Annotated in this window: 36 protein-coding genes and 1 rRNA gene (1 of these 37 only partly in view); 23 read left to right on the top strand and 14 right to left on the bottom strand. The window is 72.1% G+C overall.

The window, feature by feature from the left end; genetic code table 11:
* From rrf to RWH44_RS14710, 11 genes are all read left to right on the top strand, one after another.
* Window positions 1-77, top strand: a 5S ribosomal RNA gene (rrf, locus tag RWH44_RS14760); the annotation flags it as partial.
* A 76-nt stretch (window positions 78-153) separates the two neighbouring features.
* Window positions 154-1935: a primosomal protein gene (locus tag RWH44_RS14755; protein ID WP_316005164.1), complete on the top strand. Its 1782-nt coding sequence runs from the start codon at window positions 154-156 to the stop codon at window positions 1933-1935.
* Complete coding sequence (locus tag RWH44_RS14750) at window positions 1932-2969, top strand: HAD-IIA family hydrolase (RefSeq protein WP_316005163.1); 1038 nt, start codon at window positions 1932-1934, stop codon at window positions 2967-2969. Before RWH44_RS14755 ends, RWH44_RS14750 begins: the two co-directional genes overlap by 4 nt.
* A gap of 19 nt (window positions 2970-2988) precedes the next feature.
* A complete protein-coding gene (locus RWH44_RS14745) occupies window positions 2989-3159 on the top strand; it encodes a hypothetical protein (protein WP_298874204.1) in 171 nt (56 codons plus the stop codon).
* On the top strand, window positions 3156-3956 hold the full coding sequence (locus RWH44_RS14740; protein WP_316005162.1) for a TlyA family RNA methyltransferase: 801 nt from the start codon (window positions 3156-3158) through the stop codon (window positions 3954-3956). Before RWH44_RS14745 ends, RWH44_RS14740 begins: the two co-directional genes overlap by 4 nt.
* The gene (locus RWH44_RS14735) at window positions 3953-4873 is read left to right on the top strand and encodes an NAD kinase (protein ID WP_298874200.1); all 921 of its coding nucleotides are present in this window, start codon (window positions 3953-3955) and stop codon (window positions 4871-4873) included. The genes RWH44_RS14740 and RWH44_RS14735 overlap by 4 nt, the downstream gene beginning before the upstream one ends.
* Window positions 4870-6564, top strand: coding sequence for a DNA repair protein RecN (gene recN, locus RWH44_RS14730; RefSeq protein ID WP_316005161.1), 1695 nt, complete (start codon window positions 4870-4872; stop codon window positions 6562-6564). The genes RWH44_RS14735 and recN overlap by 4 nt, the downstream gene beginning before the upstream one ends.
* Window positions 6565-6673: 109 nt before the next feature.
* Window positions 6674-8371, top strand: a complete 1698-nt coding sequence (pyrG, locus tag RWH44_RS14725; RefSeq protein WP_298874268.1) for a CTP synthase — start codon at window positions 6674-6676, stop codon at window positions 8369-8371.
* A gap of 1 nt (window position 8372) precedes the next feature.
* A complete protein-coding gene (locus RWH44_RS14720; RefSeq protein WP_316005160.1) occupies window positions 8373-8951 on the top strand; it encodes an NUDIX domain-containing protein in 579 nt (192 codons plus the stop codon).
* A 1-nt stretch (window position 8952) separates the two neighbouring features.
* The gene (xerD, locus tag RWH44_RS14715; RefSeq protein WP_316005159.1) at window positions 8953-9882 is read left to right on the top strand and encodes a site-specific tyrosine recombinase XerD; all 930 of its coding nucleotides are present in this window, start codon (window positions 8953-8955) and stop codon (window positions 9880-9882) included.
* 56 nt (window positions 9883-9938) lie between these two features.
* Window positions 9939-11579 (top strand): ABC-F family ATP-binding cassette domain-containing protein, encoded by a 1641-nt coding sequence (locus RWH44_RS14710; protein ID WP_316005158.1) that lies wholly within the window; start codon window positions 9939-9941, stop codon window positions 11577-11579.
* Between the two features lie 152 nt (window positions 11580-11731).
* On the opposite strand, the gene RWH44_RS14705 is transcribed toward RWH44_RS14710, so the two are convergent.
* The 11 genes from RWH44_RS14705 to RWH44_RS14655 form a co-directional block, all read right to left on the bottom strand.
* Entirely contained in the window at window positions 11732-12076 is a 345-nt protein-coding gene (locus tag RWH44_RS14705; protein ID WP_316005157.1) for a LysR family transcriptional regulator, read from the bottom strand.
* 150 nt (window positions 12077-12226) lie between these two features.
* On the bottom strand, window positions 12227-13780 hold the full coding sequence (locus RWH44_RS14700) for a GMC family oxidoreductase (protein ID WP_316005156.1): 1554 nt from the start codon (window positions 13778-13780) through the stop codon (window positions 12227-12229).
* Window positions 13777-15171: an alpha/beta hydrolase gene (locus RWH44_RS14695; RefSeq protein ID WP_316005155.1), complete on the bottom strand. Its 1395-nt coding sequence runs from the start codon at window positions 15169-15171 to the stop codon at window positions 13777-13779. The genes RWH44_RS14700 and RWH44_RS14695 overlap by 4 nt, the downstream gene beginning before the upstream one ends.
* 152 nt (window positions 15172-15323) lie before the next feature.
* Entirely contained in the window at window positions 15324-16226 is a 903-nt protein-coding gene (locus RWH44_RS14690) for an SDR family oxidoreductase (protein WP_298874183.1), read from the bottom strand.
* 58 nt (window positions 16227-16284) lie between these two features.
* Entirely contained in the window at window positions 16285-17334 is a 1050-nt protein-coding gene (locus tag RWH44_RS14685; RefSeq protein WP_316005154.1) for a glycosyltransferase family 4 protein, read from the bottom strand.
* Complete coding sequence (locus tag RWH44_RS14680) at window positions 17331-18434, bottom strand: glycosyltransferase (protein ID WP_316005153.1); 1104 nt, start codon at window positions 18432-18434, stop codon at window positions 17331-17333. The genes RWH44_RS14685 and RWH44_RS14680 overlap by 4 nt, the downstream gene beginning before the upstream one ends.
* A complete protein-coding gene (locus RWH44_RS14675) occupies window positions 18431-19354 on the bottom strand; it encodes an NAD-dependent epimerase/dehydratase family protein (RefSeq protein ID WP_316005152.1) in 924 nt (307 codons plus the stop codon). Before RWH44_RS14675 ends, RWH44_RS14680 begins: the two co-directional genes overlap by 4 nt.
* 357 nt (window positions 19355-19711) lie before the next feature.
* Window positions 19712-20866, bottom strand: coding sequence for a nucleotidyltransferase family protein (locus RWH44_RS14670; RefSeq protein ID WP_316005151.1), 1155 nt, complete (start codon window positions 20864-20866; stop codon window positions 19712-19714).
* A gap of 155 nt (window positions 20867-21021) precedes the next feature.
* Entirely contained in the window at window positions 21022-22017 is a 996-nt protein-coding gene (locus tag RWH44_RS14665; RefSeq protein WP_316005150.1) for a LacI family DNA-binding transcriptional regulator, read from the bottom strand.
* A 202-nt stretch (window positions 22018-22219) separates the two neighbouring features.
* A complete protein-coding gene (locus RWH44_RS14660) occupies window positions 22220-23374 on the bottom strand; it encodes a Gfo/Idh/MocA family protein (RefSeq protein WP_298874174.1) in 1155 nt (384 codons plus the stop codon).
* 82 nt (window positions 23375-23456) lie between these two features.
* Complete coding sequence (locus tag RWH44_RS14655) at window positions 23457-24296, bottom strand: class I fructose-bisphosphate aldolase (protein WP_316005149.1); 840 nt, start codon at window positions 24294-24296, stop codon at window positions 23457-23459.
* A gap of 128 nt (window positions 24297-24424) precedes the next feature.
* Between RWH44_RS14655 and RWH44_RS14650 the strand changes: the two genes are divergently transcribed.
* From RWH44_RS14650 to RWH44_RS14605, 10 genes are all read left to right on the top strand, one after another.
* Window positions 24425-25423 carry a DUF4432 family protein gene (locus RWH44_RS14650; protein WP_316005148.1) on the top strand — a complete coding sequence of 333 codons (999 nt, stop codon included), beginning with the start codon at window positions 24425-24427 and terminating at the stop codon, window positions 25421-25423.
* Window positions 25424-25508: 85 nt separating this feature from the next.
* A complete protein-coding gene (locus RWH44_RS14645; protein WP_316005147.1) occupies window positions 25509-26939 on the top strand; it encodes a LacI family DNA-binding transcriptional regulator in 1431 nt (476 codons plus the stop codon).
* Window positions 26939-27976 carry a hypothetical protein gene (locus RWH44_RS14640; RefSeq protein WP_316005146.1) on the top strand — a complete coding sequence of 346 codons (1038 nt, stop codon included), beginning with the start codon at window positions 26939-26941 and terminating at the stop codon, window positions 27974-27976. Before RWH44_RS14645 ends, RWH44_RS14640 begins: the two co-directional genes overlap by 1 nt.
* On the top strand, window positions 27973-29364 hold the full coding sequence (locus tag RWH44_RS14635) for an FGGY-family carbohydrate kinase (RefSeq protein WP_316005145.1): 1392 nt from the start codon (window positions 27973-27975) through the stop codon (window positions 29362-29364). The genes RWH44_RS14640 and RWH44_RS14635 overlap by 4 nt, the downstream gene beginning before the upstream one ends.
* A gap of 2 nt (window positions 29365-29366) precedes the next feature.
* The gene (locus tag RWH44_RS14630) at window positions 29367-30146 is read left to right on the top strand and encodes an ATP-binding cassette domain-containing protein (protein WP_316005144.1); all 780 of its coding nucleotides are present in this window, start codon (window positions 29367-29369) and stop codon (window positions 30144-30146) included.
* Window positions 30143-31225 (top strand): ABC transporter permease, encoded by a 1083-nt coding sequence (locus RWH44_RS14625; protein ID WP_316005143.1) that lies wholly within the window; start codon window positions 30143-30145, stop codon window positions 31223-31225. The genes RWH44_RS14630 and RWH44_RS14625 overlap by 4 nt, the downstream gene beginning before the upstream one ends.
* 42 nt (window positions 31226-31267) lie before the next feature.
* The gene (locus tag RWH44_RS14620; protein WP_316005142.1) at window positions 31268-32257 is read left to right on the top strand and encodes an ABC transporter substrate-binding protein; all 990 of its coding nucleotides are present in this window, start codon (window positions 31268-31270) and stop codon (window positions 32255-32257) included.
* Window positions 32258-32450: 193 nt separating this feature from the next.
* Window positions 32451-33299 carry a class II fructose-bisphosphate aldolase gene (locus RWH44_RS14615; protein WP_316005141.1) on the top strand — a complete coding sequence of 283 codons (849 nt, stop codon included), beginning with the start codon at window positions 32451-32453 and terminating at the stop codon, window positions 33297-33299.
* Complete coding sequence (locus tag RWH44_RS14610; protein ID WP_316005140.1) at window positions 33296-34285, top strand: 1-phosphofructokinase family hexose kinase; 990 nt, start codon at window positions 33296-33298, stop codon at window positions 34283-34285. The genes RWH44_RS14615 and RWH44_RS14610 overlap by 4 nt, the downstream gene beginning before the upstream one ends.
* 31 nt (window positions 34286-34316) lie before the next feature.
* Window positions 34317-37136 (top strand): FAD-binding and (Fe-S)-binding domain-containing protein, encoded by a 2820-nt coding sequence (locus RWH44_RS14605; RefSeq protein ID WP_316005139.1) that lies wholly within the window; start codon window positions 34317-34319, stop codon window positions 37134-37136.
* A gap of 60 nt (window positions 37137-37196) precedes the next feature.
* Here RWH44_RS14605 and RWH44_RS14600 read toward each other — a convergent pair whose 3' ends face one another.
* Window positions 37197-38000 (bottom strand): carbon-nitrogen hydrolase family protein, encoded by an 804-nt coding sequence (locus tag RWH44_RS14600; protein WP_316005138.1) that lies wholly within the window; start codon window positions 37998-38000, stop codon window positions 37197-37199.
* A 45-nt stretch (window positions 38001-38045) separates the two neighbouring features.
* Here RWH44_RS14600 and RWH44_RS14595 point away from each other — a divergent pair, with 45 nt between their 5' ends.
* Complete coding sequence (locus tag RWH44_RS14595; RefSeq protein WP_316005137.1) at window positions 38046-38705, top strand: GntR family transcriptional regulator; 660 nt, start codon at window positions 38046-38048, stop codon at window positions 38703-38705.
* A 63-nt stretch (window positions 38706-38768) separates the two neighbouring features.
* Here RWH44_RS14595 and RWH44_RS14590 read toward each other — a convergent pair whose 3' ends face one another.
* Entirely contained in the window at window positions 38769-40115 is a 1347-nt protein-coding gene (locus RWH44_RS14590) for an MFS transporter (RefSeq protein WP_316005136.1), read from the bottom strand.
* Window positions 40116-40244: 129 nt separating this feature from the next.
* Between RWH44_RS14590 and RWH44_RS14585 the strand changes: the two genes are divergently transcribed.
* Window positions 40245-40934, top strand: coding sequence for a DUF2848 domain-containing protein (locus RWH44_RS14585; RefSeq protein WP_316005135.1), 690 nt, complete (start codon window positions 40245-40247; stop codon window positions 40932-40934).
* Between the two features lie 89 nt (window positions 40935-41023).
* Here the strand turns inward: RWH44_RS14585 and RWH44_RS14580 are convergent, their stop codons facing one another.
* A protein-coding gene (locus tag RWH44_RS14580; protein WP_316005134.1) for an HAD-IA family hydrolase crosses the window boundary here: on the bottom strand, window positions 41024-41054 show its end. It continues 1235 nt past the right edge of the window; the window shows 31 of its 1266 coding nt (coding positions 1236-1266); its start codon lies off the right edge, out of view — the gene reads right to left on this strand; the stop codon is at window positions 41024-41026.

The raw sequence follows: 41054 nt of genomic DNA, 5'->3' as shown, positions 1-41054 counted from the left end.
CGAACCCGGAAGCTAAGCCTCTCAGCGCCGATGGTACTGCAGGGGGGACCCTGTGGGAGAGTAGGACACCGCCGGACTTCCTTTAACGAAATGGCCACCCAACGCTGGGTGGCCATTTCGCATTTATGGGCAGTTTTTCCGGGGAGGACGATCATGTCGACGGACGATTCCAACGAGCGCAGGAGCAACGAGGGGCGTTCGGGCGACCGTGCGTTCGACCGTGGCCGGCCGTCGCGTGGTGATGGTTCTTCGTCGCGCGCAGATCGGCCTGCCCGCCGCGACGGCGAAAACGCCGGACGTCCTCGGCGCGATGGTGATCGTCCGGTTCGTCGCGATGGGGATCGCCCGGTTCGTCGGGACGGGGACCGTCCCGTTCGTCGGGATAGGGAGTCGCGTCCCTTCCCTCAGGATGGTGATCGTCCGTTCCGCCGCGATGGAGATCGCCCTGTCCGTCGCGATGGGGACCGTCCCGTTCGTCGGGATGGGGAGTCGCGTCCCTTCCGTCAGGACGGCGATCGTCCGTTCCGCCGCGACGGTGACCGCCCGGTTCGTCGGGACGGGGATCGTCCCGTGCGTCGGGATGGGGAGTCGCGTCCCTTCCGTCAGGATGGCGATCGCCCGTTCCGCCGCGACGGTGACCGCCCGGTTCGTCGCGATGGCGATCGCCCGTTCCGTCGGGACGGGGACCGCCCCGTACGTCGGGACGGGGAGTCGCGTCCGTACCGTCAGGACGGTGACCGTCCGGCGCGTCGTGATGGTGAGCGTCCCGTGCGTGGGGACGGGGAATCGCGTCCTTACCGTCAGGACGGGGACCGCCCGTTCCGTCGCGATGGTGACCGTCCGTCGTACCGGGGTGGCGATGGTCGGCCGGCGCGTCGCGACGGCGCAGAACGAGGTTTCACCGGCGGGGATCGGCGCCCCTCGCGGGACAGCCGTCCCGGCGCCGGCGCTCCGCGCCGCTTCGACCGGGACGACGCGCGTGCGACGCGTCCGCCGCAGGATCGGCGCGAGCGGGGACCGGAGTTGCCCGAAGACGTCACCGCCTTCGACCTGCCCGGCGCGGCACGTAACGAGCTCAAGACCCTGAGCAAGGACAACGCGGACAACGTCGCCCGGCACCTGGCCATGGCGGCTCGCGTGATCGATGAGGACCCCGCCCTCGCCCACCAGCACGCTCTGGCCGCCTCGCGCAGCGCTGGCCGCGTCGGCGTCGTGCGCGAGACCGTCGCGATCACCGCCTATGCGGTCGGTGATTTCGCGCTCGCGCTGCGCGAGCTGCGCACGCATCGCCGCATCACGGGATCCGACGAGCAGCTGCCGTTGATCGTCGACAGCGAGCGCGGGGTCGGTCGCCCCGACCGCGCCCTCGAGGAAGGCCGTGCGGTCGACCGCTCGACCCTGTCGGTGCCCGTGCGCGTCCAGCTCGCCATCGCCATGTCGGGCGCGCGTCTCGACCTCGGTCAGACCGACCGTGCCCTGCAGGAGCTGGAGATCCCCGAGGCGGATCCCGACCGTGCGTTCGAGTGGAGCCCGGCGCTCTTCTCGGCGCGCGCGGCTGTGCTGGAGGAGCTGGGACGCGACGCGGAGGCCGCCGAATGGCAGCGCCGCGCGGATATCGCCGCGGAGGCGCTCGACGCTGCCGCAGGTGTCGCCGACCGGGAGGTGATCGTCGTCGAGGAGATCGACCTGATCGACGACGAGGGCGGGGTGGATGTGGCATCCGGTGTCATTCCCGTCGACGACGTCGACGAGGACGACGTCGCGGACGAATCCGACGAACCGGTCGACGACGCGGGCGATGGGGATGTCGATCCGGCGGAGCCGGACGCGGGCGCGGATCTCTCGGACGAAGAGGCCTCCGTCTCGGACGAGGACGCGGCTGACCCGGACGCACGTGAGACGGCGTCGGACGACGAAGTCGAGGGGTCGCGATGATCTTCCGTCGGACGGCGGCGCAGCCGACGCCGCTGGACGGGGTGGACGTCGTGCTCTCCGACCTCGACGGGGTGGTCTACGCGGGTCCGGGGGCGCTTCCGCACGCGGTCGACAGCCTCAACCGGGCGCAGTCCGAGGGCCGGCGCCTCGGGTACATCACCAACAACGCCTCTCGCACCGACGCATCGGTGGCCGAACACCTGAGCTCGCTCGGACTGACGGTGGCGGCGGACGACGTGACCACGAGTCCGCAAGCCGCGATGCGGTTGATGAAGGATCTCGTCCCGGCGGGCTCCACGCTCCTCGTGATCGGTGGCGAGGGCCTCGTCGTCGAGGTCGAGAAGGCCGGCTTCGTCGTCACCCGCAGTGCCGACGACTCCCCGGCCGCGGTCGTGCAGGGTTTCGCACCGGACGTGGGTTGGAAGCATCTCGCTGAGGCCGCCTACGCCCTGGCGACCCCGATCGAGGAGGGTGGCATCCCCTGGGTCGCCACGAACACCGACTGGACCATTCCCCAGGCGCGGGGCATCGCCCCGGGCAACGGCACGCTCGTCTCGGCCGTCCACACGGCGGTGGGGCGCCTCGCGACCATCGCCGGGAAGCCGGAGCGGCCCATCTTCGACGAGGCTGTGACTCGCACGGGTGCGAGCTCGCCGTTGTTCATCGGCGATCGGCTCGACACCGACATCCAGGGTGCGCGCACCGCCGAGATGCCGTCGGTGCTCGTGCTCACCGGCATCGACCGGCCGAAGCAGGTGCTCGCGGCGCCGCCGTCGCAGCGTCCCGACTACATCGTCGAGGATCTGCGTCAGCTGTTCGAGCCGTACCCCGCGACCGTCGTCAAGGGCGACCGCACGCGGGTCGGCGACGCGATCGTCGAGATCGACGGTGTCGACCTGCGCATCGTGGCCGCCGGCGACCGGCAGATCGACCTCCTGCGTGCCGGCGCCGCCGCGATCTGGAACTCGGGCCGCGCCATCTTCGGCTTCCGCGTGCCGGAGCGTCTGTACGCGGACCCGTTCCGAGTGCGCTGACGTCGGTAGCATGGCATCCATGTCGGACAGTGCCGCCCCGGATGCCCCGACCGATCTGATCGATCGGCTGCGCCTCATCGAGGAGCAGCCCCTCGACGCGCGCGCGGACGCCTACGCCGCCGTGCACGAAGAACTGGCGCAGCGCCTCGCGTCGGCCCCGACCGATCCGTCGCCGACCTCGCGCCCGTGACGACCCGCCTCGATGCCGAGCTCGCCGCCCGCGGACTCGCCCGCTCCCGCTCGCACGCCTCGCAGCTGATCGCCTCGGGCGTCGTGAGCGTCGACGGCCGGCCGGTGGTCAAACCGTCGACGCCGGTCGCAGCGGAGAGCGAGATCTCGGTGGCCGGCGCCGACCACTACGTCAGCCGGGCGGCGCACAAGCTGATCGCGGGCCTCGACGCCTTCCCGATCGGGGTGGAGGGGCGCACCGCCCTCGACCTCGGGGCGTCGACGGGAGGATTCACGCAGGTGCTGCGCGAACGCGGCGCCCGACCCGTCATGGCGGTCGACGTGGGGCACGGGCAGTTGTCCACCGTCGTGGCGACCGACCCCGGCGTGGTGTCGGTCGAGGGGTATAACGTGCGGTTCATGACCGCCGACTCCCTCGCCGCCGCGACGGGTGTCGACGAGCGCCCGCGCGTGGTGACCGGTGATCTGTCGTTCATCTCGCTGCACCATGTGATCCCGGCTATCGCCGAGACCGCGGCAGCCGACGCCGACGTCGTTCTGCTGATCAAACCGCAGTTCGAGGTGGGTCGTACCGCGGTGAAGGGTGGTCTGGTGACCGATCCCGCGCTGCGCTCGGACGCGGTCCACGGCGTCCTCTGGGCGGCGTGGGACGCGGGGCTGCGCACGGCCGGACTCATCGCCTCGCCCCTCGTCGGAACGCACGGCAACCAGGAGTATGTCGCGTGGTTCTCGGCCGTCCGGGGCGGTGACCCCTCAGAATGGGAGAGCACCGTGACCGAACTGACCGGAAGCCGATGACCCCCAGCGATCGCCGAATCCTCCTCGTCGTGCACGCACGCCGTGACGACACCGTCCACGCCGCCGAACGCATCCTCACCGCGGTCCGCGCGGCGGGAGCGACGCCCGTGGTGTCGGCCGAGGATCGTCCGGAGCTCGCCGAGCGGCTGTCGCTCGAGGGTGTCGGGACCTTGGGCGTCGACGTCGACGTCGCCGACGTCGAGCTCGCGATCGTCCTCGGTGGCGACGGGACGATCTTGCGCGCGGCCGAGACCGTGCGCGGGGGGACGGCGCCGATCCTCGGCATCAACATGGGCCACGTCGGCTTCCTCGCGGAGATCGAACGCGACGACATGGACGACGCGGTGCGCCGCGTGATCGCCCGTGACTACACCGTCGAGGAGCGTCTCGCCCTCGCCGTACGGGTCTTGGACGCCGATGACAGCGTCATCTTCGAGACCTGGGCCCTGAACGAGGCGACCGTCGAGAAGGCCAGTCGCGAGCGCATGCTCGAGGTGGTCATGGAGGTCGACGGACGCCCGCTGTCGTCGTTCGGATGCGACGGCGTCGTCGTCGCCTCGCCCACCGGCTCGACGGCGTACAACTTCTCGGCCGGCGGGCCGGTGATCTGGCCCACCGTCGAGGCGATCGCGGTGGTGCCGCTGTCGGCGCACGCCCTCTTCGCGCGCCCCCTCGTGGTGAGCCCCGACGCCACGGTCGCCGTCGAGGTGCTCGAGCGCACGAGCGGGAGCGGCATCCTGTGGTGCGACGGTCGCCGTTCGCACGAGCTGCCGCCCGGAGCGAGGGTCGTGGTGCGCCGTTCGTCGCGGCCGGTGCGCCTCGCCCGCCTGCACCCGGCGGCGTTCACGGATCGGCTGGTGCGCAAGTTCCGCCTCCCCGTGACCGGATGGCGCGGGGCGACGGGAGGTGCCGTGTGATCGAGGAGATGCGGCTCAAGGACCTCGGCGTGATCGCCGACGCGACCCTGCCCATCGGGCGGGGATTCACCGCGATCACCGGCGAGACCGGCGCCGGCAAGACGATGGTCGTGACCGGTCTCGGACTGCTCCTCGGGCAGCGGGCGGACTCGGGCGCCGTGCGCTCGGGAGCCGCGCAGGCGGCGGTCGAAGGCGTGTGGCTCGTGCCGGAGGACGGACCCGTCGCCGCGCGCGTGCGCGAGGCGGGCGGCGACGTCGAGCCCGTCGGCGAGGGGGCGGCGGAGTTGTACCTCGCTCGCACCGTGTCGAGCGAGGGACGCGGTCGCGCCACGGTGGGCGGCCGCACCGCTCCCGCGGGAGTCCTCGCCGATCTCGCCGACGATCTCGTGGTCGTTCACGGGCAGTCCGACCAGTTGCGTCTGCGTTCGGCGTCGGCGCAGCGCGATGCGCTCGACCGCTTCGGCGGCGAGGCGGTGTCCACGGCCCGGACGACGTATCGCGCCGCGTGGGACGCCTGGCGCGCCCTCGACGGCGAGCTGTCGACACTCACCGGTGACCGCGACGAACGGGCCCGCGAAGCCGAGCAGCTGCGCGCAGCGATCGCCGAGATCGAGGCGGCCGCACCCCTCGCCGGCGAGGAGGACGAGCTTGCGCGGCGCGCGGAGCGTCTGGCGAACGCCGAGGAACTGCGCGTGGCCGCGGTGACCGCGCACGCGGCCCTGTCGGACGAGGACGGGGGCCCCGATGTCGTTTCACTCCTGGCCGAGGCCCGGCGCGCCCTGGAACGCATCTCGGGCAGCGACGCCGCCCTCGCCGCCATCGGCGAGCAGGTCGCCGACCTGGGCTATCGCGCGACCGACGTCTCTGTCGCGCTCTCGGGCTACCTGGCCGACCTCGACGAGTCCGGCCCCCACGAGCTAGCCGCCGTCGACGAGCGTCGGGGCGTCCTCGCCGCCCTGGCCCGCACGCACGGCTCGGTGGACGCCGCCCTCGACCTTCTGGCGACCGGATCGGCGCGCCTCGTCGAGCTGGACGACGACGACGATCGCGTCGAACGCCTCACCGCTCAACGCGACGACGCGGCGCGCGCGCTCGACGCGGCCGCCGACGCCCTGACCGCGGCCCGTCGCGATGCGGCGGAGCGGCTCGGAGCCGCGGTCACCGAGGAGCTGCACGCCCTCGCCCTCCCCGACGCGCGCCTGACGGTCGACGTGGCCCCCGCCCCTGCCGCCGCGCACGGGCGCGACGACGTGTCGATCCTGCTCGCCCCCCACCCCGGGGCCGACCCGCGGCCGGTCTCGCGCGGTGCGTCGGGCGGAGAGCTCAGCCGCGTGATGCTCGCCATCGAGGTGGTCATCGCCGGCGTCGACCCGGTGCCGACGTTCGTCTTCGACGAGGTGGATGCCGGGATCGGCGGCGCCGCGGCCATCGAGGTCGGCCGACGCCTGGCACGCCTCGCCGAGTCGTCGCAGGTGATCGCGGTCACGCACCTCGCGCAGGTCGCCGCTTTCGCGGGGAACCACCTCACGGTCGTCAAGGGCAACGACGGCTCGGTCACGGCATCCAGCGTCCGCCGGCTCGACGGAGCGGAGCGCGAGGCGGAGATGGCGCGGCTGCTGTCGGGGCTGAGCGACTCGGATGCCGCTCTCACGCACGCGCGAGAGCTGCTCGAGACCGGCCGGGCGCGCTGACGCGACCGCTCGGACCCTGTTCGACACGCGGGCGTGACGTGGATGTCGGACGGGGCTGTCAGACTCTGAGGCGAACCCCCACACCCGACTGATAGGATCGAAGCCCGTGATGCAGACTTCGGACGCGGGACATTCAGACAGCACGACCTTCACGACGAAGCACATCTTCGTGACCGGAGGAGTCGTCTCCTCCCTGGGCAAAGGCCTGACGGCGGCAAGCCTCGGCAACCTCCTCACGGCCCGCGGACTCCGCGTGGTCATGCAGAAGCTCGATCCCTACCTCAACGTGGATCCGGGCACCATGAACCCGTTCCAGCACGGCGAGGTCTTCGTGACCGACGACGGCGCCGAGACCGACCTCGACATCGGTCACTACGAGCGCTTCCTCGACATCGAGCTCAGCCAGGCCGCCAACGTCACCACGGGCCAGATCTACTCGCAGGTCATCGCGCGCGAGCGCCGCGGCGAGTACCTCGGCGACACCGTGCAGGTCATCCCGCACATCACCGACGAGATCAAGCGCCGCATGCGCCTGCAGGCGAGCGAGAGCCCGCAGCCCGACGTCATCATCACCGAGATCGGCGGAACGGTCGGCGACATCGAGTCGCAGCCCTTCATCGAGTCGGCGCGTCAGATCCGTCACGAACTCGGACGCAAGAACGTCTTCTTCGTTCACGTGTCGCTCGTGCCCTTCATGGGCGCCTCGGGCGAGCAGAAGACCAAGCCCACGCAGCACTCCGTCGCGACGCTGCGCTCCATCGGCATTCAGCCCGACGCCCTCGTGCTGCGCAGCGACCGGCCCGTCACCGAGTCGAACAAGCGCAAGATCGCGCTCATGTGCGACGTCGACGAGGACGCGGTCGTCAACGCCATCGACGTGCCGAGCATCTACGACATCCCCTCGATGATGCACGACCAGGGTCTCGACGCCTACATCGTCGACGCGCTCGAGATCAGCAAGGCCGCCGACGTCGACTGGACGCGCTGGAACCGGGTGCTGCAGGCGGTGCACAACCCCAAGCACGAGGTCACGATCGGACTCGTCGGCAAGTACATCGACCTCCCCGACGCCTACCTGTCGGTCACCGAGGCCATCAAGGCCGGTGGCTTCGGTCAGGAGACGCACGTCACGATCACCTGGATCCCCTCCGACCTGTGCGAGACGCCCGAGGGGGCGGCCAAGGCCCTTGGAGCGGTCGACGGCATCATCGTGCCCGGCGGGTTCGGCATCCGCGGTATCGAGGGCAAGCTCGGCGCGCTGCGCTTCGCCCGCGAGCAGGGTATCCCCACCCTCGGCATCTGCCTCGGCCTGCAGTGCATGGTCATCGAGTACGCGCGCACCGTCGCCGGGCTCGAGGGCGCGTCGTCGAGCGAGTTCGACCCCGACACGGCGCACCCGGTCGTGGCGACGATGGCCGAGCAGGTCGACATCCTCGAAAGCGGCGACCTGGGCGGAACGATGCGTCTGGGGCTGTACCCGGCCGCACTCGCGGAGGGCTCTCTCGCGGCGGAGGTGTACGGCGCGAACAGCATCTCGGAGCGTCACCGTCACCGCTACGAGGTCAACAACGCCTACCGCCAGCAGCTCAGCGATGCAGGGCTCGTGTTCTCGGGGCTGAACCCCGACCTCGACCTGGTCGAGTTCGTCGAACTGCCGCGCGACGTGCACCCGTACTACATCGCCACGCAGGCGCACCCCGAGCTGCGCTCGCGTCCGACCGAGCCGCACCCCCTGTTCCGCGGGCTCGTCGGCGCGGCCCTCGAGCGGCACCGTTCGAGCGAGCTGTTCGACGTCGAGGAGGACTGAGGTGGAGCAGCTGCGCGACGAGCCGGTCGACCTCGAGGTCGTCTCCACCGAGGTGGTCTACGAGGGCGCCGTCTGGGACGTCCGCAGCGACACCGTCCGCTACGGCGACGGTGAGATGACGCGCCAGTACGTCGAGCACCCGGGGGCGGCGGCCGTCGTGGCGATCGACGACGACGAGCGGGTGGTGCTCATCCAGCAGTACCGCCACCCCATCAAGGAGCGCGACTGGGAGATCCCGGCGGGGCTGCTCGACGTCGCGGGCGAGCCACCGCTGGAGACCGCGAAGCGCGAGCTGACCGAGGAGGTCGACCTCGAAGCCGACCGCTGGCAGCATCTCCTGTCGATGCGCACCACGCCCGGGGGCAACGACGAGATCGTGCACCTCTTCCTCGCACGCGGTCTGCGCACGGTCGAGACCGACTACGAGCGCGAGCACGAGGAGTCCGACATGCGGGTGGAGCGCGTTGCGCTCGCCGAGGTGATCGACGGGGTCATCGCCGGGCGCCTGCGCAACGGCATCCTGGCAGCGGGAGCGCTCGCCGCCGCCGAGGTGCTGCGCCGCGAGGCCGCGTCGGCCTGACGTGGAGCTCGAGCGCGCCGTCGGGACGTATCTGCGCCACGTCGCGCTCGAGCGGGGCCTCTCGGAGCACACCGTCGCCGCGTACCGCCGCGATCTCGACGTGTACGTCGAGTGGCTGCGCGCGCGGGGGATCGTGGATGCCGAGGCGGTGACGCCCGAACTCGTCGCCGACTTCGGGGCGGAGCGCGCCTCGGCCGAGCCTCCTCCCGCGGCGTCGTCCCTGGCGCGGATGCAGTCGTCCGTGCGGGGGCTCCACCGCTTCCTCGTGCGTGAAGGGCGGGCCGAGACCGACCCGAGCGGGCGCCTGCGTCCGCCGAAGACGCCCCGCCGCCTGCCGAAGGCACTGACGATCGCTCAGGTCGACGACCTCCTCGACGCCGCGGGGCCGGCGCCGGGGTCCGAAGACGCGTCGGCGGCGCAACCGGCATCCGTTCGCGATCGGGCGCTGCTCGAGCTGCTCTACGCCACGGGGGCACGCGTATCGGAGATCGTGCAGCTCGACGTCGACGACGTCGCGCAGGGCGATCTGCTGCGGGTCCGCGGCAAGGGCGATAAGGAACGCGTCGTGCCCGTCGGCTCGTACGCCCGAGCCGCCCTCGATGCGTACCTGACGCGCGTGCGCCCGGCCCTCGCGGCGAAGGGACGCGCCACGCCGCGGCTCTTCCTCGGCGTGCGCGGTGCCCCGCTGTCGCGGCAGAGCACCTGGCTCATCATCCAGGCCGCGGCCGAGGGTGCGGGGCTCACCGCCCACGTCTCGCCGCACACCCTGCGGCACTCGTTCGCGACGCATCTGCTGCAGGGCGGTGCCGACGTGCGCGTCGTGCAGGAACTCCTGGGCCACGCCTCGGTCGCGACGACCCAGATCTACACGCACGTCTCGGTCGACGCCCTGCGCGACGTGTACGCGACCTCCCATCCGCGCGCGCGGTGAGGCGCGGAGCGACAGAACGGACGATCGTCCGGCGATCGGCCTGAGAAACTAGGGGGATGACCGCCACCCTCGTCGCTCAGAACCTCGCCGGGGGCTACGGCCACCGCACGCTCTTCGAGGGCGTCGACCTCACGGTCGCGCCGGGCGACGTCGTCGGGCTCGTCGGCGCCAACGGCGCCGGGAAGTCGACCTTGCTGCGACTGCTCGCCGGGGCCGACGAGCCCCTGTCCGGGACCGTCAACCTGGCGCCCGCGGACGCGTTCGTGGGGTGGCTGCCGCAGGAGCACGAGCGCGTGGCGGGTGAGACCGTCGCGCAGTACATCGCGCGACGGACGGGGTGCGCCGAGGCGACCCGCGAGATGGATGCCACGGCCGCGGCCCTCGGCGACCCCACGGCCGTGGGCGCCGACGACGCCTACGCCACGGCCCTGGAACGGTGGCTCGCGAGCGGCGCAGCCGACCTCGACGAGCGGATGCCGCAGGTGCTGGCCGACCTCGGGCTCGAGGTGGGACCGGATGCCGAGATGACCGGACTCTCGGGGGGCCAGGCGGCCCGCGTGGGGCTCGCGGCGCTGCTGCTGTCGCGGTTCGACATCGCCCTGCTGGACGAGCCGACGAACGACCTGGATCTGGACGGCCTCGAGCGGCTCGAGACCTTCGTGCGGGGTCTCCGAGGCGGGGTGGTGCTGGTCAGCCACGACCGCGAGTTCCTCGCGCGCGCGGTGACCCGGGTGCTCGAGCTCGACCTGGCGCAGAACACGCATCGCGTCTACGGCGGCGGGTACGACGCCTATCTCGAGGAGCGCGCGACGCTGCGGCGTCAGGCACGGGAGAAGTACGAGGAGTACGCGGACACCAAGGCCGATCTCGTGTCGCGCGCGCGGACCCAGCGCGAGTGGTCGAGCCAGGGCGTGCGCAACGCGATGAAGAAGTCACCCGACAACGACAAGATCCGCCGCAAGGCCGCGACCGAGTCGAGCGAGAAGCAGGCGCAGAAGGTCCGGCAGATGGAGAGCCGCATCGCGCGCCTCGAGGAGGTGGAGGAGCCCCGCAAGGAGTGGCAGCTCGAATTCACGATCGGCTCGGCGCCGCGGTCGAGCTCCGTCGTCTCGACGCTGTCCGGCGCCGTGTTCCGGCAGGGCGGTTTCACGCTGGGTCCGGTCTCGCTGCAGGTCAATGCGGGCGAGCGCATCGGCATCACGGGTCCGAACGGTGCCGGGAAGTCGACGCTGCTGCGCGGCATCCTGGGCCGTCAGGCGCCGGACGAGGGCACCGCCTCGCTCGGGACGTGCGTCGCGATCGGCGAGATCGATCAGGCTCGGTCGCTCCTGGTGGGTGAGCGCCCGCTGGCCGAGACGTTCGAGGGCTTCGTGCCGGAGATGAACGCGGGCGAGGTGCGCACGCTGCTGGCCAAGTTCGGTCTCAAGGCCGACCACGTCACGCGCGCGGTGGACGCGCTGTCGCCGGGGGAGCGGACGCGCGCGGGGCTCGCATTGCTGCAGGCGCGCGGGGTCAACGTGCTCGTGCTCGACGAGCCGACGAACCACCTCGATCTCCCCGCGATCGAGCAGCTCGAGCAGGCGCTGGGCTCGTACACCGGGACGCTGCTGCTGGTCACCCACGACCGGCGCATGCTCGCGGCCGTGGAGACCGACCGGCGCTGGCAGGTCAAGGCCGGGGTCGTGACCGAGCTGTAGCCGCAGCGCTGTAGCCGCAGCGCTCGAGGGCGCGCCGCGCGGACGCGCTCAGGTGCGAGAAACGCTGATCCTGCCGAGACTCGCTCCGGTGCAGCGAGTTTCGGCACGATGAGCGTTTATCGCGGGGCAGGGAGACCGCATCGGGGTACGGGTCAGCGCCCCTGGCGCTTCTTGTAGGGCTTCGGCTCGCCCTTCACGATCGGGGCGCGCCCTTTGCCCTTGTTGGCCTTCGCCTTGCCGCCGCCGGGGGCCTTCTGCCGGGGTGCGGGCGGGGGCGCGTCCGCGATGCGGTGGTGCGCCTCTTCGAGCAGCAGGCGACCTGCCGGGGTGAGGTGCGTCGGCGGGGTCCGCGAGATCAGCGACTGCCCCACCTCCTCCTCGAGCTTGTCGACGGTGGTGTACAACGACGCGAGGGCGATGCGCAGCTTCTCGGCCGAGCGCGGGAAATGCAGCTCCTCGGCGAGGACGGCGAACCGGCGGAGATGCTCGAGCTTCATGGCATCCATTCTCCCGTGTCGAGCGGCATACGGTTGAGTGTCCACGACACGCCGCGCGGGCGGCCGGACGAACGGCGTGTCGTGGACACTCGGCGGAGCGCGGACGACGTCGCGCTCGGCCGGGCGGGGGAGCCCGGCCGAGCGGCGCGGTCAGGCGGCGGCGGAGGCCAGGAAGCGGTCGGCGGTGCGCAGCGAGAGCGCCATGATCGTCAGCGCCGGGTTCGCGGCGATCGCCGAGGGGAAGACGGAGTTGTCGCAGATCCACAGGTTGGGGATCTCGTGGGAGCGGCCGTCGGCATCCACCACGCCGTCCGCGGGGTCGGTCGACATGCGGCAGGTTCCGATCGTGTGGGCCGTGCGGGCCAAGACGATCGTCTCCCGCGCGCCGGCCGCCTCCATCACCCGCAGCATGAACGCCGTCGCGTGCTTGTCGATCGCCTTCTCGTTCTCACCGGCGGTGAAGGTGACGCGCGCCCGGGGGATGCCGAACTCGTCGGTCTCGTCGCTCAGCACGAGCCGGTTGTCGTCGGAGGGGAGGCAGTCGGCGTTGATGCCGATTCCCGCCATGAACCGCGCCTGATCGAGGCGCTGCATGAGCTCGGAGCCCCAGAGGCCTCCGCCGCGCACGAGCGTCGTCGAGTAGGTGAGGGGCATGACGCCGAGGCTCTGCAGGAGGTATCCGCCGGCGAAGTCCGCGTCGGCGGGGCGCATCATGTCTTCGGAGATCAGCGACGAGGGGTAGCCGCGGTGCCCGCGCACCGGCTCGTCGAAGCGACCCCACACCTGCGTCGCCCCGTGAGCGAGGAAGTTGCGGCCCACCTGGCCGCTGTCGTTCGCCAGACCCGTGTGCAGGAGCAGGCGGGGCGTCTCGACGCCCCCGCCGGCGAGCACGAGAGCGCGGCAACGCTGTCGGCGGTCCACGCCGTCCTTGCGGTAGACGACGGCGGCGACGTGGCCGCGATCGTCGAGCTCGATGCCGTGCACCATCGACTCGCTGCGGATCTCGGCGCCGGCCGCGACCGCCGCCGGCAGATAGGTGTTGGCGGTGGAGGCCTTGGCATCCACTCGGCACCCCTGGTGGCACTCGCCGCAGTTGACGCACGCGCCGCGCTCGCCGTGGTGATCCTGCAGGCGGGCACGCGTGAGCACCGCGGCCGGGGCGTCGGCCCAGCGCACGCCGAGGGCGTCGCAGCCCTTGGCCACGAGGTTCGCCGGAGCGTTGCGCTTCGCCGGGGCGTAGGCGTAGGTGCGGGTGGGGTCCCACGGGTAGGGGGTCGGGCCCGAGACGCCGATGTCGCCCTCGACGCGCTCGACGTACGACAGCAGTTCGTCGGGATCGACCGGCCAGTCGCGGCCCACGCCCGACTCCGTGCGGATAGCGAGGTCGCGGCGATCGGGGCGAGGCGTGAAGGCGCCCCAGTGCAGCATCGAACCGCCGACGCCGCGTCCGCTGTTGTTCGGCCCGAACGCCGTGGGGTCGTCGCCGCCGCTCAGGCGCTCCGACATCCAGTTGATCTCGACCGCCTCGGTCTCGTCGGGGGTCAGGTCGTCGAGGGCGAAGTGGCGCCCGGCCTCGAGGGCGACGACGCTGAGACCCTTGCGGGCGAGTTCGGCCGTCAGCGGCGCCCCTCCGGCTCCGGTTCCGACGACGACGACGTCGACCGTCTCGTCGTCGGTGAAGGTGCGCATGGCTTCGAGGTTCATGCGGCGTCTCCCGTCGCGATCGTGCCGCCGACTCCGGACGGCTCCCAGTCTTCTCGGCGCCCCAGCCGCAGTTCCACGTAGCCCCGCATGGGCGATCCGCCGGTGGCGAACCCGTCGTAGCCGACGCGCGCCATGCTCGCGGGGTGCGCGAGCCACTGGCGAACGAGGTCGTTGCGCACGTCTTCCAGCCAGGCCTTCATCCGCTCGGCGTCGAACGCCCCCTCGGCGGTGCTCTCGCCCTCGATCGCCGCGCGGAGGATGCGGTCGCGATCGGCGGGATCGGTCGCCCAGACGCCGGCGAGGGTGTCGAGCCCGGCGCGATAGGCCTCGGGATCGGGCGGAAGATCGGCGTTGCGCCATCCGTCGCCCTCGCCGCGGGCCAACTGCGCGTCGACGCGGGCGGCGATGTCGATCGCGCGTCCCTCCTGCGGAACCACCAGGTCCGCGATCTCGCGCAGCAGGGTCAGCTGGGCCAGGTCGAGCGCCGCGGGCGCATAGCCGCGGTCGTCGGGCAGCGCACGACGGGCCAGGATGCCGCGCACCCGGTCGTCGACGCGATCGCCCGCGATGAGGCGCGCCCACTCGTCGGGGACGACGGGTCCCACCCGCACCTCCTCGTCGACGAAGCGGGCGATCGCCTCCGCGGCCTCCGCGTCGCGCTCGAGCGGAATGAGGTGCCCCGTGTCGGGCAGGGCGACGAAGCGGGCGCGCGGGTACACCGCGGCCAGCAGGCCCGGCTGAGCCGCCGCGCCGAGGTCGGCATCGTCTTCGCCGGCCAGCACGAGCGCGGGCAGATCGAGCAGGCCCACCTCGGCCGTGGCGTCGACCGTGCTGCCCGTCTCGAGCCAGGCGCGCCAGGCCGCGGGCGACGTGCGGCGCAGGCCGTCGAGCGCCACCGCATGCGCCTCGGCGTCGAGCGGCTCCGCCACGTTCTGGGCGACGAAGGTCTCGGCATCCTCGTCGGAGAGCGGACCGTCGGCCACCCACGACAGCATGCGCTCGCGGCGCTCTTCGTCCATGGGCTCGGGCCGCGGCGGCGAGGGCGCCATGAGCACGACCCCTGCCAATCCGAACAGGGCCGCCTCGCCGCGCAGCACACGGGATGCCACGAGCGCGGTGACCTTGCCGCCCATGCTGTGACCGCCGAGCAGCCACGGTCCGCCGTCGTGCGCGGCGAGGACGCGCTCGACATGCGCGACGGTGCGGGTCAGGTCGGTCGCGGTGGCGTCGGCCTCGGACCCGAACCCGGGGAGGTCGATGCCCACGACACGGACGTGTCCGGCCAGCCGATCCGCCAGGCGGTCGAACGACCGGGCGCTCGCGCCGAGCGCGTGCAGCAGGTACAGGGTGAGGGGCGCCTCGTCGGGAACGGAGGCGGTGTCTTCGGACATGTCCTCACCGTTTCGCACCGCGCGCTCGAGAGAGGGTCGGTTGCGGATCGGGGAGATTTACGCAAGCGAGCAGGGCGCGCGGTGATGACGACGCAGGGGGCGTGCACGACGAACGCCCCGACCCGAGGGGCGGGGCGTTCGAGGAGCAGGGGTCAGGGGGTGACCATGCCGCCGTTGACGTTGAGCGTCTCGCCCGAGACGTAGCTGGATTCGGCGGAGGCCAGGAAGACGAACGCCGGCGCGATCTCGGCGGGCTGCCCCGCGCGCTGATAGGTGCTCTCGTCGTCGAAGTGCTCCATCTGGTCGTCGGAGACCCCCTGGCTCACCTGCAGAGCCGACCAGGTGGGTCCGGGCGCCACGACGTTGACGCGGATGCCACGGGAGGCGAGCTGCTGGGCGAGGCCCTTCGACAGGTTGTTGATCGCCGCCTTCGTCGCGGCGTAATCGAGGCGGTCGGGCGCCGGCACGTAGGCCTCGAGGGAGGCGGTGTTGATGATGGTGCCGCCCTCCGGGAGGTGGGCCAGCGCGGCTTTGGTGATCCAGAACGGCGCGAAGACGTTGGTGCGGAACGTCTGCTCGAACTGCTCGTCGGACAGGTCGTCGACCTTTTCGACCATCACCTGCTTCCCGGCGTTGTTCACGACGATGTCCAGGCCGCCGAGGGCCTCGGCCGCGTGGGCGACGAGGTCGCGGCACGCGCCCGGGTCGGTGATGTCGGTCGCGATCGAGACGCCGGTGCGGCCGGCATCCCGGATCTGGTCGAGGATGTGGTCGGCGTCGCGCTGCTCGTCGGGGAGGTGCACGATCGCGACATCGGCGCCCTCGCGCGCGAAGGCGATCGCGACGGCCCCGCCGATCCCCGAGTCGCCGCCGGTGATGAGGGCCTTGCGGCCCGTGAGGCGTCCGAGACCGCGGTACGTCTTCTCGCCGAGGTCGGGCACGGGGGTCATGTCGGCCTGCACGCCCGGCTCGGGCTGGTGCTGGAGGGGCGGTTCGACGCGGGCGTAGCGCGTGACCGGGTTGTCGAAGGTGAACTGGTCGCGATCGTGGCTCATGCAGCGACGGTAGACACGACGGACGACGGGCGCGGGGGCCTTGACGTCCGGACGGCCGTCACCGTTCGGCGAGCACCTCGTCGATCACCTGGGAGACCCGCTCGGCCGATCGGCGCCACGAGAACCGGGCCGCGTTGGCGTGGCCCGCCTCGATGAGCCGCGCGCGCAGCGGTTCGTCGTCGACCAGACGCGACATCGCGGCAGCGAGATCGTCGGTGTCGTACGGGTCGACGAACAGTGCCGACTCGCCCAGCACCTCGGGCAGCGAGGCGGCGCGGGCGGCGATGACCGGGCATCCGCACTGCTGCGCCTCGATCGGGGGGATGCCGAAACCCTCGTACAGCGAGGGGAAGACGAAGGCGAGGGCCCCGCGGTACAGGGCGGCGAGTTCGGCGTCGTCCACGCGGCCCAGGAAACGCACGCGATCGTGCGCGTCGTCGTATCGCTGTCGCGCGAAGCTGTTGGTCTGCGTGCCGACCACACGGAGCTCGACATCGGGATGGGCGGGCGAGAACGCGGCGAAGGCCGACATCATCCGCGCGAAGTTCTTGTGGGCGTTCGGGGAGGACACGGCCAGCAGGTACGGTCGTCCGCGCTCGGTCGGAGCCGGGCGGAACCGGTCGTCGACGCCGTTGTGGATCACGGTGAAGCGCTCGGGCGCCACGCCGAAGTGCCCCGCGATCTCGTCGCGCGAGAACGCGCTGACGGTGAGCAGGCGAGCGCTGTGCGCGATGAGACGGGGAACCACGAGGGCGTAAAGGGTGCGGAATCGGAGTCCGAAGCTCTCGGGATGCCGCACGTAGGTGATGTCGTGGTGGGTGGAGATCTGCGGTCGGTACCAGACCGGGCCCGTGCTCGTGAGGTTGACGACCGGGTGGCGCCCCCGACGGGCGAAGAGGGGCAGGTCGATCTGCTCCCACCCGTGGCCGCGGAGGCGTCCGACCTCGACGATGCGGCCGCGGTCGAGCCCGGCGTCGTCGAACGGACCGTGCGGGACGGCGAGCACGAGGTCGTCGCGCAGGGCCATCAACTCGCGCGTGATCTCGGTGGCGAAACGTTGGATGCCGGTGGTGCGCTGCGTCAGGAAGCGCGCATTGACGACGATCACGAGAGCCGCGTGGCGGCGAGGTCGCTCGCGCCCCGGTAGATCGCCAGCGAATCCACGCCGATGCGGTCGTCGGTCAGGCTGCGTCGAGCCCAGTCGAGGGCGGCGGCCGACATGCGCTCGCGCAGGGGCGGGTCTGCCAGCAGGCGTGCGGTGGCGGCGATCAGCTCGGCGGTGGTGCGACCGACGTAGCCCGAGACGCCGTCGAGGACGCTGTCGCGATTGCCCACCACGTCGGACACTACGGCGGGGATGCCCTGCGCCTGCGCCTGGATGAGCGAGAGCGACATGCCCTCCCAGAGGGAGGGGAACAGCAGGACGTCGATCTCGTCGATGAGCGTGACCAGTTCGTCGGCGGACACCCATCCCGTCACGCGGACCGGGGCGTCGCCGAGCCATCGCGCCTCGTCGGCGGGCGAGCCGGCGCCGATCCACACGAAGTCGGCGCCGCCCTGCAGCGCGCGCGCGGTGGCCGCGAAACGCCAGGGCGCCTTCTGATGCGTGACGCGCCCGATCATCCCGACCACCGGGCGGCGGTTGGCATCGGCGCGCCGCGGCGAGACGGCGATGGTGTCGGCCGCGACGCCCGTCTGCAGCAGACGGGCGCGAGGCGGCGCGAGCTGGGCCTGGGCGGTGGCGAACTCCGAGGGCGAGGTGAGCACGAGGGTGCTGCGTCGAGCGAGGATGCTCTCGATCACCCGGATGCCGAGCCGTGCCGCGCGGGGGAGGTCGAGGCGAAGGAAGGCGAAGCCGTGCGGGGAGTAGAACATCCGCTCGGGCGACGACCGGGTCCACAGTGCGGCCCGACCGACCGCCCCCGCGATGCTGGAGTGGGCGTGGACGACGTCGACGTCGCGGGCCGCCCGACGCACCGCTCGGAACAGGGCCAGGAGGTCTGCGCGGCGTCGACCGGTCGAGACCCGCTCCAGACGCACGCCGGGGTGGAACCGAGTTCGCAGGGCGTCGTCGGTGGGAGTCTCGGGGCGCGGGACGAAGAGCACGGTCGTCTCTGCGCCCGCCTCCGCCTGCCGCCGCGAGATGCTGTCGACCAGGCTCAGGACCCCGCTGCCCATCGCCTCGGTCACGTGCAGGACGCGCGTCATGCCGTCATCCCCATCTGCGCCCACGTGCGTGCGACGCCCTCGGTGAGTGAAAGGTCGTGGTCGTCGCCGAACTCGTCGACGAACCGACCGACGTCGAGCACCACGTGGTCGACGAAGGTCGCGGGTTTGGGGACGACGTGCACGGGGAAGTCGCGCCCCACCACGTGTCGAACGGCCGCGAGGACCTCGCGCACCGAGTGCCCGCGCCCGCTGCCGAGGTTGTAGGCGCGTTCGCGCGGCTCGGTCTCGACCATGCGCAGGATGCGACGGACGAGGTCGTCGACATGGATGTAGTCGCGCACCATCGAGCCGTCGCCGACCTGCACCACCGGCTCGCCGCGTTGGATGCGATTGAGCGTGATCGGGATGATGCCCTGTCGCTTGGACGGGTTGGCATTCGCCCCGTAGGGGTTGGAGATGCGCAGGGAGACGGATGCCAGTCCCTCGGTCGCGGCGTAGTAGTCGAGGTAGCGCTCGACGACGAGCTTGCCGATGCCGTACGGCGAGAGGGGGGCGAGAGGGGCGGTCTCGGAGAAGACCGGCAGGGTCTGCGGGCCGTAGATCGCCCCGCCGCTGGAGGCGTAGAAGACCCGCCCGACACCGGCGCGGGCGCACAGCGCGAGGAGCTCGACGCTCTGGCTCACGTTGGTGCGGAGGTCGAGGGTCGGGTCACCGTCGGCGGTCGCGGGCGTCGTCGTGGAGAGGAAATGGAAGACGACGTCGTGGCCGTCGACCGCGGCGGCCAGATCGGACGTGCTCAGGAAGTCGCCGGCGACGATCGTGACCGACGACGAGGCGAACGAGCGGGTCCCGCGGCTGAAACGGTCGAATCCCGTGACCTCGTGCCCCGCCTCCACCAGCGCGTCCGTGAGGCGGGAGCCGAGGAAGCCGTTCGCGCCGATGACCAGGCAGCGCGCCATCAGTGCGCGTCGCGGGCGGCGGTCGTGGACATGGAGGCCCTCTCGTTGGGGGAGGCGGAGGCCGATGCCCGTCGATGGCATCGGGACGCACCGGACGGGGTCGGAGAGCGCGACGGGCGGGCGGTTGCTCGACGCGGTCACGACTCTCGCCCGTCCACGGGGCTGCCCCGAGCCGCCGCGCGACCGCGGTGCGGGGGTGAGTCCTGTGGACGGGCGGCCGCCGGAACCGCCGTGGAGAGGGAGGAGCACCCGTACCACCGGGCGGCTCCGCGGCGTCCGGCGGGGGCCTCGAAGCGGGGGAGGGAGGGGCGGATCTCGCCGGCTTCACCAGCCGGATCGTTCGACGGTCCCTCCGGATCACCCCGTGGAGGACCGCCGGAGCCACTCCCGCGCGCCTCGTCGGATCCGGCGCAGTCGAGCCCGGGTCGCGCACGCCGACGGCTCGCCCGCCCGTCGGGCGGACGCCAGCGCCACCTCGTCGGGGGGCCAGATCAGCCGCAGCAGCAGACGGAACCGCACGGCGAGGGGCTCGGTGCGCAGGGCGTGCCAGTACGCGTGCGCGCGGTCGGGCTGAGCCCGCCAGGCCCAGTCGCGGGGCACGCCCCCGTCGGTCAGATCGTCGTCGGGCAGGAGGGTGCGCAACTCCTCCCTCAGGACGGGGACCGCCCCCAGTTCCCGCGCGCGGGCGCCGGCGCCGGGCGCGCGGGTCAGAACCGCCCGCGCCGCGTCGGACGCCTGGGGCGTCCGGGCCCCGCCGCCGATCTCGGGGCGCACCAGGGTCACCGCCGCGAGCACCGCGTGGACGGCGACGGCGGGGACGGGCACCGGGACCCCGGCGTAGAGCATCTGGTCGGCGTCGCGCGCAACGATCGCGAAGGCCTCGTCGTCGGGCAGCGTGAGGCCGGGGATGCGCCGATGGACGTCGATCTCGCACCCCCACCCGCCGGGCGCGAGGGTGATCGAGTGATGGACGGACGTGCCCCACCAGGGGTCGGGCTCGCGCGTCCAGCCGTACTGCTCCAGCGCCGTCGCGAGCTCGTCGCATCGCGACGGCTCGCACCAGACATCGACGTCTCCGGAGTGCTCGCGGTCGCGGAGTCCCTGGCGGTGCAGGGCCGGCCCCTTCACGAAGACGCAGGGGATGCCGCGGTCGGCGGCGATGCGGGCGACGAGGGCGTAGACGAGCTCGTGCATCGGCGACGAGAGCGCCGGCGGTCGCAGATCGGCGACGCCGGCGGGGTGCGTCGCGGCGAGGACGGCGAGACCGGCCGCGCGGAATTCGTGCAGGAGGGCCGCTGCGTCGGGGTCGACCGCCGAGGGGACGACCGGCGTGCCCTCGACCAGTCGCCGCCAGAGTGAGGCGCCGGCGCCGACGAGGCAGAGGGGGGCATCCGCACCGACCGGGACCACGAGGATCTCGGCCTCGGGGAGGAAGAACGAGGAACCCCGGACGTCGATCGCGCCGAGAGCCACGGGGATCCAGCGCACGCCCGGGTCAGCGGCAGACGACATGGACGACCTCATGAGACGGGGATGGCCCCCCAGTCTCGCGGCGCGATGCGGAGTCGCCCCGCGGGCGGCGGCGGGATCGGCCGCCGATCCCGTGTCGTTGCGCCACCCTTTCATCCGCGACGGGCTTCGGACTCACCCGAAGGCGCGGGGAGACCTCAGCGCACGCCGCCGCGGTCGACCAGGTGTGTCGGCACGAGATGAGTGTGCGAGCCGGTCGCCGGGGCGTTCCGGCGCGCGAGCAAGGTCTCGGCGGCGAGGCGGCCGAGGCCGGCGATGTCGTAGTCGACGATACGGATGCGCCGCGGAAGCAGATGGGACAGCTCGAAGTCGTCGAACCCCGCGAGGGCGATGTCGGCGCCACGCGGGAGGATGGCCTCGAGAACGCCGATTGTGACGCGGTTGTTGGCGCAGAACACGGCGGTCGGCGGGGCGTCGGACTCGAGCAGGCGCAGCATGGCGTCGCGGGCCACAGCCGGGGTGTGGAGTCCCTCGACCACCAGGGCGGGATCGGGTTCGCGCCCGGCGGCGGCGAAGGCCTCTTCGACGCCGGCCCAGCGCTCGGCCATCGTGTAGATGCTCCGCGCGTCGAGAAGCACCGCGATGCGACGGTGCCCCGCCTCGAGCAGCTCGGCGACCGCCGCTCGGGCGCCGCCGCGGTTGTCGAGGAGGATCGCATCGGCGGGGATGCCGCTGCCGGGGCGGTCGAGGAACACCACGGGGGTGCCGAGCTCGACCTCGCGCTGCAGGTAGGAGTGGTCGTCGGCGGTCGGGACCACGACGAGCCCGCCGACCTGGCGCTGGCACAGATCGAGGGCGAGGGCGCGTTCGGTCGCGGCATCCTCTTCGCTGGATGCCATGACCAGGTGCATGCGCTCGCGGGAGACCGCCGACGACACGGCGGCGGCGATGGCCATGTAGAACGTGTTCGACAGGTCGGCGGCGATGAATCCGATCGTGTCGCGATCGCCGGAGCGCAGGCTCGCGGCGAGGGCGTTGCGGTGATAGCCGAGGCGATCCACCGCCGCGAGGACGCGCTCCGCCATCGCGGGGTCGACGTTCGGCTGGCCGTTGATGACGCGCGAGACGGTCTTGAAGCTGACGCCCGCCTCGGCGGCGACGTCGACCATCGTCGGTCGGCCGGACTTGCGCATGCGTCTCCTCGGGTGATGCCGTCGGGGGCGGCATCCTTCGAGCATAGGGATCGGCGGGGACGCGGGGCCATCCGGGCACGGGACGCGCGCGGCGGCCCGCGCGTCGATCGCTGCGTCCCGGTCGACTCCCGGAACGACGAGTGTCCACGACACCCCGCGTCCCGCGAAGAGGAGGCGGCGTGTCGTGGACACTCGAGAGGGGTCAGACGGCGGGGGCGACCAGCGTGCCCGTCTCGTGCGAGGCGATGGCCGCGGCGAACAGGCGGTGGGTCAGAGCCGCCTCCTCGGGGCGCACGCAGCCGAACCCGTCGCCGAGCTCGCCCAGGTACTCGGCGAGGAAGGCCGCCCACATCTGGAGGATGGCATCCGAGAATCCCGACTCGAAGTTGGGGCCGGTCACCGTCGGCCAGACCGACTGGCTGCCCGCATCGATGCTCTGCCAGCTCTGCTCGCGGCCCACCCCGGGAACGTCGATGACGGCGAACACCTCGACCTGCTTGGGGTTCTTCGTGCTGAAGCGGACGCCACCCGACATGCCCACGGCCTCGAACTCCCACGTGTTCTTCTGCCCCGGCGCGATCCGCTTGGTCTCGGTCGTGAGAGGGAAGGGCGCGCCGTCGTGCCGCGCCCAGGAGTGGATCACAGCGTTGTCCCACGTGTCGCACGGCTGAGGCGAGCCGTCGGGGCCGGGGCGCTCGGTGACGATGTCCTGCAGGATGCCGACGACCTTCTCCGGCGTCCAGCCCAGGCGCAGCGGCACGTGCCAGGTGTGCATGCCGAGGTCGTTGAGGACTCCCGCGTCGCCGCAGAACTGCTTCTGCCGCTTCCAGTTCAGCGGCTTGTGCACGTCGATGTCGCTGGAGTGCAGGAAGGTGCATTTCGCCTCGACGATGCGGCCGAGGGCGCCGGATCGCACGTAGTCGACGGCCCACTGCGCGCCGGGGAAGAACGGCATCTCGCTCGAGACGCGCACGAACGACCCGGTCGTCTCGTCGATGGCGGCGACGACCGCGTCGGCGGCGGCGCGGTCGATGCCGAACGGCTTCTCGGCCAGGAGGGCCTTGCCGGCGCGGATGGTGTCGACGTACAGGCGCTCGTGCAGGTCGTGGCGCACGGCGATGTAGACGACATCGACGCGCGGATCGGCGAGCAGCTCGTGGTGGTCGGTCGTGGTCAGCTGCACCGTGTCGATGCGCTCGAAGAATTCCAGAGCCGCCGGATTGATGTCGCACACGGCGACGAGCTCGGGCTCGGCGGGGTGGTCGATGAGCGCGGGCCAGCGGCGCAGGGCCGCCGCGATCTCGCGACCCATGAGGCCGCCGCCGATGATGCCGACGCCGATCTTCTTGCCGGTCATGCCTGGTCTCCTTCGCGGGAGGCGGGGGTCGTGGTCGGCGCGTCGGCGAGGACGCTGCGGCGGTCCGCCGCCGCGAGCGCGGTCATTCCGCACCGCCGATCAGGGCGAGGGCCTCGTCGACCGACGCGTTCTCGTGCACGACCGCCATGAGGGCGGCGGTGATGCCGGCCGGGTCGCGGTGCTGGATGACGTTGCGGCCGTAGACGATGCCGCGCGCGCCCTGCTCGAGCACCGCCTGCGTGCGCTCCAGGAGCGTGCGGTCGTCGACGCGTCCGCCCCCGCGAACGAGCACCGGGGTGTCGCCGGCGGCCTGGATGACGCGGTGGTAGTCGCCGATGTCGTCGGTGGGGTCGGCCTTGATGAGGTCGGCGCCGAGCTCGCGCGCCTGCCGCACGAGGGTCACGACCTTGGCGGTGTCGCCGTCGACGCCGTAGCCGCCGCTGCCGGGCTTGGTCTGCATGACGAGGGGCTCGATCATGAGCGGCATCCCGTACTTCTCGGCGTCGGTGCGCAGCGCCAGGATCGAGCGGATGCACTGCTCGCGCACCTGCGGCTCGCCGGGGAGGTCGAGGAGGTTCACGCACACCGCCACCGCGTCGAGCCGGACGGCGACCTCGATGGCATCCGGCACGTGGATGCTGTGCAGGGGCGACTCGAGCGGGTCGTTGTAGACGTTCGCGATGTCGGTGCGCAGCACCAGGCCGGGCTTCTGCTTGCCCGGGACGGACTGCAGTAGCGGGGCCTGGCCGAGGGTGAGCTGGACGGCATCGGGGCCGGCGTCGACGAGGGTGGCGACGGTCTTCGCCATGTCTTCGATGCCGGTGAGGAACGAGGGCTCGTGGAACGCGCCGTGGTCGACGGCGACGTCGAACGCGCGACCGGAGCGCGCGTTGAAGAGGCGGTTGAGGCGGGGTTTCGACATGGGGTGTGGGTCTCCGAAGCGTCGTGTCGGGGCGCGGCTCTGCGCTCGACGGTCAGTATGCGGGCGCAAGACAACGTTGTCAATCGCTGCTACCCTGAGGCGCACCACGGCGAGGAAGGCGGGGGCTCATGGGCGAGCTGTACGGACGATCGATCGACGAAGCGCGCCGACGCGCGGGCTCGACGGCGCAGATCGCGACGGTGGAGCAATCGCTGCGCACCGACGGACCGGATGCCGGCACTCGACGACTGCGGATCGTCGCCGGAGACCTCGACGTCGAGCTGCTGCCCGACCGCGGGCTCGATCTCGGCCAGGTGCGCCATCGCGGCGTCCCTCTCGCGTGGGTGTCGCCCACGGGATGGCCCCGGCCCGGGGTGAGCGGATTCGGGGCGGCGTTCGGGGGAGGGCTCGTCACCACGTGCGGCCTGCTCTCGTTCGGTCCGCCGTCGTCGGACGCCGAGGGCGACCACCCGCAGCACGGCCGCTACAGCGGGCTTGCGGCATCCGTCCGTCGGGCGGAGGTCGAGGACGACGCCGTGGTCGTCGAGGCGACGGTGGTGGAGGCGACCGTGCTCGGGGCGCACTTGGAGCTGCGCCGCCGGGTGCGCGTGCTGCTCGGCGAGGCGCGCATCGAGCTGCGCGACGAGATCGTCAACCGCGGGGCCCGTGCCGTGGAGCCGATGGTGCTGTACCACGTCAACCTCGGCTGGCCGCTCGTGGACGAGGCGACGCTGCTGCGCTCTCCGGCGGTGCGGGTCGATCCGCGCGACGCCGCCGCCGAGGCCGGGGCGGCGACCTGGGCGGAGTTCCCCGCGCCGGTGGCCGACTACCCCGAGCAGGTGTTCCGGCACGAGCTGCCGACGGATCGGCGCGTGAGCGCGGAGGTCGTCGCGACGTCGGGCCTCGGCATCCGCCTCTCGTTCGACACCGCGGTGCTGCCCGCGATGTTCCAGTGGCGGGTGGCGCAGGACGACGGTCTGGTGCTGGGGGTGGAGCCGGCGACGGCCGCGACGATCCTCGGCCGTGCCGACGCGCGCGACGCGGGGCTGCTGCGGGCGCTGGCTCCGGGGGCCTCGTGGGAGCTCGGGCTCGACATCGATGTCATACGTGATCGATCCGATACTTGACAACGTTGTCCGCGGGTCGCAGGATGACTCCATCGAAGCCCGAGCCCGGGCTTCACCGCCAGATGACAACGATGTCGGAGACGCGATGACGCACGACGAGACGATGACCGCCCGCGCGGTCGGCGAGATCGCCGCGGCCCGCCCGCGCGCTCGCCTCATCGACGTCGCCACCGCCGCGGGGGTGAGCCCCAAGACCGTGTCGCGCGTCATCAACGACGAGCCGGGCGTCCTGCCGCAGACCCGCGACCGCGTGCTGCAGACGGTGCGCGCGCTCGGGTTCGTCCCCGACCGCAGCGCCCGGGAGCTCAAGCGGCGCGCGGCCGACACCATCGGCATCCTGATCGATGCGATCTCCGACCCGTTCTTCGCCGCCTTCGTCAGTGTCGTCGAGGAGCTCGCGGTCGCCGAGGGCCTGAGCGTCATCTTCGCCAGCACCGGGTACGACGCGGCGCGCGAGCGCACGCAGCTGGACCGTCTGACCGGTCATCGCCTGGCGGGTCTCATCGTCGCCCCGGTGGCGGTGGAGGCCTCGACGCTCGCGGGGCTCGGTGCACGCTTCCCCGTCGTGACGATCGACCGCGCGAAAGAGGGCATCGACGCGGTCGTCATCGACGACTTCGGAGCGGCCGTGGACGCGACCGCCGCCCTCCTCGCGCACGGACACCGTCGCGTGGCCTTCATGGGGGAGGACGTGCCCTACCCCACGGTGAGCGACCGGCTCGCCGGCTATCGCGCGGCGCTGGAGACCGCGGGTGTCGCCTTCGACCCCTCGCTCGTGGTGACGCACGAGCGCTTCGGCGCCGGTGAAGCCGTCGCCGCCCCGCTCCTTCTCGAGCGCGACGACGCCCCGACCGCGCTGCTGTGCGCGACGAGCCTCGCGGCCATCGGCACGGTGCGCGCGATCCGCGCGCGGGGCCTGCGCATGCCGGCGCTCGTCTCGTTCGGCGACTTCACCCTCGCCGAGGTGCTCGAGCCCGGCATCACCTACGTCGACCACGACCCGCGCCTGCTCGGGGCGGCCGCCTTCCGGCGTCTGCGCGAGCGGGCGGAGCGGCCCGGCGAGGGTCCCGTGCGGATCGTCGTCCCGACGCGGCTCGTGCCGCGGGGATCGGGCGAGGTCGCACCGGCGGCCGGGGCCGCGGCGGACCCTTCGACAGGCTCAGGGGCCGCCGCTGGCGCCGGGGTGGGTTCGGCGGGGTCGGGGTCCGTGGCGGCGGGGGCCGCGGTGGACCCTTCGACAGGCTCAGGGGCCGCCGCTGGCGCCGTGGTGGGGTCGGCGGGTTCTGGGGCCGCCGCTGGCGCCGTGGTGGGGTCGGCGGGTACGGCGGGCGGCGCTGTCGGCGCCGCTCCCGCCCTGGTCGAACCCGTCGCCGCCCTCGCTGCGACCGCCCTCGCCCTCGTCCACACCCCGCCCACCGACGCCACCGAGGTGTCGGCCACCGACCTCTCCCGCACCCGCCCCGAGCCCAGCGGCGACGTCGCCGCTGCGGCCTCCGAACCGATCGGAGCCCCGTGATGAAGCCCGTCCTCCTGCCGCCCAACCCCGTGCAGCACTTCTACCGCGGCGGCGATCGCATCGCCGCCCTCCGCGGCATCGTGCCCGAGACCGATCGACAGCCCGAGGAGTGGCTTGCATCGACCGTGTCGCGCTTCGGCTCCGACGAGATCGGTCTCGCCGTGACCGACGAGGGCGATTTCCTGCGCGACCTCGTCACAGGCGATCGCGCCGCGTGGGTGGGGGCGCGCGGGGGACGGGATGCCGGGGATCTCGGCATCCTGGTCAAGCTCCTCGATGCGCGTCAGCGCCTTCCCGTGCACGTGCACCCCGACCGCGGCTTCGCCGGCGCGCACCTCGACTGCCCGTACGGCAAGACCGAGGCCTGGTACGTGCTCGAGACAGAGGACGACTGCGCCGTGCACGTCGGCTGGAACGAGGACGTCGACCGCGACGAGCTCGACCGCCGCCGCGACGCGCAGGACAGCGACTGGATGCTGTCGCGCATGAACCGCGTGGTCGTGCGCCCCGGCATGGGCGTGCTCGTTCCCGCCGGGACCGTGCACGCGATCGACGGCGGCATCTTCGTCGCCGAGGTGCAGGAGCCCACCGACTTCTCGATCCTGCTGGAGTGGTCGGTGACCACCTCCACCCGCGAGGAGTCGCACCTCGACCTCGGATTCGACGCCGTCATGCCCGCGGTCTCGACCGACAAGCTGGATGCCGAGGGCCTCGCCGCTCTGATCAGCACCGCCGGGACGACCCCGGCGGGGGCGGACTTCCGCTCGCTGCTCCCGGCCGCCGCCGATCCGTACTTCCGCCTGTTCGACGCCGCGGGCGAGACCGCGGCGCGCGAGGCCGGCTTCGCGGTCGTGCTGGTGCGGGAGGGTTCCGGGGCGCTCGTGTCGGACGCGGGGTCGATCGACGTCGAGCGCGGTCAGGTCTACGCCGTTCCGCACGCCTTCGGCGCGTGGCGTCTCGCCGGGTCCGCCGAGGTGCTCGTCGCCGCGCCCGGCGCCGGCTGGCCCGGAACCCTGCGCGGGGGTGGAGTGCGATGAGCGACTACGTCGTCGGCGTCGACATGGGCTCGACCAGCACGAAGCTGCTGGTCGCCACCCCCGACGGTCGCCAGGTGCTCGTGGTGAGCCGCCGGTCACCGTGGACCAACCTCGACCACGGGCAGGCCGAGATGACCGCCGCTCAGGCGATCGCCGTGGTGCGCGAGCTCGCGGCCGAGGCCGACCGGCGCCTCGACACGGGGTACCGCATCGTCGCCCTGGGGGTCTCGGGCATGGCCGAGGCGGGCGTGCTGCTGGATGCCGAGGGCACCGCGCTCGCGCCGATCATGGCCTGGTTCGACCCGCGGGGAGCCGCGCAGATCGGGGCGACGCCCGACGCGTTCCGCGCCGAGTTCCTCGGCCGGACCGGGTTGCCGGTGGGGCCGTTGGCATCCGTCTCGAAGCTCCTGTACCTGCGCGATAAGGGCGTGTCACTCGAGGGGACGACGTTCCTGAACGTGCCCGAGTACGTCGTGCACGCCCTCGGCGGGCCGCGGGTCGCGGAGTACTCGCTCGTCTCGCGCACCGGTCTCATCGACCAGGACGACAGCACGCCGTGGCAGGCGGCCCTGGACGTGCTGGGCGTCGACGACTCGATTCTCGGAACGCTCGTGAGCGCCGGGGAGGCGGTCGGCACGATCACCGATCCGCTGCTGCCCGCGGGCTTCCAGGGTGCGGCGCTCACCGTCGCGGGGCACGACCACCTCGTCTCCGCCGTCGCCGTCGGCGCCACCCACACCGGGCAGCTCTACGACTCGATGGGTACTGCCGAAGCCCTCGTGCGGGTGCTCGACGACACCCTCCCCTTCGACGCCCGCGAGCGTCTCGCGCTGGCGGGCATCAACTGCGTGCGCCACGTCATCCCCGGCAAGTTCGTGCTGCTGGCCGGCACCAAGTCGGGACTGCTCATGCGCCGCGTGCTGCAGCTTCTCGGGATCACGGATGCCGTGGGGCGTGCGCGCATCGACGAGGAGACCATGACGTTCCCCGTCGAGGGGACCGTGTCGGATGCGGGACTCGCCGTCTCGGGCGCCCGCAACGACGACGGCGTGCTGAAGATCGTCGCGCAGAGCGACGGGCTCAGCCCCGCCGAGCTGTTCGCGGCCTCGCTCCGTCACGGCAACGACATGCTCGCCGAATGCATGGCCGTGATGGACCGCGAGGTGCCCCCGCCCACCTCGACCGTGCTCACCGGCGGCTGGTCGTCGATGGCATCCGTGGTGCGCTCCCGCTCCGCGCTGCTGCCCGCGGTCACGGTCTCCACTCACGACGAGGGCACCGCGTACGGTGCCGCCCTCTTCGCCGCCTTCGCGGTGGACTCCCGTTCTTTCGAGGACGTCGCCGAGACGTTCCTGTCCTCCCCTCTTCTCACCACGGAAAGGAGCTGACGATGTCGTCAGTCACCACGGCGGTCCCGGTGCTCCAAGCACGCGGCCTGTCGCGTCAGTTCGGTCATGTCCGCGCCCTCAGCAACGTCGATTTCGAGGTCTATCCCGGAGAGGTCACGGCTCTCATCGGCGACAACGGCGCCGGGAAGTCGACCCTCGTGAAGGCCCTCTCGGGCAATCTCGCGGTCGATGAGGGCGAGATCCTCTTCGACGGCAAGCCGATCGACATGTCGAACCCGCAGGTCGCGTCATCGCTCGGCATCGAGACGGTCTACCAGGACCTCGCGCTGGCACCGCACCTCGATCCCGTGCAGAACATGTACCTCGGTCGCGAGATACGCCGCCCGGGACTGGCGGGGGCGCTCGGGTTCATGAAGACCAAGGAGATGGCCGTCGCCTCCCGAGCCGCGTTCGACGAGCTCGGCGCGACCGTCCGCTCGCTCACCTCACCGGTGGGGGAGATGTCGGGCGGTCAGCGCCAGGCCATCGCCATCGCCCGCGCGGTGCACTGGGCCGGGCGCCTGGTGTTCCTCGACGAACCGACCGCGGCGCTCGGCGTGCGCCAGACGAAGAACGTGCTCGAGACCATCCGTCGCGTGCGCGACAAGGGCATCGCGGTCGTGCTGATCTCGCACTCCATGCCGCACGTGATGGAGGTCTGCGACCGCGTCCAGGTGCTGCGTCTGGGCACGCGCGTCGCCAACGTCCCCGCGAAGGACACCTCCATGGAAGAACTCGTCGGGCTCATGACCGGCGCCGTCACGAAGGACGACCAGAAGTGAGCCTCAAGACCCCTCCCACCGAGACCGTCGCGATCGGCACTCTCGAGGAGAACAAGCCGAACTTCCTCGTCGGGCTGCTCAAGGCGCAGGCCTTCCAGATCCTCATCATCCTCATCGTCATCGTGCTGATCTTCAGCGCTCTGGCGCCGGAGTCGTTCGCCCAGTGGTCGAACTTCCGCCTCATCATCCAGAACGCGTCGATCCTCGCCGTCCTCGGTGTGGGGATGACCTACATCATCATCACCTCGGGCATCGACCTCTCGATCGGGTCGGTCCTGGTGTTCTCGGGCGTCGTGGCCGCCATGACGATGCGCGCGCTCGGCGGGGAGGGCTGGGGCGTGGCGACCATCGGCATCCTCGTCTCGATCCTGAGCGGCGTCTGCTGGGGCCTTCTCAACGGCTTCCTCATCGCCAAGGCGAAGATCCCGCCGCTCATCGTCACGCTCGGCTCGCTCGGCATGGCACTGGGCCTCGCGCAGATCCTGACCGGCGGCGTCGACATCCGCGACGTGCCCACCGTGCTGACCGTCTCGATCGGCTACGGCAACGTCTTCGGGTCGCTGCCCATCATCAGTGTCATCGCGCTGGTCGTCGTCGTGATCGGCGCGGTGGTGCTGCACTTCACCCGCTTCGGGCTGTACACCTACGCGGTGGGATCGAGCGAGCTCGCCGCCCGTCGCGTGGGCGTCAAGGTCGACCGCCACCTCATCGCCGTGTACACGCTGTCGGGAGCGCTCGCGGGGCTCGCCGGCATCCTGGCCCTGTCGCAGTTCTCGACCACGGCGATCGCGGGGCAGTCGCAGACGAACCTGAACGTCATCGCGGCCGTGGTGATCGGCGGAACGTCGCTGTTCGGCGGCGTGGGAACGATCTTCGGCACGGTGGTCGGCCTCTTCATCCCCGCGGTGCTGCAGAACGGCTTCGTCATCACCGGCGTGCAGCCCTTCTGGCAGCAGGTCGCCGTCGGCGCGGTCCTCATCACCGCCGTCTACGTCGACCAGGTGCGCCGCACCGCCGCGACCCGCGGCAACACCCAGAGCCTCTGGCGCACCTTCGTCAGAGGTGGCCGTCGCGGGTGAGCCCGCAGCGTCCATAACCCCCAAGAGAGAACGGTCATCACAATGCAGTGGAACAAGAAGGTTCTCGCGTTCGCCACCCTCGGCGCCGCAGCCACCCTCGTCCTCGCCGGGTGCTCCGGCGGCTCGTCGTCGGGATCCGCCTCGGGCGGCGCCGACGGCGGCTACAAGATCGCGTTCGTGCAGGGCGTCGCCGGAGATGAGTTCTACATCTCCATGCAGTGCGGCATCCAGGACGAAGCCGCGAAGGAGGGCGCGACGGTCACGACCCAGGGCCCGGAGAAGTTCGACCCGACGTTGCAGAAGCCGATCGTCGATGCCGTCGTCGCCTCCCAGCCCGACGCGCTGCTGATCGCCCCGACCGACGTCTCGGCCATGCAGGCGCCGATCGCGGCCGCCGAAGCCGCGGGTATCAAGGTCGTGCTCGTCGACACCACCCTCGAAGACCCCTCCGGCGCGGTGTCGCAGATCTCCTCCGACAACGAAGGCGGCGGAGCGGCCGCGTTCGAGGCCATTCAGAAGGCCAACCCCGACGGCGGCAAGGTGCTCGTCGTCTCGGTCGACCCCGGTATCTCGACCACGGACGCGCGCGCCCAGGGCTTCGAGGACGCCGTTGCGAAGGACAGCAAGTTCGAGTCGGTGGGCGTGCAGTACTCGCACAACGAGCCCTCCACCGCCGCCGAGATCGTCACGGCCGCCTTGCAGAAGGACCCCGACATCGTGGGCATCTTCGCCGCCAACCTGTTCGCCGCCGAAGGCTCGGCCACCGGCGTGCAGCAGGCCGGCAAGCAGGGCCAGGTGACCATCGTCGGCTTCGACGCCGGCCCCGCCCAGGTGAAGGCCCTCGAGGCCGGCACGGTGCAGGCGCTCGTCGCGCAGGAGCCCGCCACCATCGGCTCCGACGGCGTGAAGCAGGCCATCGCGGCGCTGAAGGGTGAGGCGACGGAGGAGAAGATCCAGACCGGCTTCACCATCCTCACCAAGGACAACATCGACGGCGACGGGAAGGACGCGGTCTACAAGTCCAGCTGCTGATGCACCCCGGATGCCGGGACCCTCGCGCTCACGCCAGGGTCCCGGCATCCACCCCCGCCCGGAGGCTTCGACAGGCTCAGCCACCGGGCTCGCGCGACCGCAGGTCCCTGAGCCTGTCGAAGGGACCGGGACCCGCGCAACGCTCAGCCACCCGACTCGCGCACCCCACCCCGACACAGAGAAAGACACCACCGTGCCGCTGGCCGACATGCCCACGCTCCTCGCCGCGCATCGCGCGGTCGGGGCCTTCAACTTCATCACCCTCGAGGTCGCCGAGGCCATCGTCGCCGGGGCCGAGGCCGCCGAGACGGGCGTGATCCTTCAGCTGTCGCAGAACGCCATCGCCTTCCACGGCGGTCTCGCGCCCGCGGCCTCCGCCGCCCTCCGGCTCGCCGAGGGAGCCCGCGTCGACGTCGCGGTGCACCTCGACCACGCGACCGACGAGCCGCTCGTCGACGAGGCGCTCGCCGTCGGCATCCGCTCGGTGATGTTCGACGCCGCTCACCTGACGGATGCCGAGAACCTCGAGCGCACCGCCGCCGTCGCCACCCGCGTGCACGCCGCCGGAGCCTGGATCGAGGCCGAGCTCGGCGAGATCGGCGGCAAGGGCGCCCACGCCCCGGGCGTGCGCACCGACGTCGCCGAGGCCGTGCACTTCGTGCGCGAGACGGGCGTCGACGCCCTGGCCGTGGCGGTCGGCAGCGAGCACGCCATGCGGGAGCGCAGCGCGAGGCTCGACGATCGCCTCATCGCGGAGCTCGCCGCCGCCGTCCCCGTGCCGCTCGTGCTGCACGGGTCGAGCGGGGTCGCCGACGCCGGGATCGACGGCGCCGTGCGCGCCGGGATGCGCAAGATCAACATCGGCACGCATCTGAACACCGTGCTGACGACGGCCGTGCGCACCGAGCTCGACCGGGACCCGGATGCCATCGACCCCCGCCGCTGGCTCACTCCCGGCCGCGCCGCGGTCGCCGACGAGGTGCGCCGCTTGCTCGACGTCATCTCGGGGCGCAGCGCCGCCGGGATCGGGACCCACGCATGACGGGCTTCGTCACCCTCACCGCGGCCGGCGCGATCGACGCCACCTACCGAGTTGGTGCCCTGCGTCGCGGCACCTTCACCCGCGCCGACAGCTACACGCGCGAGGTGAGCGGCAAGGGGGTGAACGTCTCGGCCGCCCTCTCCGCGGGCGGGGCCGACACCGCCGCGGTCGTCGTGCTCGGTGCCGATGACGTGCGCTTCGCGCGGTGCGGACTCACCGCCCCCCTGCTGCGCATCGTCGAGGTGCCCGGCGCGACGCGCGTGAACACCTCGATCATCGACGCCGACGGCGCCACCACCAAGGTCAACGCCCCCACTCCGCCCCTGTCGGCGGAGGCGTGGGATGCCACGATCGCGGCGCTGCGCGCGGAACTCGCCTCCCGCACCGCGCCCTGGCTGGTCATCTCGGGCAGCCTTCCGGAACTCGCCGGCACGGGCAGGCTCGTCGGCCTCGACGCGGTGCGCGCGGTGGCGCGGGAAAGCGGCGCGCGTGTCGCGGTCGACACCAGCGGAGCGGCCCTCGACGCGGTGCTCGCCGACCCGGCCGGCGTCGACCTGCTCACCCCCAACGCGGAGGAGCTGTCGGCGGCGGTGGGACGCCCCCTCGGCAGCCTGGGTGACGTCGTCGCCGCCGCGCGAGAGGTCATCGCACGCGGGGTCGGCACGGTCGTCGCGAGCCTCGGCGCCGACGGCCTCGTCGCGGTGACGGCCGACCGAGCGGTCTTCGCCCGCGCCGACGCCCCCGTCGTGGCCAACACCGCCGGGGCCGGGGATGCCGCCCTCGCGGGGTTCCTCCTCGGCTTCACGCGCGATTCCGCCGCGAGCGCCGCCCCGCTCGCCGCCGCCGCGGCATCGGCCGCCGAGTGGGGAGCGCACGCGGTCGCGCACGCCTCGACCCTCGTCTCGGGGCGGCCGCACGGCATCCGGGCGCTGGTGGACGCCGAGCCCGACCTGACGCGGGTTCTCACGCCGGAGGGCGAGGCGTGACCCCTCGCCCGCCTCGATCGAAGGACGACACATGACCCTCACCGCGACCGAGATCGCTCCCGAGATCGCCGCCGCGGTCTCCGACGTCTCGCGCATCCGCACGCGCGCGATCGACCGCGTCGCCTACGCCAACGACGCCTCGCACTACCTCCTCACTCCGGAGGCCGTGGTGATCGCCGCCGACGCCGTCGAGGTCGCCCGCGTCTTGCGGGGGGCCACGGCATCCGGAACCCCCGTCACCTTCCGCTCGGGCGGGACGAGCCTGTCGGGGCAGTCGTCGGGGGCGGGGCTGCTCGTCGATGTGCGCCAGGGCTTCGGACGCATCGACGTGCTCGACGGCGGCCGGCGCGTGCGTTCGCAGCCGGGGGCGACCGTGCGGCAGGTCAACGCGCGACTCGCCCGGCACGGCCACCGCCTCGGCCCCGATCCCGCGAGCGAGGCCGCGTGCACGATCGGCGGGGTCGTCGCGAACAACTCCAGCGGCATGGCGTGCGGCACGGCGGAGAACTCGTACCGCACGCTCGAGTCGCTCGTGCTGGTGCTGGCATCCGGGACCGTCGTCGACACCGCGGACCCCGACGCCGATCGGCTGCTCGCCCAGCGCGAGCCCGCGCTCGTCGACGATTTGATGCGCCTGCGCTCCCGCGTTGTCGGCGATCCCGCGAGCGTCGCGCTCATCGAGCGGCAGTTCGCGATGAAGAACACGATGGGGTACGCCCTCAACGCGTTCCTCGACTTCGACACCCCCGCAGCCCTGCTCGCCCACCTCGTCGTGGGATCGGAGGGGACGCTCGCCTTCGTCGCCGAGGCGACGTTCCGCACGGTGCCCATCCGCCCCGCGATCGCGACGACGCTCGCGGTGTTCCCGACGCTCGACGCAGCGACGCGCTCCCTGCCGGCTCTGGTGTCCACGGGCGCCGCGACGCTGGAGTTGATGGATGCCACGTCCTTGCGCGTCGGCCAGCGACTGGCCGGCACTCCCGCCGCCATCCACGGCTTCGAGGCCACGACGCAGGCGGCGCTGCTCGTGGAGTATCACGCGGACGACGCTCCGGCGCTACGCGAGCTCGCCGCGGCGGGCGCGCGGGTGCTCGCGGAACAGAACTTCCGGGAGACCGCCGCGTTCTCGAGCGACCCCGCCCAGCGCGCCGCCGCGTGGACCTTCCGCAAGGGCCTCTACGCCTCGGTCGCCGGTGCCCGGCCGAGCGGCACGACGGCGCTGCTCGAAGACGTCGTCGTTCCGGTGGAGCGCCTCGCCGACACGTGCGAGGGGTTGCAGGAGCTGTTCGCACGGTTCGGCTACGCCGACAGCGTGATCTTCGGTCACGCCAAGGACGGCAACATCCACTTCATGCTCACCGACCGGTTCGAGGGGGCGAGGGCCCTGGGCCGCTTCGAGGGCTTCACCGACGCGATGGTCGACCTCGTGCTCGACGCGGGCGGCAACCTCAAGGCCGAGCACGGCACCGGACGCGCGATGGCTCCCTACGTGCGACGGCAGTACGGCGACGAGCTGTACGACGTGATGGTGCGGCTCAAGCGTCTGCTCGACCCGAGCGGCATCCTGAATCCCGGGGTGATCATCGACGACGACCCCGGGGCGCACATGCGCCACCTGAAGGCGCCCGTGTCGATCGAGCCCGAGGCCGACCGGTGCGTGGAGTGCGGATACTGCGAGCCGGTGTGCCCGAGCAGGTCGCTCACCCTCACCCCGCGGCAGCGCATCGTCGTGCGCCGGGCGTCGACGGCGGCGCGCGAGCGCGGCGACGGAGCCCTCGTCGCCGAGCTGGAGAAGGACTACGACTACGACGGCGTGCAGACCTGCGCCGTCGATGGCATGTGCCAGACGGCGTGCCCCGTGCTCATCAACACCGGGACGCTGATGAAGCGCTTCCGTCGGGAGGATGCCCACCCGGTGCTGGCCGCGGGATGGTCGGCCGCGGCGACCGGGTGGGGTGCGGTGACGCGGGCGGGGTCGGCCGCGCTCTCCGTGGCGGCGGCGGTTCCGATGCCCGTCGTGCGGACGGTGACGGATGCCGCCCGCGCGGTGCTCGGCACCGACACCGTGCCGCAGTACTCGGCGGAGCTGCCGTCGGGTGGGGCGTCTCGTCGCTCGCTCGGCTCGCGGGTCGGCGCGCCGGGCGTCGAGCCGGTGGCGGTGTTCCTGCCCGCGTGCGTGGGCAGCATGTTCGGGCCCGCCGACGGAATCGGCGCGACCGCGGCGTTCGTGAGACTGCTCGAGCGCGCCGGGGTGGCGGCGGTGGTGCCCGACGGCATCGACGCGCTGTGCTGCGGAACCCCCTGGTCGTCGAAGGGGTACGCGAAGGGCCACGCCACGATGACCGCCCGCGTGCGCGCGGCCGTGCGCTCGGCCTCGCGCGAGGGTGCGTTGCCGGTCGTCTGCGACGCGTCGAGCTGCACCGAGGGGTTCGCGGCGACGCTGCGGGAGGAGGGCGTGGAGGTTCTGGATGCCGTGGCCTTCGCGGCATCCACCCTGCTTCCGGCACTGAGCCCGACGCCGGTGGCGGAGCTGCTGGCCCTTCACCCGACCTGTTCGTCGAAGCAGCTGGGGATCGACCCGGCGCTTCGCGCGGTGGGGGAGGCCGTTGCGACCGAGGTGCGGGTGCCCGACGCGTGGGGCTGCTGCGCCTACGCGGGTGACCGCGGGATGCTGCACCCCGAGCTGACCGAGGCCGCGACCGCGCCCGAGGCGGCCGAGGTCGCCGGGCTCGGCGCCGATGCCTTCGCGTCGTGCAACCGCACGTGCGAGCTCGGGATGACGAAGGCGACGGGGGAGTCGTACGTGCACGTGCTGGAGCTGTTGGAGAAGGCGACGCGACCCCTCGGCTGAGGGGCCGCGTCGACAGGAACGGCGAAGAGCGAGGCGACGCGACGCGGGGTCGCGCCCGCGTCAGAAGCGCCGTGCGTTGGCCAGGACCGGGATCTTCGCACGCACGTCGGCGACCGCGGCCAGGGCCACGGACACGTCGACGACCCGGGTCTCCGGCGCGTCGCCGAGGCGCAGGAGATCGGCCCCGTCGGCGGCGACCACTGCGCTGTACCCGATGCCGGTGGGAGCGCCGACTCCGTCGTCGCGTCCGGTCGTGCGGGGGTCGGCCTGTCCGACCGCGACCACCACGGTCGTGGTGTCGAGCGCGCGGGCGCGCGTGAGCAGCTCCCAGTGCTCGCGCTTGCCGGGGCCCGATCCCCACGACGCGGCCACGAGCACGAGCTGGGCTCCGTCGTCTGCCAGGGCGCGGAAGAGTGCGGGGAAGCGGACGTCGTAGCACGTGGCCACGCCGATGCGCACGCCGTTCAGGTCGAACACCACCCGTCGAGCGCCGGGCTCGACGGCATCCGATTCGCGGTATCCGAACGCGTCGTAGAGGTGGATCTTGTCGTAGGCGGTCTCGGCCGCGCCGGCCACGAGGAGCGTGTTGCGCACGCGCCCGGGGGTGGCGGCGGGGGTGAACATGCCGACGACGACCGTAACGCCCGCCTCGCGGGCGATGCGGCGGACCTCGTCTGCCCACGCGCCGTCGAGCGGCTGGGCGACTTCGGCGAGGTCGGGACCCGCGAAGCGGCACATCACCGCCTCGGGGAAGACGACGAGCGTCGCGCCGTCGGCGGCGGCGCGCGCGGTCTCACGGGCGATGATCGAGAGGTTCTCGAGGGGGTCGGAACCGGCGACGACCTGAGCCAGGGCGATGCGCATGTGAGTCTCCTTCGTACGGGTCACCCCGTGTTGTATACCTGTCGTATGCCTTCTGTTGTGCCCCCCTCGGGCCGAGACCGTGCTCTCGGACACCTTCGCTCGCTGCTCACCGACCCGCAGGTCGAGGGGGGCTTCATCAGCGAGCAGGACGTGGCCGACGCCGTGGGGGTCTCGCGCACCCCGGTTCGCGAAGCGCTCCTGATCCTCGCGTCCGAGGGGCTGGTCGACCTCGAACCCCGCCGCGGAGCCCGTGTCGCGGCCCTCACTCCCCGCGAGACGGCCGAGCTGATGGAGATGCGCGGACTGATCGAGCGGTTCGCGGTGCAGCGCGCCCTGGCCCAGCGGTTGTCGCCGCACGACGCGCTCGCCGAGGTCATGAGGCGCCAGGACGCGGTGACCGAGGGCCTGGACCGCCTGACCTTCGAGCAGGCCCGCGAGTGCATCGAGCTCGACCGGGAGTTCCACCAGACCCTGGTCGACGCCGCCGGCAATTCGCTCATCTCGCGCAGCTACGCGGCTCTGCGCGAGAAGCAGGTGCGGGTCGGGATCTCCGCGCTGCGCATCGGCCCGTCTCGGTGGAACGCCGTGACGCACGAGCACGGCGCGATCGTCGAGGCCCTTCGCGTGGGAGATCAGGCGGCCGCCGAGAAGGCCATCGACGACCACTTGAGCATCACGCTGCGGACGATCCTGACCGGCGCGTAAGGCACGGCCCTCGGCCGGCGCGCGGGGAGCGCTCCGACCGAGGGGACGGGATGCCGTCGGCCTTCACGCCGTGGCGCGTGCTCCGGTCAGCACGTCGAGGTACTCCTCGTCTTCCGCGTGCTGCGGGTTGCGGCCCAGCAGCAGGCCGACGATGGTGAGCACGGCGGCGACGCCGAGGTAGATCGCCGGAGCCACCCAGCTGCCGGTCGCGCTCAGCAGTGCCGTGAAGATCACGGGAGCCAGAGCGCCGCCGAACACGCCGGCGATCGTGTAGGCCAGGGACGAGCCCGTGTAGCGCAGGCGCGGGCTGAACTGCTCGGTGATGAACGCGGCCTGCGGGCCGTACATGAACGAGTGGATGGCGAGACCCACGACGACGCCCAGGATGAACAGCGGCTGCGAGCCGCCGCCGATCATGAGGAAGAACACGAACGGCCAGCCCGCGGCGGCCACGGCGGCGATCCCGTACAGCAGACGGCGGTTGACCATGTCGCTGATCCATCCCGCGAGGGGGATGAGCGCCAGCTGGAAGGCCGAGCCGATGAGGGTGGCGGTGAGCACCTGCGAGCGTTCCATGCCGAGCTGCGTGAGCCCGTAGGTCAGGGTGAAGACGGTGAACATCGCGTAGAGGATGTCGGGGGCGAGGCGGCACAGGATGGCCGCGAGAAGGCCGCGACCCTCGAGGCGGAACACGTCCTTGATGGGAGCCTCGGGCCGGTCGCCGGACTGCTCGATGGCGCGGAAGATCGGGGTGTCTTCCAGGGCGAGGCGGATCCACAGGCCGAAGGCGACGAGGACGGCGGACAGCAGGAACGCGACGCGCCAGCCCCACGCGAGGAACTGCTCGTTGGAGAGGGTGAGGGTCAGGACGGCGAGAACACCGTTGGCCAGCAGGTTTCCGGCGGGCGGGCCGACCTGTGCGGCGGAGGCCCAGAAGCCGCGGCGCCGCGGGGTTCCGAACTCGCTCGAAAGCAGGACGGCGCCACCCCACTCGCCGCCGACGCCGACGCCCTGGGCGAAACGCAGCAGCACGAGGATCACGGCCGCGAGCGGGCCGATGGCGCCGTAGGTGGGGAGGACGCCGATGAGGAAGGTCGCGATGCCCACCAGGAGGAGGGTGATGACGAGCACCTTCTTGCGACCGATCTTGTCGCCGAGACGGCCGAACACGATGCCGCCGACCGGGCGCGAGAGGTAGCCCACCGCATAGGTGGAGAACGCCAGCAACGCGCCCGTGAGCGGGTCGCTCTCCGGGAAGAACAGCGCCGGGAACACGACGGCCGCGGCGGCGGAGTAGACGGCGAAGTCGTACCACTCCAGGGCCGTGCCGGTGAGGCTGGCGGTGTACGCCTTGGCGAGCGAGCGCGTGCGCTCCCGGCCGCCCGGTACAGCGTTTCGAACGTTCGACATGAGAGTCCCATCTGGTGGCGGCGAAGCGAGTCGCCGCGTTTTCGTTTCCCTCATACTTCCTGTATACAAAACGTATACGCAACCGATGCGGCGAAATTTTCCCGCGTCGTAACAATGGGAAGAGGCGACGTGACCGCTCTGGAATTCGAGATCATCGGCGAGGGCACCCTCGTCTCCGTCGAGGTGACGCACATGTACAACGCCGGCTACGCCGGTCGCGACCAGGCGGCCGTGAAGCACCACATCGACGAACTGGCCGAGCTGGGAGTGCCGGCACCCACCACCACCCCCTCGCTGTACCCGGTTTCGTCGTACCTGGCCCGGCAGAGCGACCGGGTCGAGGCGCAGCACGAGCGCACCTCCGGCGAAGCCGAGTGGGGCATCGTCATCGTCGGCCCGGGCGAGGACGACGTGCTTCTGACCGTCGCCTGCGACCACACCGACCGCGCCCTCGAGGTGCACGGGGTCGCATGGAGCAAGAACGCCGGCCCCGACATGCTCGGCCGCCGCGCCTGGCGTCTGTCGTCTCTTGCGGGTCGGGCCGACGACCTGCGCCTGCGGGCGTGGGTGGGCGCCGAGCGCACGCTGATCCAGGACGGCCGGGTCGGCGAGCTCCTCTCGCCGCAGTACTGGCTCGAGGTGCTGGCCGAACGGGGCGAGCGCCAGGAGGGCGTAGCCCTCATCTCGGGCACGATCCCGATGATCGCGGGCGTCGACCAGTTCAGCGACCGCTGGGAGGTCGAGCTGCTCGATGAGAGCACGGGGGAGTCCAGCGTCGTTCGCTACGACGTCGACCGGATGCCGACGCCGATCGGCTGAGATCCCTTTCGCTCGACGGCCACCGGCCCCGCGCGACGAAGGCCCGGACCCGCGAGGTCCGGGTTTTCGTCATTCGTCCGCGACGAGCGTCAGTCCGCCGCCGGCACCAGCCGCAGCGCA

Source organism: Microbacterium phycohabitans (genome assembly GCF_032464935.1).
Taxonomy (GTDB): domain Bacteria; phylum Actinomycetota; class Actinomycetes; order Actinomycetales; family Microbacteriaceae; genus Microbacterium; species Microbacterium phycohabitans.
This window is presented reverse-complemented; position numbering and strand designations above follow the sequence as displayed.

What these genes read in the sequence shown, in the direction of transcription:
- RWH44_RS14755 (WP_316005164.1), top strand. Translation starts at nt 154, where the DNA reads ATGTCGACGGACGATTCCAACGAGCGCAGGAGCAACGAGGGGCGTTCG.
- RWH44_RS14750 (WP_316005163.1), top strand. Translation starts at nt 1,932, where the DNA reads ATGATCTTCCGTCGGACGGCGGCGCAGCCGACGCCGCTGGACGGGGTG.
- RWH44_RS14745 (WP_298874204.1), top strand. Translation starts at nt 2,989, where the DNA reads ATGTCGGACAGTGCCGCCCCGGATGCCCCGACCGATCTGATCGATCGG.
- RWH44_RS14735 (WP_298874200.1), top strand. Translation starts at nt 3,953, where the DNA reads ATGACCCCCAGCGATCGCCGAATCCTCCTCGTCGTGCACGCACGCCGT.
- pyrG (WP_298874268.1), top strand. Translation starts at nt 6,674, where the DNA reads ATGCAGACTTCGGACGCGGGACATTCAGACAGCACGACCTTCACGACG.
- RWH44_RS14710 (WP_316005158.1), top strand. Translation starts at nt 9,939, where the DNA reads ATGACCGCCACCCTCGTCGCTCAGAACCTCGCCGGGGGCTACGGCCAC.
- RWH44_RS14705 (WP_316005157.1), bottom strand. Translation starts at nt 12,076, where the DNA reads ATGAAGCTCGAGCATCTCCGCCGGTTCGCCGTCCTCGCCGAGGAGCTG.
- RWH44_RS14700 (WP_316005156.1), bottom strand. Translation starts at nt 13,780, where the DNA reads ATGAACCTCGAAGCCATGCGCACCTTCACCGACGACGAGACGGTCGAC.
- RWH44_RS14695 (WP_316005155.1), bottom strand. Translation starts at nt 15,171, where the DNA reads ATGTCCGAAGACACCGCCTCCGTTCCCGACGAGGCGCCCCTCACCCTG.
- RWH44_RS14690 (WP_298874183.1), bottom strand. Translation starts at nt 16,226, where the DNA reads ATGAGCCACGATCGCGACCAGTTCACCTTCGACAACCCGGTCACGCGC.
- RWH44_RS14680 (WP_316005153.1), bottom strand. Translation starts at nt 18,434, where the DNA reads ATGACGCGCGTCCTGCACGTGACCGAGGCGATGGGCAGCGGGGTCCTG.
- RWH44_RS14675 (WP_316005152.1), bottom strand. Translation starts at nt 19,354, where the DNA reads ATGGCGCGCTGCCTGGTCATCGGCGCGAACGGCTTCCTCGGCTCCCGC.
- RWH44_RS14670 (WP_316005151.1), bottom strand. Translation starts at nt 20,866, where the DNA reads ATGTCGTCTGCCGCTGACCCGGGCGTGCGCTGGATCCCCGTGGCTCTC.
- RWH44_RS14665 (WP_316005150.1), bottom strand. Translation starts at nt 22,017, where the DNA reads ATGCGCAAGTCCGGCCGACCGACGATGGTCGACGTCGCCGCCGAGGCG.
- RWH44_RS14660 (WP_298874174.1), bottom strand. Translation starts at nt 23,374, where the DNA reads ATGACCGGCAAGAAGATCGGCGTCGGCATCATCGGCGGCGGCCTCATG.
- RWH44_RS14655 (WP_316005149.1), bottom strand. Translation starts at nt 24,296, where the DNA reads ATGTCGAAACCCCGCCTCAACCGCCTCTTCAACGCGCGCTCCGGTCGC.
- RWH44_RS14650 (WP_316005148.1), top strand. Translation starts at nt 24,425, where the DNA reads ATGGGCGAGCTGTACGGACGATCGATCGACGAAGCGCGCCGACGCGCG.
- RWH44_RS14645 (WP_316005147.1), top strand. Translation starts at nt 25,509, where the DNA reads ATGACGCACGACGAGACGATGACCGCCCGCGCGGTCGGCGAGATCGCC.
- RWH44_RS14640 (WP_316005146.1), top strand. Translation starts at nt 26,939, where the DNA reads ATGAAGCCCGTCCTCCTGCCGCCCAACCCCGTGCAGCACTTCTACCGC.
- RWH44_RS14635 (WP_316005145.1), top strand. Translation starts at nt 27,973, where the DNA reads ATGAGCGACTACGTCGTCGGCGTCGACATGGGCTCGACCAGCACGAAG.
- RWH44_RS14630 (WP_316005144.1), top strand. Translation starts at nt 29,367, where the DNA reads ATGTCGTCAGTCACCACGGCGGTCCCGGTGCTCCAAGCACGCGGCCTG.
- RWH44_RS14620 (WP_316005142.1), top strand. Translation starts at nt 31,268, where the DNA reads ATGCAGTGGAACAAGAAGGTTCTCGCGTTCGCCACCCTCGGCGCCGCA.
- RWH44_RS14610 (WP_316005140.1), top strand. Translation starts at nt 33,296, where the DNA reads ATGACGGGCTTCGTCACCCTCACCGCGGCCGGCGCGATCGACGCCACC.
- RWH44_RS14605 (WP_316005139.1), top strand. Translation starts at nt 34,317, where the DNA reads ATGACCCTCACCGCGACCGAGATCGCTCCCGAGATCGCCGCCGCGGTC.
- RWH44_RS14600 (WP_316005138.1), bottom strand. Translation starts at nt 38,000, where the DNA reads ATGCGCATCGCCCTGGCTCAGGTCGTCGCCGGTTCCGACCCCCTCGAG.
- RWH44_RS14595 (WP_316005137.1), top strand. Translation starts at nt 38,046, where the DNA reads ATGCCTTCTGTTGTGCCCCCCTCGGGCCGAGACCGTGCTCTCGGACAC.
- RWH44_RS14590 (WP_316005136.1), bottom strand. Translation starts at nt 40,115, where the DNA reads ATGTCGAACGTTCGAAACGCTGTACCGGGCGGCCGGGAGCGCACGCGC.